A 57671-nucleotide genomic window follows, 5' to 3' on the forward strand; every position below is an offset into this window, starting at 1 on the left:
CCGAGATCACCTTGGCAAGGGGGGGGCCAACTACGTCTACCGGATCGAGGTGACGCCCGTCTCCCCGAAGTTGACGGTCAGCCCCCAGAACGAGAACCCTCAGATCGGCGTCATCACCGCCCCGGTCCCCCGCGGGAACCGCGTCGCGCTGCTGCTCAACGCCTCCCGGGCCGACTTCGGAGGCGACCTCACCTTCGCCGCCGACGGCCTGCCCCCGGGAGTCCAATTCGAAGCGGACACGATGACCGCCAACATCGCCCAGATGCCCGTCCTCTTCACCGCCGAGGCGGACGCCCCGCTTTCCGGAACGCTCGCCTCGCTCGGCGGGACCCCGACCGACCCGAACCTCCAGGGGATCCCCTCGGAGCTCTCCCACACCGTCGAGCTGGTCCAGGGGCGCAACAACATCCCGTTCTGGACCCGCACCGTCGACCGCCTGGCCGTGTCGGTGACCGAGGAGGCCCCCTTCTCGATCGAGGTCGTCGAGCCGAAGGTGCCGGTGGTCCGGAACGGCTCGATGCAGTTGAAGGTGGTCGCCTCGAGGGCGGAGGGATTCACGGCCCCGATCGCGGTGTCTCTGCCCTGGAACCCTCCCGGAATCGGCTCGGCCGGAGGCGTCTCCATCCCCGAAGGGCAGAACGAGGCGCTGATCCCCATCAACGCCAGCGACAACGCCCCGCTCCAGACCTGGAAGATCGTCGTCAACGGTTCCTCCACCGGCCCGACCGGCCCGGTGGTCGTCAGCTCGCAACTCGTGCCGCTGACGGTGGCCGAGAAGTTCCTCACGCTGGAATTCCAGCGGGCCGCGGGAGAGCAGGGGACGGAGGTCCCCCTGCTCGTGAAGGTCAACACCCTGACCGAGTTCGAGGGGGAAGCCACCGTCACCCTGATCGGCCTGCCGAACGGGGCGACCACCGAGGTCAAGACGATCACCAAGGACACGGAGGAGCTGATCTTCCCCATCGCGATCGCCGCTGAAACCCCGGAGGGGACGCACAAGAACCTGTTCTGCCAGGTCGTCGTCACCCAGCAGGGCGAGCCGATCCTGCACAACCTCGGGTCGACCGAGCTTCGGGTCGACAAGCCCCTCCCGAAGGAAGAACCCAAGGCCGAGGCCGAGGCCGCTCCCGCCGCCGCCCCCGAGGCGCCCCAGGAACAACCCAAGAAGCCGCTCAGCCGGCTGGAGCAGCTGCGGCTCGAGCAGGAGCAGCGGAACCAGGCCCGGGCCGGCGAGGCCCCCCAGGAGGGACCGTGATGCGAGCGACCGCCTCTCGGCCAGAGGACGGAGACGCTCCGCCCCCCCGCTCTCGACCAACGGATCAGACACCGAACAACGCTGACGACGGCAGGAGATGCCTCATGCCCGCCTCGTACCCAACCCGAGTGCTCGCCGCCGCCCTCGCCGCGACCGCCCTCGGCGGCTCGGCGAGGGCCGACGAGCCGGCCCTCGCCGACCTGCTCGCCTTCCCCCCCCAGATCAACCTGTCGACCGATCGCGACCGCCAATCGATCGTCGTCCAGGCCATCTTCGCGGACGACACCACCCGAGACGTGACCGCCGAGGCCACCTTCACCCTGGCCGATCCGTCTCTCGTCCGCGTCGAGGGGGCCACCTACTTCCCGGCCGCCGACGGGACGACCGAGCTGACCATCTCCTTCGGCGGCCGATCGGTGACCGTGCCCGTCACCGTCAGCCGGGCCCAGGAGCACCCTGCCCTGAGCTACCGGCTCGACGTGATGCCCGTCTTCATGAAGGCCGGCTGCAACACCGGCAGTTGCCACGGCGCCGCTCGGGGCAAGGACGGGTTCCGCCTCTCCCTCTTCGGCTTCGACCCCGAGGGGGACTACCACCGGCTGCTCCGCGAGCTCCCCGGCCGTCGGATCAACCTCGCGGTGCCCGACGCCTCGACCGTGCTGGAGAAGGGGGCGGGGCTGGTCCCTCACTCCGGCGGCCAGCGGTTCTCCACCGACGGCGAGCTGTATGCGACCGTCCGCGAGTGGATCGCCGCCGGCGCCCCGAACGATGACGTGAGCACGCTGCCCACGATCACCGCCGTCGAGCTCTACCCGAGAAGCGCCGTGCTCGACGGCAAGGGCTCGACCCAGCAGTTGACGGTCCGCGCCGTCTACTCCGACGGTACCGACCGCGACGTGACCTCGCTGGCCGTCTTCCTGACGAACAACGAGACCTCGGCCGCCGTCGACGAGGCCGGCCTCGTCACCGCCGGCGAGCGCGGCGAGGCCTTCGTGATGGCCCGCTTCGAGACGTTCACCGTCGGCTCCCAGTTCCTCGTTCTGCCCAAGGGCCTGGAGTTCTCCTACCCCGAGGAGCCCGAGGCCAACTACATCGACACCCTCGTCGCCAACAAGCTCCGGAAGATTCGGATCGCGCCGTCGGGGCTCTGCTCGGACGAGGTCTTCCTGCGGCGTGCCTCCATCGACCTCGTCGGCCTGCTGCCAACCCCGGAGCAATACCACGCCTTCCTCGCCGACACCGACCCCAACAAGCGCGCGAAGCTCATCGACGAGCTGCTCTCCCGCAAGGAGTTCTCCGAGATCTGGGTCCAAAAGTGGGCCGAGCTGCTCCAGGTCCGGACGGTGCCGAACCGGATCGAATACAAGGGGATGTACCTCTATTACAACTGGCTCGTCGATCAGCTCGCCAACGACGTGCCAATGGACGAGATGACCCGAAGGCTCCTCTCGGCCAGCGGCGGCACCTTCCAGAACCCGGCGACGAACTTCTACCAGGGAACCGACGACAAGCTCCTGCTGGCCGAGAACGTCGCGCAGGTGTTCATGGGCATGCGCATCCAGTGCGCCCAGTGCCACAACCACCCGTTCGACCGCTGGACGCAGGACGACTACTACGGCTTCGTCGCCTTCTTCGCCCAGATCGGCAAGAAGCAGGGAGACGACTACCGCGAGACGATCATCTTCAACTCCGGAGGAGGAGAGACCAAGCACCCGGTTGGCGGCCGCGTCATGCCGCCGAAGTTCCTGGGCGGCGAGGTGCCCGACGTCTCGGGGAAGGACCGCCGCCAGGTGCTGGCCGAGTGGCTCGCCTCTCCCCGGAACCCGTACTTCGCCACCAGCTTCGTCAACCGCGTCTGGGCCCACTTCTTCGGCATCGGCATCGTCGAGCCGGTCGACGACTTCCGGGTCTCCAATCCGGCCTCGAACCCCGAGCTGCTCGACGAGCTGGCCCGGCGCTTCACCGAGTCGGGCTATGACCTCAAGGCGCTGGTCCGGGACATCTGCAACAGCCGGACGTACCAGCGCGACACGGTGGCCAACGAGTCGAACGCCCACGACTCGGTCAACTTCGCCCGGGCGAACCTCCGCCGGATCAAGGCCGAGAACCTGCTGGATATCATCAGCCAGGTGACGGACACCAAAGACAAGTTTCAAGGCCTGCCGCTGGGCGCCCGGGCCGTGCAGATCGCCGACGGCCGCTCCTCGAACTACTTCCTCACCACCTTCGGGCGCGCCACCCGGGAAACCGTCTGCTCCTGCGAGGTGAAGATGGAGCCCACCCTCTCCCAGTCGCTCCACCTGCTCAACGGCTCGACAACCAACGCCAAGATCCGCCAGAGCCCCGTGCTCAAGGCCCTATCGGAGAGCGAATCGCCGCCCGAGGAGCTGATCGCCGACCTCTACATCCGATGCCTCACCCGGCCCCCAACCGAGGAAGAAACCGCCCAGCTCCTCCCCCTCTTCGGCGAGGGCTCGAACCGGCAGCACGCCCTCGAAGACGTTGCCTGGGCCCTGCTCAACAGCCGGGAGTTTATCTTCAATCACTGACAAACTGATAATCTGATTGAAATCGGCCCCCTCGCTCCGCCCTCGGGCGGGGAGAGGGCCGGGGAGAAGGGGAGGCACGCCTCCCCTCCCACCCTCCCGCCGCTCGCCACCGCGTCGAGGCCCCTCTCCAAGCCCCAGCCAGGGGAGGGGGGAATTCCGCCCGATCCCCCGACCTGCTTCCGCACCGAGGTCCCCGCCGATGCGACCGCTTCCCCCGACCGCGGCCCTGGCCCTGCTGATCGGCCCGACGGCCGTGCTGCCGGCGGCCGAGGACGCCAAGCTTACCTTCAACGACAACGCGTCCAAGATCTTTCAGGCCCGCTGCAACTCCTGCCACAACGCCGACAAGACCTCCGGCGGCCTGAACCTGACGACCTACGCCACCATGATGGAGGGCGGCGGCTCCGGCTCCGCCATCGAGCCGGGAGACCCGGACAACTCCTGGCTGTTCCTCCTGGTCTCGCACCAGGAGACGCCGCACATGCCGCCCGACTCCCCCCGGATCCCCGACGAGGAGCTGGAGACGCTGCGGGCCTGGATCGAGGCCGGCGCCCCCGAATCGGCCGGCAGCGTCGTCAATGTGCCGAAGAAGCCGAAGATGGAGTTCACGCTCGATCCCTCGGCCATCGGCAAGCCAAGCGGCGAGCCGGCCATGCCGATCGGCGTCTCCACTGAGCCCGTCCTCATCACCGAGCGTCCCGGGGCCATCCTCGCCCTGGCCGCCAGCCCGTGGGCCCCGCTGGTCGCCATCGGCCAGCACCGGCAGGTGCTGCTCTACGACACCCAGGGCCAGCACCTCGTCGGCGTGTTCCCCTTCCCCGAAGGGGATGTCCACGTCCTGAAGTTCACCCGAGACGGCGATCTGCTGCTGGCCGGAGGAGGGCGCGGGGGCCAGTCGGGCCGCGTGGTCGTCTGGGACGTGAAGACCGGCGAGCGGGTCATCGAGGCCGGGCAGGAGTATGACCTCGTCCTCGCCGCCGACCTCAGCCCCGACCGTTCCCTGATCGCCCTCGGCGGCCCGAGCAAGGTCCTCCGCGTCTACAGCACCGCCGACAACTCCCTCGTGTATGAGCAGAAGAAGCACACCGATTGGGTCACCGCCTGCGCCTTCAGCCCCGACGGCGTGCTCCTGGCCTCCGGCGACCGCAACGGCGGCACCCTCGTCTGGGAGGCCCGCACCGGCCGAGAGTTCTACGTCCTCGGCGGCCACGGCGCCATGGTCACCGGCATGGACTGGCGGCTCGACTCGAACGTCCTCGCCTCATCCTCCGAGGATTCCTCGGTCAAGACCTGGGACATGTTCACCGGCAACCAGATCAAGAGCTGGAACGCGCACGGCGGCGGCACCACCAGCGTCCGGTTCGCCAAGGACGGCCGGCTCGTCACCAGCGGCCGGGACCGCTCGGCCAAGCTCTGGTCCCAGGACGGCAAGGAACTGAAGGCCTTCGGCGGCTTCAATGATCTCGCCCTCCAGGCCGCCATCGGCCACGACGACGCGACGGTGATCGCCGGCACGTTCGACGGCGTCGTCCGCCTGTTCCACGCCGAGGACGCGACTCCGCTGGGAGACCTCCGCGCCAATCCCCTGTCGGTCGCGGCCCGGCTGGAACAGCTCCGCCCCGAATACCAGGCCGCCCAGGCCAGGGCCGAGGCCGCGATCGCCGAACTCGAGCCGCTCCGCCAGGCCGCCGCCTCCGCCGCCGAGCAACTGGCCGCCGCGGAGGCCCGACTCCAGGCCGCCGAGGGAGCCTCGGCGCAGGCGGCCGACGCCGCCAGGCTGGCCGAGGCCGCCGCCGGCGCCGCCGACCAGGAATTCCAGGCCGCCCTCGCCGCCTTCCGACAGACCGCCGAGGCCGATGCCCAGACCCTTGACGCCCTCGCCGCCGCCGCTCAGGCCGCCTCCGAATCGGCCGCCGCCAGCCGATCGCTCGCCGAACAGTCCGCGTCCTCGCCGGCCGACCCCGAGACCCAGCAGGCCGTCGAGCAGGCCCTCGCCGATCGGTCGGCCGCGACTCAGGCCGTCGTCCCCGCCCTGGCCGAGGTCATCGCCTCGGCCAAGGCCCTCCAGGCCGCCCAGGCCCCGCTGGCCCAGGCCTCGACGAAGAAGCGGCAGGCCGACGCCGCCCTCGCCGCCGCCCGGGACGCCGCCAAGGCCGCATCGGACGCGGTCGGCCCGCTCAAGGCCGCCTTCGATCAGGCCGCCGCCGCCAAGGCCGAGGCTGACGCCGCCCTCGCCGCCAAGGCTCCCGCCGCCGAGGCCCTCGCCGCCGCCGCCCAGTCGCTTCGGAACCGGCTCGACGCGCTCACGGCCGAGCTCGACGCCGCCGAACCCCAGCCAACCGCGGCCGCGGCGAACCGGGAAGAATAATCCCCTCGGCCCCGCCCGCCTCGAATCGGGCGGGGCCCCCCTCCCATCCCCCGTCGGCTGGCCGCGATGCCCCCCTCGGGGCGGAGCGGACCGAGAGGAGACGAGAGAGGCCTCAGGGCCCCTCGGCCTCGGAGAGCAGCAAGCCCAGCCGCTGCCGGGCAAGCGTCCCGTCCTCGCTGAGGCTCGACGAGACGTAGGCGCCTCGAAACAAGGAGATTAGGTCGAGCAGCCGGTCGAGGTCCTCGTCCTCCGTCGGGACATCGAGCAGCGTCCCCAGCTCGGCTCGGCGCTCGGTGGCGATGCGAACGACCGCCCCAAGGTCGAGATAGGCGAAGGTCGAGGCGTCCGGGAAGTACCGTTCCCGGGCATCGAGGACGGCCGGGCGAGGCCCCTTCCCGGATCGCTCGGCGCCGCCTCCGGCCAGCACCTCGGCCACGGCGTCGGCGTCGGTGCCAACCACGATCATCCCCCGGCCAACGGCGAAGGCGAACCGGGTCGACCCCGGCCCTTCTCCCGAAACCAGGGCCGTGACCCTCGTGCCGTCTCCCCTCCCAATCGAGAGGCGGAGGGGACCGTCCCGCTCCTCGTCCAGCGAGACGAAGGCCAGCAACGTCCGCAAGGCATTGTCGATCGCCTCGGCCGCCGCCGGATCGCCGATCGAGGCCACGAGAACGGCCGGCGCCGCCTTCAGCGGGAGTTCCCGAGCAGGGGTGTCGACCCACCCGACCAGCCCCGGACCGATCGCGGGTAGGATCGCGCTCCTCGGCTCAAGTCCCAGGAGCAGGCCCCTGGCCAGTTCGTTGATCGTCTCGAGGCGGGGGCGTCCCGACTCGGGGACCGAGGCGACGATCAGATCATGCAGGGCCGGGCAGTCGACATGTCCGCTCGCGGCAAGAAGGGCCGACCCTGGAATCAGGCCCAGCAGCGCCGAGGGGTCCCCTCGCCGAGCGGCCCAGGATCGGATCGGGTCGGGCAGGAGGTCGGGATCGAGGACCTCGACGACGTGGAGGATCGGCCCGTCTCTCCACTCGAGGGCCAGGCCGATCGCCTCGACCGCCCGGATCGACTCGGCGATCGGTCCGGGAAGGTCCTCCAGGGCGGGGGCGTCCGGGTCGGTCGCGGCCATCCGGCCGATGAGCCCGGGGTCGATGAACAGCCGGGCGATCGCCCCGGCCGGCGAGGCCGATCGGATCCGGGCCCGAGCGAGCCGGTCGCCCCAGGCCGAGAGGTCCGGATCGGAGGCGCGATCGATCACCTCCCGGAGCAACCGCTCCGCGTTGGTCCAGACGAACGTCCCGTCATCGAGCAGGACGTAGGCCTCCTCGGGCCGGCCGTCCTGGAAGACTCTCACAGCATACGAGACGCCGCCATGCTCCCGGCGATCGACCCGGATCAGGTTCCCCGAGGCGCGTTCGGCCCCGTTCGCCGCGGCGATGAAGGCCTGGAGCAGCTCGCGGTCGGTCACGGCGGATTGGAGGATCCCCCTCGCGTCGTCGGGGGGAGCCCCGTCCGGGAGATGGAGCGAAAGAACCACCGCCTCGCCGGCTAGGCCGTCAGCGATCTCCAGCAGCGGCGCCCCGAGCGCCGTCTCGATGTCGCGCCGAGCCCGACGCAGCGACTTCCCTTCCTCCGAGTCGAGCCAGTCGCGCACGACGCGAGAGTCGGCCAGACGGGCGCCCATTGGGGAGTCGATCAGGGCCCGCAGCCAATCGCCCAGATCCCGGATCTCCAGGACCAGGGAGGCGTCGGGAGGCACCCGGTCGAGCAGGAGATCGATCGCCTCGCGGTCGGGGGGGCGATTCCCCCCGAGGCCGCAGAGCACGGCGATCACCACGGGAAGGAACCGGGAACAGCGGTGACTCGGACTCATCAGGACGATCTCCGACCCGGTTGCTGTCGGGCGATTCCGAGGAAGGGAGTCAGGCGCCCCGATCGTCGGGGGGCGGCTCGTCGGCCCGGGGAAGGTTGGGGAGGAGGAAGCCGAAGGCGCTTCGGGTCGGCCGGGAGAGCGGCCGGACGCCCGCCTCCAGGCCGTCGCCGATCAGCTTGACCACCCGATCGGCCGCGCTTCCCGGCACGATCGGATTCGGCGGGACGACCGGATCATCGGGCGGGACCTCGGAGGAGGTCGCCGAGCCGAACACGTCCCGGCCGATGCGGGTGGCCGGCTCGGACGTCTTCAGGGCGAGCGCCACGGTCGCCTCCGCCGCCTCGGCGACGGCTTCCGTGAGCGGCCGGGGGGCCTCCGGGAGCGACGGGGCGTCCTGGACGATCGCGGTCTCGCCGCGCTTCCCCTCGGGCCGCAAGGCCCAGAGCCCGGCCAGCACGCCCAGCAGGACGACCGCGGCGACCGCCGCCGATCGGAGGATCGGCAGGCGACCCCGGAGCACCAGCCGCGACGGCTCGGGATCGCGATGAACCTCCGAGAGGATCCGCCCCGGAAGCGAGGCGGCGGGGACCAGGGAGGGCTCGAGCGCGGCGATCGCCTGGGCCAGCGCCGCGTACCCGGCCGACCGCGATCGGCAGCGGGGGCAGCGCGCGAGGTGGGCCTCCAGCTCCGGGGGGAACCCCTCGACCTCGGGGACCGGGCTCCCGGCCCGGACCGAGTCGAGCCGACGATCCCAGGCACGGTCAAGCTCGCGGCACGACATCGATCGACCCTCCGGCCGGGAGACTCGACGCCCCCGGCGCGTCCTGGCCCGCCGTCCTGCGCCGGCAGGGGAGGTCGCCCGGGTCGCGGTCCCTCGGAACGTGCGATGGTTTCTCGAAGCAGAAGGGCCCGAGGTCGCTCCCCAAGTCGGGCCGGACGGAGGGCGGCTTGGGCTCCTTCGAGCTCGTCCGATCGACCGCGACCGACCCCAGGAGAGCCGCCCGGCCGATCCTCCCGAGAGCCTGGCCGCGATCATCCTCGGCGGCCTGGCCGACGGGATGCCTGCTGCTCGATGCTCGCCAGGAGGAGACGTCGGGGTTCACGGGTCGATTCGCCCTCGGGGACGGCGTCGGTTCGGGGAGCGGGGTCAGCAGTGGACCCCTCGCCGGGTGAGGTCCTCGGCCAGGGCGGCCCGGGCGCGATGCAGCCAGGTCTTGACCGTGCCGATGGGCCGGTCGATCACCCGGGCGATCTCCTCGTAGGGCAGCCCTTGTTCATGGTAGAGCGTGAAGACCAGGCGGTAATCCGGCCGGAGCCGATCGAGGGCTCTGGCCAGCTCTCCGGCCAGGTCGTCGGGGTCGGTCAGCCCGGGGCGGGAGTCGGGCCGGTCCTCGGGCGGCTCGATCGGAGTCGGCCGCCTCGCCCGCCGCCCCAGGGCCGTCCGGCACCGATTGGCGGCGATGCCGAGCAGCCAGGGCCGGAGCGGCCGTTCCCGATCGAAGCCCTCGACCGACCGCAGCGCCCGGACGAACGTCTCCTGGACCACGTCCTCGGCATCCTGGCGGTGGCCGAGCATCCGAACGCAGAGGCCGAAGAGGATCCCCTGATAGCGCTCGATCATCGCGGCGGGAGCCGACGGATCACCGGCCCGCAGCGCGTCGACGAGTGCGCGATCGTCGTCCATCGGCGGTCGGCCCTCGATCCGGCGAGACGCCTCCGGCGGGCCGGTCGTCTCACCCGGGCACTACCCGGATGCGGTGGGATCCCGTTTCAGGTTTTTCGAGACTCCCCGGGAATTATTCGATCCTCCTCCCGATCGCAGGCCCGTCGTCCGGATCCCCCTCGTCGGCGGGCTCCCGTCCCTCGTCCTCCGAGATCGGCCCCCCCTGTCTCGGCATCCGGAACACGAAATGGGCGATGATGAGGATCAGGGCGATCAGAACAAGGTGCCCCTTGGCGAGCATCCCTCCCGTCCCCGGGACCGGCCCCCGCAGCGCGATCCAATCGCCCGGCCTCCCTCCTGAGACGAGCAGCCAGGCCAGGATCAGCCCGATGACCGCCAGCGGCGCGAACCGGCGGGAGGCTCGGCGATCGGGGCCGCCGGCGGGATCAGACCCCTCGGGCATCGGGCCCCCAGAGCTGCTTGTGCAACTGAACCTGGAGCCGGAGCGGCAGGCCGCTCTCCAAAATCCAGGCGGCCAGCTCCGCCGCGTCGACCCTCCCGTGGGCGGGGCTCACCAGGACCGGGCAACGCTCCACCAGCCGGTGCTCCCGGATCCGCTCCAGGGCCCAGTCGAAATCCGGGCGGTCGCAGACGACCACCTTGACCTCGTCGGTGGGCTTGAGCTTCGCCAGGTTGTCCCAGAGGTTCGCCTGCTCCTCGCCGGAGCCGGGCGTCTTCAGGTCGAGGATGATCCGGACCCGGGGGTCGACCGGCCCGATGTCGCAGGCGCCGCTGGTCTCCAGCAGGACGACCCGGCCGGCGTCGGCCAGACCCGACATCAGGGGAAGGGCCTCGTCCTGGAGCAGCGGCTCTCCTCCCGTTACCTCGATCAGGTCCCCCGGAGCGGCGATCGCGAGGATCCGCTCGAGCAGCGCGCGCAGCGCGATCGGCTCCCCATGATTGAAGGCGTGGGGCGTGTCGCAGTACGAACAGCGGAGGTGGCAGGCGGTCAGCCGGACGAACACGCAAGGGAGGCCGGCAAAGGTGCCTTCCCCCTGGAGGCTCCGGTAGAGTTCGTGGACCACGAGCACGCCGCTCGGGCGGCCGAGGATCGACTTGAGGCGATGGTCCCGGCGCCCGGGGGCGACCGGCGGGAGGATCGGGGCACTCAACGGACGCTCCGGACAGGGGATGGGATCGGCTCGCTGTCGGACATTCTACCGGATCCGGGCCAGGGCCGGGGGGCTGGAACCGGATCCGAGGCGGCCCCCGCTCCGGTTCGCTCCCCCGGCGTCCCGGGAGAGGCCCCTTGCCCACTACCTCCGCCGCGGTTCCACCCGTATCATCGAGCCCGATGCCATCGACCTCCGCCGCCGCCCCGGAGTCTCGCGACATGCTCCATCTCCTCCCGGTCGCCGCTCTCCTCCTCCTTCCGGTGGCGACTCCCCAGGACCAGCCCCTGCCGGAAGGGCACTCCAACCACGGGGAGGCCTTCAACGAGGGCCCCCGCCAGGCCGGCTCCCTGATGGCCGGCCAGGGGACGGTGGACTTCCCCGTGACCACCGACTCCGACGAGGTCCAGGCGCTGATGAACCAGGGCGTGGCCCAGCTCCACGTCTTCTTCTACTTCGAGGCCGAGCGCTCCTTCCGTCAGGCGGCGACCATCGAGCCGGAGAACCCCATGCTCTACTGGGGCATGGCGATGGCTAACGTCAACAACGCCGACCGCGCCAGGAAGTTCCTCGCCGTCGCCCGGGAGAAGGCCGAATCGGCCGAGCTCTCCCGCCGGGAAACCCTCTACCTCGACGCCCTCTCCGCCCTCTACAAGGAAGGCGACGGGATCGACGACCAGGACCGCCGCCAGGGCTGGTTGAAGGGCCTGGAAACCATCGTCCAGGAGTTCCGGGACGACCTCGACGCCCGGGCCTGGCTGGCCATGGTCGCCTGGCAAAACAGCCGGCAAGACGGCATCGGCAGCCGGGAGGCGGTCAGCCTGCTGATCGACTCGGTCCTCGATCGAAACCCGATGCACCCGGGCGCCCACCACTACAAGATCCACCTCTGGGACCGACAGGACGACACCCAGGCCCTCGCCTCCGCCGCCCTCTTCGCCAAGGCCTCCCCCGGCATCGCCCACGCCTGGCACATGCCCGGCCACACTTATACCAATCTCAAGCGATACGCGGACGCCTCCTACCAGCAGGAGGGCTCCGCCCGGGTCGATCACGAGTACATGATCCGGGATCGGGTCATGCCCTTCATGATCCACAACTATGCGCACAACAATCAGTGGCTGGCGGAGAGCCTCACCAAGACCGGCCGCCTGGCCGACGCGATCGCCGTCGCCCGCAACCTCGTCGAGCAGCCCCGAGACCCGAAGAAGAACAACGCCCGGGACAGCGGCTCTCCCCAGCGCGAGGGCCGTCGCCGCTGGGCGGAGGCCCTGATCGCGTTCGAGCGGTGGGACGAGCTGCTCGAGGCCGAGGCCTCCGGCGCCCTGGACTGGTCCTCCGAGCCGGCCGAGCAGCTGCGGAGAGCCTACGCCGCCGGGCTCGCCCACGCCGCTAGGGGAGAGCCCGACGCCCTCGACGAGCGGATCGCCGCCTTGAAGGAACTCCTGCCGAAGCCCGAGCAGAACGAGGAGCAAGAGGCCCCCGAGGGAGATTCGGGCGAGGGACCGCGGCCGCCTCGCCCGCTCCCCGGCCTCGAGGCCGCCCTCGCGGAGCTCGAAGGGCATCGCCTCGTCCTGGAAGGGGACCTCGACGCCGCCTTCGAGCGCTTCGGGTCGGCCGATTCGATGCGCCCCGAGTCCCTCGCCCGCCTGCTCCTGAAGGCCGGTCGCACCGAGGAGGCGGTCGCCAGGGCCAACGAGGCGGTCGAGAAGGCCGAGAACGAGGTCGCGCCGCTGGCCGCCCGGGTCGAGATCCTCCACGCCGCCGGCAAGCTCGACGAGGCGAGGGCCGCCTACCTCTCCCTCCGAGAGATCGCCCGAGAGGCGGATCCCGATCTCCCCGTCCTCCGCCGGATTGAGGCCATCCTCGCCGACTGGAAGGCCCGAGACGGCTGGCAAGCCCCCCCTCAGGCCCCCCGCTCCGACCTCGCCGCCCGGAATCGCGTCGACCTCGACCGCGTCGGCCCCCTCTGCTGGTCCCCCTTCCCGGCCGAGCCGATCGAGGGGATCGACACCGAGGGCAAGACCCACCGCCTCGAGCACTACCGCGGCCGGAACCTCGTCGTCCTCTTCTACCTCGGCGGCGACTGCGCTCACTGCATGGAACAGCTCATCGCCTTCAGCAACAACGCCGACCGCATCCGGGCCACCGGCGCCGAGATCATCGCCATCAGCACCGACGGCCTCGAGACGACCCGAGCCCTGAAGGACAACGGCGAGGTCCACTTCGCCATGCCCTTGATCGCCGATCCCGACCTCGACCACTTCCAGCGCTACCGGGCCATGGACGACTTCGAGGCCATGCCCCTGCACGGCACGTTCCTGATCGACGCCGAGGGGAAGGTCCGTTACCAGGACATCTCCTGGCAGCCGTTCCTCGACGTCGAGTTCGTCATCTCCGAACTCTCCCGGATCAACCGGCTGCTCGGCCGAGACTCCGCCCCCGTGGCCGGCCCCCGGCTCCGGTCCCATGACGCCCTGCAACGCACGAGCGGCCGCCCCGGCTCCCGGAAGGGACGGCCGGGCCTGAACCTGGACGACGCGAGAGTCGGCCAGGGTCGGTGATCCCTCGCCGAGCCATCGGCCCCAAGAGGCCCGACGCCCCGCTGACCCGATCGATCGATGGCGTCCGCCGTCGGAGGGACCGCCTCCTCCCGGTATCCTGGCCCTCCGGGGAACAGGGACGCCTCGGACGATCGATCCCCCGCATCGAGTTCGAGGACCGGATCACAGGAAGGGCGATCGATCGGGAGATCGGAGTCGATCCCGACCTCGAGGCGACGACCTCTCCTGCGACCGGGATGCGGGAGTCGTTGGCTTGATGATGACGTTCGTCTTCGGGTATCGTGATCCGGCCTGCTTCCTCCAGGCCCTGGCCCCCGGCCGGGTGATGCGGTTGTCGAATCTCCTGGGGGATCTCCGCGAGGCGCTGGCCAAGGCCGCACCGACCGACCTGCCGCGGAACGAACTGGACCGCCTCGGTCTCCCCGAGGCCCACCTGGCCGAAGGCGTCGTCGCCGACGACTTCCTCAGGCGGATGCGGTTCTCCAGATCGACCGGGCGCGACAGACCTCCGACGAGTCGGAGTGAGGCCTCCCGCTCCGGATCGGTTCGACGAACCGGCCGACCGTCCGGGTGAGGGGCCGGCTCCTCCGCGGGTTGCTCGACGAGATCGACCCCCTCGAGAACGACGAGTTCCGCCCCCGGGCCCGTGTCTCGACCCCCGGGACGCTCCGACCGCCGGCCTCCCGCCGGTTCGAGACGCTCCGGGAAGGGCTCCCATGCTCCTGGACCTCAGCGAAGAGAGTCGACCAATCGTGTCCGCCTCGCCGATGCCCCTCGCCCTCGACCCCGATCGCTTCTTCAACCTGAAAACGCCCGGCTCCCAGGAGTGGTGGTACTTCGACGCCCTCAGCGACGACGGCCAGCAGGCCCTCGCCGCCACCTTCTACGTCGGCCTGCCGTTCGACCCGGAATACGGCAAGGCGGCCAAGCGGCACCTCCGCCGCCCCGACCGGCACTCCGCCCCGTTCCCCCTGGATCACTGCGGCCTGAGCTTCCGCTGGTACCGGACCGACGGCGCCTCGGTGCCCAGACGAGGACGCGGCAACCCCGGCCGTCGTTCCCAGGCCTATTCGCTGAATTCCCACCGCCGAGACGCGTTCGACCACTCCGCTTCGCCGTTCCGGATCTCGATCGCCGAGAGCCGGCTGGAACGCGACCAGCAGGGGTATCGCCTGGTGATCAACGCCCCAGACTGGGATCCCCGGCGCCGGATCTCCGCCGAGCTGCGCTTCCGACCGGCGATCGGCACCGAGCCGTTTGAGATCGATCTCGGGGGGGACGGTTCGGCGCACCACTGGATCCTCGCCGCCTCCGATTGCCAGGTCGAAGGGACAATCGCCATCGATGGCCCCTGGGGAGGAGCCGCAGAGTTCCGCGGCCGGGGTTATCACGACCACAACGCGGGCGCCGAGGCACTCTCCTCGGTGATGACCCGATGGGAATGGGGCCGCGTCCACCACGACGACCGCACCGAGATCTACTCCATCGCCGAGCCGACCCGCGGCCCAACCCAGACGCTCTGGCTCTCCTGCCAAAACGGCAAGCCGGTGCGGATCTGCCACCAGCCCGCCCGCTCGATGGCCCAACCCTGGAAGAACTGGTTCTTTATGCCGTATCACGGCGCGCTGACCCTCACCGACGACGTCGACGGCCAACGCCTCCAGCGCTGGAACGACCACCATCTCGACTCCGGCCCGTTCTACCAGCGCTGGCTCGCCGAATTCCGGGGGCCCGGCTTCAGATCGAACCGGCTCGGGATCAGCGAGTTGCTCGACACCCGTCGACTGACTCACCCGCTCTTTAACTGGATGATCCCGTATCGCCTCCGTCGCCCCGGGGCGACCCGCCCCCCGGGCTAACCCGAGGCTGTCGCCCCGCCGGGCCCAATCCCGATCAGATCCCTGAACGCCACGCATCCGAGCGCAGCAACGCGGACCGGCCCCAATCCCGGGCGCGATGCGAACCGAACCATCGGGCCCGGGGAGCGGAACCGATGCTCGTCCTAAGCCGCACGTCGTCGCAGGACATCATGGTGGGCGACTCCATCCGAATCACCGTGGTCGCCATCGCCGGGGGCCGGGTCCGCCTGGGGATCGACGCCCCCCAGGACGTCGCCGTCATCCGAGGGGAACTCGCCAGGACGGAGGACTCCTCCGGTCCTCCCGGAGGCGATCCCCCAACGGCCCCGAACCCGGACGCGGCGGGGCGTTCCGGCCCGGATGGGCCGGCCGATCCGGAGAACTCGGGCCGTCCTGGGAACCAAGAACCGGCACCTTGATCGGATCGCCTCCCCGGCTGCCTCTCCCCGATCGGGGGAAGAGGCCATCGGGGCGCCCCTCCAGAGGCCGGATCAGAAGGCGATGGCCCCGGCCCCCGCCTCCCCCTCGCCGGCCGAGTCGGGCCGGCCGCTGAATCGGGCCTGGGCACGCTGGCCGACGGCCAGGGTGCCGAGCGTCAGGTCGACCGGATTGGTCCCGGTGGTCGGGGGCTCTCCGGAGGGGAATTCCCAGATCAGGGCGACGTCGTAGGTCGCATTCCCGGACTGGGCGCTGTAGAAATAAATGTGGATCAACTGCTGATTGAGGTCGGTGAGGGTCAGCCGCTCATACGGGATGGTCGGGGGCGGCGCGTCTCCCGAGGGGGTGATCCGGGGCCAGATGGTCTTGTTCACCGGCTCGACCGCGGCGTTGTTGACCCCCGGGCCGTAGACCGCGGCCAGAACCGCCATCACATCGGAGCGGAAGTCGTTCCGGGGAACGTGCGGCTGGTCGGGCTGCTCCTGCGCCTCGCTCGGTTCCTGGGAGGTGCGGCGGGCGAGGACGTGGAGACTCAGCGGGCCTCCGGCCAGCTCCCCCTGCGACCCTTGCGGGATGTAACTGGCCTCGACCTCGAAGAATCCGGGGGTGAGGGTGACTGGCGCGAACTCGGTCTCGGCCAGCCCCTTGGGAACCCGGAGGTAGATATTGTTCTCCCGGAAGGCCCCGCCGCTCGGGCCGTAGAGGGTCCGGTCGAGGATCATCTCATCCCGCATCCGGCCCTGGGTGGCCTCGAGCCGATGCTCGTAACTCGCGAAGCCGCAGCCGAGCGGGGCGATCGAGAGCGCAAGGAGGAAGAATCGGGCAAGCGACCGACGCATCACAGGACCTCATGCCGGGACGAGACGGAGCGGCCGAGGGCCCACCCCGCGACGATCGAGCGTTCTGCTGGGAAATGGTCCGTCCGCCCGGCCGGGCTGTCAAGAGACCGTCGGCTTTGCCGGGGCCTCACCGTGGGGGGAGTAGATCCAGAGGACTCGGCGGAGCTGCCCGGAATCGGCCGAGGCCGACTCGCCCTCCTCCTCCTCATCGATCGGCATCACCTCCGGTTCGGCCGCCGGATCCTCCGCCCGGAGCAGGGCGACTCGCCCGGCGAGCTGGAGCCAGCGGACGACCAGCCGCCCCCCGATCCGGGCGGCGACGAGGGAACCGTTGAGGGCCTCGGCGGCTTCGGGGCGCTCGGCGACCCCCACCACCGCGCCGTCCTCGATCAGGGGGGCCATGGCCTCGTCCCGGATCCGATAGGCCCGGAACCTCCGGTGGGAGGCGATCCAGTACCGCTTCATCGGGAGTGAGAGCACGGTTTCCGCGGCATCCGGCCCGCCGCCCGCGTCCTCGACCCGGACGACGACCTCATCGGCGAGCAGCCCATCACCCTCAGGCCGAGGGGGAAGGATCTGAGGGAAGACCTCGTCGTCACCATCCTGGTTCGTCTCGAGCATCGCCAGCGCCCGACGAAGCAGATCCCCGACCGAGCCGGGGAGGTACTCCCCCACCTCGACCGCCGGAGACGGCCGGCGACGCCGATAACGCGGCCCCTGGCCGTGCAGCAGCCAGCCGGGCTCGACGTCGGTCAGCTCGATGAATCGGAGGAGCACCTCCGAGGGGACCGTCACGCCCGTCTCGTAGTTGTACCACGTCCGGATCGGCAGGTTGAGCCTGCGGGCCAGTTCCGGCCCGCCTCGCTCGCCATACTGCTCGGTTCGAATCTCCCGGAGGCGATTGGCCAACTCGCACTTGGCGCGGACGACCTCAGGAGAGCTCTTGCAGCGAGCCATCGATGCAGGTTCCTCCTCTGCAAGGGAGTCGACGTCGAGGTCGGTGAGCACCCCCCTCTCGACCGGTTCGAGGCCGGCCACAGAAGAATCCTAGTATAGCAATGCCCGTTGGTAAAGGAAAGCGACCGCCAGGACGAAGAACGAATGTTGCGACACCGCATCACTGGGCGGATGGAAGCGTGCCAGCAGGTGCCGGGAACGCGGTCCTCCCGGGAGGCTCCGGCGGGAGGACCGAGCCCTTGGGGAAGGGACGAGATCCTCCTGCGCAGGACGACCGAACCGGCTCCCTTCGGATCGGCGGGACCGGCGCCGAGCCCGATGCGCCTCAGTGCGGATCGGCTCCCTCGCGAGCTTACCGACGGTCGTCCTCGTCGACCTCGATCCCCATGAGGAACTCGGCGATCGCCTCATCGGCCTCGGCGGACTCGGCCGACGGTGCCTCCTTGGGGGCGGGTTCAGGGGCCTTCGGCTTGGCGGCGGCCGTCGCGGTGTCTCGCTTGGAGGAGGGGGCCTTCGGTTCAGGCTTGGACGCCTTGGCGGGAGGGGGCGATTCGGGCTCGTCGGCCATGCCCGTGACGAATTCGAGGACGTCGTCCTCGTCGAGCGGGATCGGAGCATCGACCGGCTCGGGGACGGCCGTGTCGGAGGGCTTGACCTCGGCCACCGCGCCGGGGGCGTCCGGGGCGGCGGCGGTGGCCTTCTCCACCCGGAACTTGATCGGGCCGACCATCAGCTCGTCACCGGGCTCCAGCACGCGTTGCTCCTCGATCCGGTCGCCGTTGACGAACGTCCCGTTGGCGCTACCAAGATCCTTGACAAGGAGCAGCCCCTTCTTCTCGAAGAGCTGACAGTGCCGGCGGCTGACCTGGGAGGATCGCACCACCAACTCGCACCCGTCCTGGCGGCCGAGGGTGGTGACGCCATCAGCCAAGCGGATGGTCTTCACGGCGCTACGGCCTTGCAGGACAACGAGTTGGTAATCCATGGGCAAACCTCGGCGTCGAGGGCCACGGGAGGCCTCACCCCGGGCCCGGGGCGATGATCGTTCTGGTGGAGGGCCTACGGGTTAGACTCCCAAACGATACCATTCGGACGGCCGATGGGGCAATCCCGGGGGAAGGCCCACCGGCAATCAAGGCCCCCCTGAGGCCGTCTCGGGGAAGTCGCTCAGGCCGCCGGATCGGCCCCCCGCGTCCGGAAACCGGGACCGTCATCCGGGCGCCGGAAAGAATCGGCAGTGGCCCCTTGCCTTCCCCACGCCGGAGGAGATATAGTGTGGACGTCTCGCTCACGCGAGGCTCACAATTCGTCGATTGAGTCGTCGCCCAGGCGACCTCAAGACGCGGGAGTAGCTCAGGGGTAGAGCACCACGTTGCCAACGTGGTTGTCGTGGGTTCAAATCCCATCTCCCGCTCTTTTTTTTCGTTCCTGCACCAAGCACCGACCCCCGGGCTGGCGGCCGACGCTCGAGCACATCGGGTTGGACGGGGTATCCCGAGCTGCCCCAGCCCGATTGCTGTCTCTGCGGAAGGGATCGCCCTCGATGAGCACCGGGGAGAATGAGCGCGACGAGCCCCAGACCGACGACTCGGCGGCCACGGTCGCCGGCGACGAGGGCCCGTCCAGCGACGAAAAGCGGCGTCTGAATCTGGAGGTCCAGATCACCGACGCCGGCCCGTGCAAGAAGCACGTCAAGATCGTCGTTCCGCGCTCCGACATCGACCAGCAGTTCGAGGAATCGCTCGGCAACCTCCACAAGGAGGCGCTGATCCCGGGCTTTCGCCCCGGGCGTGCCCCCCGCGAGCTGATCCAGCGCCGCTACCGCAAGGAGCTGGCCGGGCAGGTGAAGTCGGCCCTCGTCATGGCCTGCATGGAGCAGCTCGACGAGGAGCACAAGCTCAACCCGATCAGCCAGCCAGACTTCGACTTCGAGGCCCTCGAGCTGCCCGAGGACGGCCCGCTTGAGATCCAGTTGGATGTCGAGGTCCAGCCCGACTTTGAAGTCCCCGAATACAAGAACCTGGTCGTCAAGCGCCCGGTCCGCAAGATCACCGACGCGGACGTCGACCAGCAATACCGCAGCTTCCTCGAGCGCTACGCCCAGCTCGTCCCCAAGCTGGAAGGCGGGGCCGAGGTGGGCGATTACGTGGTCGCCGATCTGACCTTCTCGCTCGACGGCAAGCCGCTGAATCTGGTCAACGAGGTTCAGTTCCGGCTCCAGAAGCAGCTTCGCTTCCAGGACGGGCTGGTCCCCGACATGGCCTCCGCCCTGACCGGGGCCCGGCCGGGGGAATCCCGGACGACCAAGGCACAGATCGGCTCCTCCTCCCCGGATCCCTCGCTCCGGGGTCGGGAGATCGACCTGACCATCCAGGTCCACGACCTGAAGACCCTCCGCCTTCCCGAAACCGACGCGGCGTTCTTCGAGGGGATCGGCTTCGACGACGAGCAGGACCTGAAGAACGCCCTGCGCTCGGTCCTCGAACGCCGGGTCGAGTTCCAGGCCCGGCAGGCGGTGCGCCGCCAGATCGTCGACCAGTTGATCGAGCGTGCCCCCTTCGAGCTGCCGGCCGACCTGGTCAAGCGGCAGGAACTCAGCACCCTCCGCCGGCTGGTCAACGAGATGCGGGAGGCCGGCTACACCGACTCGGAACTCCGGGCCCGGGAGGCCGAGATCCGGGCCAACGCCCACGAGGTCACCCTCCGGAACCTCAAGGAGTTCTTCCTGCTCTCGAAGATCGCCGAGCGCGAGCAGATCAAGGTCGAGGAGGACGACCTCGCCGAGGAGATCGAGCTGATCGCCATCCGGACCGACGAGACGCCGCGTCGGGTTCGATCGCGGCTGCAGAAGGAGGGCCAGATGGAGAACCTGGCCACCCAGATTCTCGAGCGCAAGGCGATCGACCGGATCCTGGACTACATCACCGTCGAGCTCGAGGAGGTCGCCACGCCGGAGGAGGAACCGGCGGCTGACACGCTCGACCAGACGGCCTCGGGCACCTCGGCCGGTGAGGAGGACGGCAGGGAGCCCCCGTCGACGTCATCCGAGCAGGAGTGATCCCGGGGGAGAGCCGTCGGCCGGTGCCCTCCCGCGGGGCGGAGGCCGACGGAGCCCCAGCGATGGCCGCCATCACGTCCGGGGATCGTGTCCCGACCGGTCCCCAACCGACCCGAGTCGGGCCGAGGACCCCTCGGCGCGGGGCCCTCGGCCCCTCGCCGATCTGGTTCGCGATCCGCCCGATGCGTCCCGAGGACCCGCTCCCATGATCTCCCCCCGCGCGCCCTTCGACGCCGATCCGCTCTCGCCGATTCTGCAGCGGAACCGCGACTACAACCGCCAGCGGCAGATGACCCTCAGCGATCTGCTGCTGGAGAATCGGATCATCTTCCTTGAAGGTCCGATCAACGACGGCATCGCCAATGTGACGGTGATGAAGTTCCTGTACCTGCAGTACGAGAACCGCTCGCAGGGCATCAGCTTCTACATCAACAGCCCCGGCGGCAGCGTCACGGCGACGATGGCGATTTACGACACCATGCAGTTCATCGACTGCCCGGTGGCGACCTATTGCATCGGCCTTGCCGCCTCGGGCGCCGCGGTCCTCCTGGCCGGGGGGACCAAGGGCAAGCGCTACGCCCTGCCGCACTCGAAGGTCATGATCCACCAGCCCTACGGGCAGGTCGGCGGCCAGATCTCCGACATCGAGATCCAGGCCCGGGAGATCCTCGATACCAAGCGCGAGATCAACGAGATCCTCGCCAAGCACACCGGCCAGCCCTTCGATCGCGTCGCTCGGGACACCGAACGCGACCGCTACCTCAAGGCCCTCGAGGCCAAGGACTACGGCATCGTCGACCACGTCGTCGGCCACATCCCGACCGACGAATCGAAGAAGGGCGAGCCGTCGAAGTAAGTCGGAGGGGACGCCCCCTCGTCTGCCTCCCCTTCCGACGCTCGCGACCAAGGAGCCCGAACGATGCCCCTGATCCCGATCGTGATCGAGCGTTCCGGCCGCGAAGAGCGGGCGATGGACATCTACTCCCGCCTGCTCCAAGACCGGATCATCATCCTGGGTACGGCCATCGACGACACGGTGGCCAACCTCATCGTCGCCCAGATGCTGGTCCTCGCGCACCAGGACGACAAGGCGGATATCCACCTCTACATCAACAGCCCCGGCGGCAGCGTTACCGCCGGCATGGCCATCTACGACACCATGCAGTACGTCCCCTGCGACGTGGCCACCTACTGCATGGGGCAGGCCGCCAGCATGGGGTCTCTGCTGCTCGCCGCCGGGGCCGCCGGCAAGCGGAACGCCCTGCCTCACGGCCGGATCATGATCCACCAGCCCCTGGCCGGCATGGAAGGCACGGCGACGGACATCGAGATCCACGCCCAGGAATTCTTCCGCATGAAGCGGCAGCTTAACGAGATCTACCAGAAGCACACGGGGCAGACCCTCGAACGCCTCGAGGCCGACACCGACCGCGACCGCTTCATGTCCGCCGCCGAGGCCAAGGAATACGGCCTCGTCGACAACGTCCTCGACCGGGAGCTCCCCATCCCCCGGAACCCCGAGGCCATCTGATCCGACCCCTCCTCGCCGGTTCCCCGTCGCTTCGCGACGCCCCGAGCCGGTCTTGTTCCGACGTCCCGGATCGCCCCGGCGCTCGGGGCCTCCGGGACGCTCCGTTCCATCGCTGCCGGGTCGATCCTCGCCGGCGGCCCCCCCCGACGGGTCATCCGGGCCGGCTCGGATCGGCCTGCGATCCCTGAATGACCGTCGTGGGCGGCTGCGCTGGCGATCGCTCGGCGGATCGCCAGCCGAGGGGGACGCCGACCGTCGCCGTCGCCAGCACGAACCACAACGCCGCCACCGGCCACCGGGGAGGCGATCGATCCTGCTCCAGGCGATCGCGGAGCGGGCCGGCCAGGGCCTCGATCAGCTCGTCCGCCCGGCGCCCGAACGCCTCGAGCTCGCAGGTGCGGAACATCGGGGAGCTCTTGAGTCGGAGCCCCCTCCCGACGGCGCGATCCTCGAACCCGAGGAGCGTCGGCGAGAACGCGCCGGGCAACTGGGCGAGGGCGTCCCGGACGGCGGCCTGCGCCCGGACGGGGTCGAGATTGTAGAGAATCAGCCGGCGTCGGGACGACCCGGCGAAGACGAGGGCGATCGTGGTTAGGAACGCGATCCAGGCCAGGTGGGGGGTGGACTCGGAGGATCGCGACAGCGCGCCGAGGAGGACCGAGCCCACAGGGCCATACCCCAGCAGGGCACCGAGGCCGAAGGCCAGGAACAGGTGATCGAGCGCCCCGGCCACGAGTCTCGGACGGCGGGAACAGGCCAGCAGCCCCTGCGCGGTGAGATAGGCCGCGAGGGGACCCAGGCTCAGGATCGGCGGGGCCATCGTCGACACGAAGGGGCACCCGAACTGGAGGACGAGGGGGACGAGTCGGCTCGGGGCTAACCGGCCTCCTCGTCGGAGGAGGAGGCGAGTTCGGCCAGGATCGGGGCGTTGGCCTCGGGGAAGCTCAGGTTGGGCAGGTCGGCGACGGGAGCCCAGATGAACCCCGAGCCGGCCTCGGGCTCGGCCCCAGGGTCGGCCGGCCTGGCGTCGAAGTAGTGGAGCTCGACCAGGCCGTGCGGATACCGATGGGTCACGACCCGCCGTCGCCGGCCAATCTCGACGAGAAGCCCGGTTTCCTCCCGGCATTCCCGGGCGGCGGCGGCCTCAGGGGATTCTCCCGGCTCACACTTGCCGCCGGGGAATTCCCAGAGGCCCGGCATGGGCGAGCCGGGCCGGGGAGGACGGCGCCGGATCAGGACGCGACCCCCTCGGGCGATCAGGCCGATCCCCACCCGGGTCGCTCCAGTCGCTCCGGCCATCGCCCTCGACGCCCTTCCGGGACCCTCGCCGCTCGGCTCACCCCTTGGCCTGGAGCGCCGCCTCCAGGGCCTGCCCGGGGGAGCCCATCACATTATAGCCGCAGTCGACGTGGAGGATCTCCCCGGTCACCCCGCTGGCCAGATCGGAAAGGAGGAACATGCCGGTCGAGCCGACCTCCTCCCGGGTGATGTTCCGCTTCATCGGGGAGATCGCCTCATACAGCCCGGCGAGCTTGTCGGAATCGCCGATCGCCGAGGCCGCCAGCGTCTTGACCGGCCCGGCGGAGAGGGCGTTGACCCGGATCTTCCGCGGGCCGAGGTCGAAGGCGAGGTACTTGACCGAGGCGTCGAGGGCCGCCTTGCAGACCCCCATCATGTTGTAGCCGGGCACGACCTTCTCGCCGCCATAGTAGGTCAGCGTGAGGATCGCCCCCCCCTCGGGCATCAGCTCCGAGGCAGACCGGGAGACGGCGACCAGCGAGTACACGCTGACATCCATCGCCAGCTTGAACCCGTCTCGGCTGGCCTTGACGAACGGGCACTTCAGGTCGTCCAGCGGGGCGAAGGCGATCGAGTGCAGCACGAAGTCGAGCGTGCCGAACGACTCCCTGGCGGCCGAGAAGGCGGCGGCGATGTCCTCGTCCTTCTGGACGTCGCAGGGAACCAGCAGCTTCGGGTTGATCGGGTCGACGACCCGCCGGACCCGGCGTTCCATTTTCTCACCCGGCAGGTGGGTGAACCCCAGCTCGGCTCCCTCGTCAACCAGCCTCCGGGCGATCGCCCAGGCGATGCTGTAGTCGTTGGCGACGCCCAGGATCAATCCCTTCTTTCCCGAGAACAGCCCCATCACCGGGTCCCTCCAAGGGTTCGGATCCGGCCCGGGGCCGGCGATCCTCGCGGTCGGCCTCGGCCCGAGGCGTCCCGCCGCTCGATCTGATCGGCCTCGTCCGGCCGGTCCGTCCACGCCGCGGCGCCGATCGCCCCGGACCTCGTCATGTCCGCAAGCATAACCCCTGGGCCCGGTTCGCTCAACGTGCCCCCGGGCCGTTCCGCCCATTCCCAATCCGGTCGAGGCGCAGGGCGGCCTCCTGGAGGTCCGCATCCAGGGCCGATCGGGCCCGATCCAGGGCGATCCGGGTCGCGGCGCCGACCGAGAGGCTCAGGCGTCTGGCCCTCGGATCGGTCCGACCGATCCCAATCGCCTCGAGCATCCGGAAGGCGGTTTGAACCTGAGGATCCCTGGCGAGGTCGCCGCCGGCGCCGGGGGGAAGCTCGGCGACCCGGGATTCCCCCCGACGCCAGGCAACCCGCTCCCAGCGCCCGGGACCGGTGCGGACCAGCAGGCTCGCCTCGACCGCGACCCGGTCGAATCCGGGGCTCAGCTCCAGTTGCGTGACGACGGCCCCGACACGCCCCGACCCCTCGATCCGAGCCAGCGCCAGCCGCATCGGATCGGTCGTCCCCGGTTCGCCGAGCAGGTTGCCGACCAGGCCGCCGACCGCCTGGGCCAAGCCCGCCGGATCGACCTCGATCGCCGGGCCGGAGTCGGGCAAGACCAGGCCGCCGAAGCGGACAAACCGCAGATCCGGGTCGATCAGGACCTCGGTTGAGGCCCGTCGGGCCAGCCAACGGCGATCGGACTCGACCGGGATCGGCAGCAGGTCGTCGATCGGGGCCGGGTCGATGGCGCTGAGGGCGAACCCCAGGGCCTGCAAGCCCTCCTGGAGCCGATCGACGGGCATCGTCTCGACCCCATCGAATCCGGCCCGCCAGCCCTGCCGGAGCATCCGGCGCCGATCCTCGGGCCGCTCCTCGACCCGAGCCACCTCCCGGCGGTCGATCGAGACGAGCATCAGCGGCGTCGGATCGGCCGGGAGGCCCGGGTCGAGGCGATCGAGCTCCGCATCGATCCAGGAGACGACCGGGTCGGCCGCTCCTCGAACCGGGACCCGATCGGCCCGCCAGCGCCGGAGCCGATCGAGCCGGTCTTCCCGAGCCCGGCGGAGGATTCGCTCCTCGAGGGCTTGCCACGAGGAGGCGAGCTCGGGGAGGTGCTCCTCCGCCCAATCGCGGCGGACGACCACCTCGATCCGGGTCGGCCGAGCGGGGAGCACCTGGCCGAGGAGAACCGAGCCGTCGCGCAAGACGACCCGATCGGCGGCCGATCCGGCCGTCTCCTCGACGTTCGCCCCCCCCTGGACGAGGAGGAGGGGGCTCGAGAGCAGGATCAGGATTGAGCCCAAAAGAGCCATTCCCATGAGGTCTCCCCCCGCCCGGACACCGGCCTCGGGTAGAATCTCCCTGCGACTCGACCGCATTGTACCGGGACGGAGGTGCGTGATGGCTCGGATTCGCTGGATCTCCGAGAACGAGGCGAGGGGGGAGCTGGCCGAGGCGTATGCCTCCTGGAAGGCGAGGAACCCGGGCCGGTCGGAGATCCCCGGGATCCTCAAGTGCTTCAGCCTTCGGCCGGACTTCTTCCGGGACGTGGTCGGGTTCTCCGATCGGCTCCACTTCTCCGAGGGGCACCTGACCCGCCGCCAGAAGGAGATGATCGCCACCTTTGTCTCCGCGTTGAACCAGTGCCCCTACTGAACGGGGTCGCACGCCTTCTTCCTGCAGTTGCAGGAACCCGACCCGAGCCTGCACGAGCACCTCTCCCGAGCCGACCTCGACGGCGCCCCGCTGTCCGAGGCCGAGCGGGAACTGCTCCGCCTGGTGGAGACGATCACCAGGCACGCCTACCGGATCACCGACGAGCAGGTCGACGCCCTGCGCTGCCTTGGCTGGACCGACGAGCAGCTCGCCGAGTGCGTCTACATCGCCGCCCTGTTCGCGTTCTTCAACCGGGTGGCCGATGCGTTCGGCCTGGACGACCCGAACTACTTCGCCGCTCCCCCTCCCCGGGGAGGGGAGCCGACCGAACCGGAGGGATCGGGTGAGTCGGCCTGATCGGGGGAGAACGGCCCCAGGCTTCGCCCCGCTGGGAGACCGCGCCCTGATGGCTCGGTTCGATCGGGAGGACGAAGCGGCGGCCTGGGCCGAAGCGATCCGGAGCCGTCGGTTGCCCGGCGTGCTCGACGCGGTCGCCTGCTTCGAGACGGTCGCCGTCTTCGCCGACCCCGACGCGGTCGATCCGGGGGCCCTGCCCGAGAGGCTGCTCGCGATTGCTTCCCCGATCGGCCAGGGGCCGATCGGCCCGAGGACGCACCGGGTGCCGGTCTTGTACGATGGGAAGGACCTGGACGAGGCCTCCCGAGCGCTTGGGATCGAGCCAGGGGACCTGGTGCGCCTTCACTGCGAGGCGGTGTTCGTCGTCCGGGCGATCGGGTTCCTGCCGGGCTTCCCGTACCTCGGCGGGCTCCCCGAGGCGCTGACCGGCCTCCCGAGGAGGCAGCCTCCCCGGACCCGGGTTCCCGCCGGATCGGTGGCGATCGCGGGGAGCCAGTCGTGCATCTACCCGGCCGAATCGCCCGGGGGCTGGCACCTCCTCGGCCGGACCCCCCTGGTCATCGCCGACCTCTCGAGCGGGTTCTTCCCAATGGTTGCCGGCGATCTCGTCCGCTTCGAGCCGATCGGCCCCGATCGGTTCGATGCCCTCCGGGGCCTTCGGCTCGGGGAGCCGGACCGCGGGGGGGATCTCATCCCGCTCCGGTGATCGGATGCCGCGACTCGGCCCGGTCGGGGCCAAGGCCAAAATCGAGGTGCGGAGGAGGCCGGTGCGATGATCCGGGAAATCGACCTGAACGCGGACCTCGGCGAAGGGTTTCCGGACGACGACGCGCTGCTCGACCGGGTCAGTTCGGCCTCCATTTGCTGCGGAGCCCACGCGGGGGGACCGGATGTGAGCCGCAGAGCGATCGAGGCGGCGCTTCGCAAGGGAGTGGCCGTGGGAGCCCACCCCGGCTTCCCCGACCGCGAGGGATTCGGCCGGAGGGAACGCCAGGCGAGCCCGGCCCAGGTGGAGGCGATCGTCCGGGAGCAGCTCGATCGCTTCGGGCAATGGGCCGCCGGACTCGGGGCGGAGGTCCAGTTCGTCAAGCCGCACGGGGCGCTGTACAACCAGGCGCAGCGGGATCGAGGGATCGCCTCGGGTCTGGTGGCGGCCGTCTCCGGCTTCGCTCCCCGGCGGCCGATCCTGGGACTGGCCGGGAGCGTGCTCGGCGAGGAGGCCAGGCGAGCCGGCCTCCGCTTCGTGGTCGAGGGCTTCGCCGATCGTCGGTATCGCCCGGACGGCTCGCTCGTCCCGAGATCGGAGCCCGGCGCCGTGATCGACGACCCGGAGGAGGCGGTGCGGCAGGTCCTGTCGCTGATCGGCCGGGGGCCGGAGACGATCTGCCTGCACGGCGACGACCCCGGAGCGCTTCGCCTGGCCGATCGGCTGCGGACGGCCCTGGCCGACGCCGGGGTGCTCGTCCGGAGCTTCGTCCGGGGGACGGGAGCGTGACCGAGCGGGACGAGCTGGCGACATCCGGCCTGACGGTCCTGCACCCCGGCGCCTGGACGACGGTCCAGGACCTCGGCCGATTGGGCCTTCGGTCCCGGGGGGTTCCCCCGGGAGGAGCGTTCGACTCGCAATCGCACGAGCTGGCCAACGCCCTCGCGGGGAACCCTCCGGGAGCGGCGACCCTGGAGCTTGTGCTCCTCGGCGGCAAGTTCCGGGCCGATGGCCCCCTGGCCGTCGCCCTGGCCGGGGCCCCGATGCCCGCCCGGGTCCTCTCCGGCTCGGGAAGCCGAACCGTCCTCCCCCCGATCGGGTTCGGGCTCCTCCCCGGCGACGTGCTCGAACTGGGCGGCCTCCCCTCCGGAGCAAGGACGTACCTGGCCGTCCGGGGAGGCTGGAGAACGCCGATCGTCTCGGGAAGCCGATCGTCGGAGCGGCCGCTCCGGGAAGGGGAGCGGATCCCCGCCCTGCCGAGTTCCTCCCCGATCCGGCGGCCACGCCCCTGCCTCCTCGCGATCCCCGGGCAGGAGGGCCTCCCGATCCGGATCATCGAGGGCCCCGATGCCGAGCTGCTGGTCGACCGGGACTGGCACCAAAACCCGTTCGTCGTCTCCTCCGAGAGCGACCGGATGGGCCTCCGGCTGGACGGGCCTCCGATCCAGGTCCGCACTCCTCCCGACCGGCCGTCGATCCCGGTCCTCCCGGGAGGAATCCAGGTTTCCGGAGGCCGCCCGATCCTCCTGGGAGTGGCCGCCGGCACCATGGGAGGCTACCCGCTCGTCGCGGTGGTCGCCTCGGCCGACCTCCCCCGCCTGGCCCAGGCGAGGCCAAGGGACGTGCTCCGGTTCGCTCCGATCTCCCTGGCGGAGGCCAGGCGCCTCGATCGGGAATCGAGACGCGCTCGGCGGGGGATCCTCCTCCGCCTTGAGGCCGCGGTCGGCGGGGCCGGCACCCTGGCCGATCCGGAGCGACGGCCCCCGGGGTCCGGTCCCTCGGCGGAAGGCGAGCCGTCCGACCGAAATCGACCTTGCCGGGGCAGGGAGGACGGGTAACCTATCGCCCGGCCCGTTCCGAGCGACCGGCCTCGGGTGGCCCCCACCCGACCGGCCTCGGCTCTCGGGCGAATCGTCCCGATCACCGGCAAGGATGCCACGATGTTCACGGTGGCCCCGATCTGGCGAGCCGCGGCGCTGATGCTGCCGATGGCGGCGTCGGCCGGCTGCGACTGGCTCCCGGTCCGTCGTCGCGTCGACCCGTCCCTCTACCCGGTGCCGAGCCGTCCCGACTCGGCCTACCTCCGGGGAGATCCGCCCGGCTTAACGACCGAGAGGGGACCGGAATCCGGGACGACGCTCGCCCAGCACGACGGCCATCGATCCCCCCCGCCCGGGACGCCTCCCCCGCTGATTCCCGTCGCTCCCGAGGAGGCGATCGGAACGCCCCCCCCAACCCCGCTACTCGACGCCGCGCTCGTCCGGGCCGAGGCCGTCCGATCGGCCGCGCTCGACGAAGCGCCGGAGTCCGGCCCCGACTCGGAGCCCGAGCCCCCCCCCGACCCGATCTCCCCCGGGTCGCTCCCCCTCGCCCAAGCCGTCGAGACGGGAGACACCGATGCGGTCCCGGACGAGAAGCCGGTCGAGCCGGATCCCCCGGTCCTGCCGCTGTCAACCCCTCCTCCGCCGCCGGAGCCGGCGCCCTCCCTTCCCCTCGACCTTCCCCCGGTCGAGCCGGAACCCGACACCGACCCGGACGTCGAGGAGGCCGGGCCGAGGCCGGATCCCCGGCCCATCGAACTGCCGCCGCTCGAGCCCACCCCTCCGCTGGACGCCGGGCCGGATGGCTCCGATCCACCCCCTCCCGAGCCGGAGCGGCTCGGGGCGGAGCCGTCGCCGTCGCCGCTTCGGCCGTCGGAGCACTGGCGGGCCGGCCTGCAAACCCTGCTGGCGCTGACCGAGGAGCAATCCCGGCGCGAGGGAGGCTCGGCCGAGCTCTGGGCCTCACGCAACCGGGTCCTCCACTGGCTCTCGGACGCCGAGAATGAGCCCAACCCCGCCAGCCTTTGGCAGACCGTCATGGAGCTGCTCTCGGAGCCCGGACCAGGAGCCGATCCCGCGGCGATCCTCCCGGCTCCGACCGAAGCGGCCGCCCCCGAAGAGGGCGCGACGCTCGACCTCCGGGTCTCGAAAGTCGCCTTCTGCCGGGAAGTCCTCGGCTTCGGCCAAATCGACCCGATCGACGCCAGCGATTGCCGAGCCGGCCAGGACGTGATCCTCTACTGCGAGCTGGAAGGGGTCCGGTATCGAAGCGACGGCGAAGGGCACCGCTCCCAGCTCTTCACCACACTTGAGATCATTCCCAGGGCGGAGGCCTCGGCGACCTGGCGAGAGGCCCGCACCGTGGACGACCATTGCGACCGCCCCCGTCGGGATTACTTCGTGGGCTATTGGCTCTCGCTCCCCGATTCGCTCCCCGTCGGGCGCTACGTCCTCCGCGTCTCGCAGCGCGACCTGACCTCGGGGGACGAGACGGTTTCGGAGTTGCCGTTCACCATCGTCGAGCGCGGCGGGTGATCCGATCCCCCGTCCCGGAGGGCGGCCCGAGTCATCGGACTGGTCCTCCCCTCCGGCCGCCATCAATTGTTCAACGGCTGGGTGCTGCGGAGATAGGCGAACAGATCGCGGACCTGCTGCGCGCTCAACGGTTCGAGTAAGCCGGCGGGCATGACCGACTGCGGAACCCTGGTCAGCTCCTCGATCTCGGCCCGGGGGAGGACCTCGTTGCGGCCGTCGGCCCCCCGGAGGACGACCACGCGGTCGTCGCGGTCGACGAGGAACCCCGTGACCACCCGACCATCGAGCAGGAGGGCGAGGTACGTCTCGTAGCCTTCCCGGACCTCGGCCGCCGGGTCGACCACGGCGGTGAGCATCGACCGGAGGTCGTCCCGCTGGTAGCTGGTGAGGTTCGGCCCGACGTCGCCGCCGTCGTCGAAGAGGGTGTGGCACTTGCCGCACGATTGGAGGAAGAGCTCCTTGCCGGTGTACGGGTTCCCGGTCCCGGAGCGGATCATCGCCTCGAACCGCTCGACCTCCCGGCGAAGTTGCTCGGCCGACGCTCCCCCCAGCTCTCCCCAGAGTTCCCGGGCCTTCGCGGCGAGGTCCTCGTCTCCCAGCAACACGACCTTCCGGCCCATCGTCTCGGGAACGAGGCGGCGGTCCACCCGACCGGAGGAGATCGCCTCGAGGAAGGCGTCGGCATACGAACGCCGGCCGACGAGGAGCTCCTGAGCGGCGTCCCGGGCCTCGTCCGGGAGGTCGTCGTGCAGGGAGATGGCGAGCTGGGCGATCTCGGGCTCGTCGAACGGCCGGAGGGAGGCCAGGGCCGCGGCCCGGAGGGCGTCGGGCCCCTCGGTCGAGGCCACCGCCTTCAGCGCCGGCAGCGCCCGGGGTTCGCGAACCTCGCCGAGGGTCCGGATCAGTTCCAGCCGGGAGGAGGGGTCGGCCGCCGGGTCGGTGACGATCGCAATCGCCTCGGCCACCGCCGGGGCGTCTCCCTGGCGGACTCGGAGCGGCAGGGAGCCGCCTCCCGAAGCGGCGATCGCCGTCACGAGCCGCTCGGGGAGAGCCGACAGCGCCCTCCCCTCGAAGGCCTCCTCGAAACCGGCCAGGAGCAGATCGACCACATCCCGGGAAGGGGCCCGTTCCAGCAGAAGGGCGCAGCGGATGAGGTCGGCCCGGGAGCCCGCTCGGGCGAACCGTTGCATCAGGCGGCCCAGGATCGCCTGTCGGACGATCGGCTCGGCCCAGATCCCCTCCTCCTCGAACAGGGCGAGCACCCGGTCGGGCTCCTCCCCGACCTTGGACTCGATCGCCCACCAGAGGAGCAGGGGAAGGTGGGGATCGGCCGCATCCTCATCTCGGCGGAGCAGCGCCCGGACGATCGGCAGGGCCTGAGGAGCCGGCAGGCGGCGGGCGGAGCTGGCCAGCTGGCTCCGGACGGAGACATACGGCTCCCGGGAGGCCAGGTCGGCCAGGGCGGCGGCGAATGCGTCGCTCACCTCGAAGTCGTCGCACATCAGGCGGACGGACCAGGATCGGACGTGGCGGTCGGGGTGGTCCAGCAGGGCGACCGCCGTCGGCTCGTCCAGCCCGCCGCAGAGGTTCAGGGCCCAGAGGGATTCGAGCGCCCGCTCGTCGGCCCGAAGGGCGAGCAGGTCCTCCCGGAGCCCGGGGATCAGCGACGGATCCTTCCGGTCTCCCAGCAGGCGAAGGGCCTCGCGGCGGAACCATCGGTTCGGGTGCTCGAGCAGGCCGAGCAAACGCTCCGACGACCAGGAGGACAGGTCGAACGGCGCCTTCGGACCGATCGCTCCGGGGAACGCTCCCGGCGCCGAGTCGGAGGCCCGGAGCCGATAGACTCGGCCGTTCGTCTTGTCCACCCGGCCGGCGTAGTGGCTGCTATGGTCGATCCGCTGCTCGTAGAAATCCGAGATGTACAGGGCCCCGTCGGGGCCGAGGGCGATGGCGACGGGGCGGAACCAGGGGTCCTCGGTCCTCATCGGGCGCTCCAGGTCCGCCGTCTTGAAGGTCGAGCCCTCGGGCATGACCTCGCTCAGGACCACCTGCCCCTGCAAGGGCTCGACGCCGAAGAGCTTCCCCGGGTAGGGCTCTGGAAACGCGCCCCCCTCGTAGAGCAGGAAGCTATGCGAGAACCGAGGGACGCTGTGATGGGCCATCGGTGGGAAATAGCCGAAGGCGTAGGGGTTCGACAGCGAGCCGTGCTTGGTGAAGCCCTTCTGGTAGTAACCGCCCTGGACGTAGTGGAATCCTCGGGTGTCGCCGCCGTTGTGTCCGGAGTAGACACGACCGACGGCGTCGATCTCCACGCCGAAGGTGTTGCCTCCTCCCTCGGCGAAGACCTCGTAGCGGCGAGTCTCGGGGTGGTATCGCCAGATGAGCTGCCCCATCGAGTGGACGATCGCCTCCTCCGGGTCTCCCGGACGCCGGATCCGACCGGTCACCGTGCTCCCCTGGGCGGCGTAGAGCCAGCCGTCGGGCCCCCAGGTGAGGCTGTTGGCGATGGAGTGGCTGTCCTCCAGGCCGAAGCCTTCGAGCAGAACCTCGGGATCGCCGTCGGGGACGTCGTCCTGGTCTCGGTCGGGGTAGAACAGCAGGTACGGCGGGTTGAGCACGAAGACGCCCCCCCGGCCCCTGGCGATCGAGGTGGCGAGGTTCAGGTCGTCGAGGAACACCGAGTGCGTCTCGAAGGTCCCATCGCCGTCTCGGTCCTCGTGGATCGAGACGCGGTCAATCCCGGGGGGGCCGTGGGGAGGAGGCTCCGGCGTCGTGTCATAGACCGTGCGGAGGAACTTGTCCCGGCTGACCGGGGTCAGGCCGGCGGGATCGGGGTACTGGCGATACTCGACGACCCACATCCGCCCCCGCTCGTCGAACGAAACCTGGAGCGGCTGGGCGATGACCGGATCGGCCAGGGCCAGGTCCACCGCCAGCCCCACCGACACCTGGAAGCGATCGAGGGCGACCTCCGGGGCCAGGGGGGGGGTGTCCCCCTGCCGGAGCCGAAGGTAGGCGTCCAGGTCGTCGAAGCGATCCAGGCGAGCGTAGGTCGCCCCCACGCTCGAAACCGGCCCGGCCGCCCACGACGGGTCGTCGCCGGCCCGGTATTCCCAGGGGCCTTCCATCTTGATCGCCTCGGCCCGGCCCTCGGCGTAGAGGGCGGGGGCGGCGACGGCGAAGTTGCTCCGGCCATCGTTGTAGTAGACCCGGACGGCGACCACGTTCGGCTCGCCGGGGCGGATGACCCCGTCGGGAATGGGGAAACGCCCCTGCTCGCCCAGCCCGCTGCGGAACCTCGGGGGGAAGGAGCCCGCGGCGCCGACCTGGACGCCATTGACGAAGGCGGCCCGAGCGTCGTCAACCGGCTCGACGAACAGGGCCAGCGGCTCGCCGGCCCAATCGGCCGGGACCTCCACGGCGCAGCGATACCAGGCGAAGCCGTCCCGGCCGGAACTCGACCCCTCGGCCGGCCGGATCCGGGGCGGTTCCTTCCAGGTCTCCGGAATCGGCACCTCGCGCCAGGCCTCGTCCTCCGGGTTCGCAAGGCGAGGAGCCGCCCAGGACAGGCCGAGGCCGAGGCCGATCGAACCGGCCAGGAACGCCATCCCCCCGATCATTCCGAGTCGCCTGCTCATCGCTGTCCCAACCCCAGGGCTCGCCTTGCGATCTCGACCCAGCTCGGGGAGGGCCGATCGGCCCTCCCGGAACCTTTCGGTCGAGGGTAGGGGATGGGGGCGGCCGAGGGAAGGGGCCGGTCGTCCCGGCCCGGAGCGGCACTCCTCTCAGGAGCCGGGCCGTCGGCGACAGGCCAAGCCCAGCGCCGCTCCCAGGCCGACCGCTCCCCAGAGGACCAGCGATCCGGGCTCCGGAATCGGCACCTGGGGACTGGTCGGCGGGTTCGGCACGGGCTGCGGCCCTCCCCCGACGTCGATCGGCGGGAGGATCGGCTCGCCGGGCACCTGGACCGGCGGCAGCGGGATCGGCGTCTGGTTGCGGACGATCCGGTCCCGCTCCAGGATCGGGCCGATCAGCGGGTGGAACCGGTCGAACCGAGCGGGGTTGAGGCTCCGCCGCCACCGGAGGTAGTCGGCCGTGACGGAGTCGGGGATCCGCCCGCTCTCGTCGGCGGCAAGCAGGATGTCCAGGAACTGGGGGCGAGGCACCCGGATGTTCCCCTGGCCCAGGGCCCGAGCGAGCATCGCCTCCTGGCGGCGGAAGGCCTCGGAGTCGAGGATCGCCTCGCGGTTCAACTGGGTCGCCCGCAGCCCAGCGGCGGCCGCCTCGGCCCGGAGGGTCCCGGCATCCGGCTGCAAGAGATTCCGCAGTGTGACGTTACGCTCGACCGTCGCCTGGAGGCGGTCCCGCATCGGGCCGGCCCCGGCGGGGCAGGGAGCCAGCCAGGCCGCGAGCAGCAAGGCCGCGGCCGGCACCAGCCGGACTCGAAGGGAGAGGGGCCTTCGCCTCCCTCCCGGGATACCAATCGCTTCCATGGGAGACCCACCCGTTCCGCTCCGGCCATCCGACGATCGGCGGGGAATGATGCCAGATTCCCGCTCCGGCACAACCGGAATATCGGAGGGCGCCCCGACCGGCTTGAAACGATGGGGCGGATTGTCGCGATTTCCTGACCCCTCCGCTCACCACTGTCAAGGTCGGTTTTCTCTTCCCACGGACCGTTGGCTCGGACGCTCTCCGGATCGGCCCCGAGCCCTCTCCGGGGCCTGCTCCCTCCTGCCGATTGATTGCAATGGCCCGAGCCGGGCGGGTATGGTGGGGCCGGGTTCCGGGCCGGGCTTCGATCCGAGATCGGCCCCCCCCGATCGATCGGCCGCCGGGGCGACCGCCCCCCGGCTCGATCGCGACGGGACGACCCGATGCCACCCCGCTGACGCCCCTCCGAGGTGACACGATGACGACGGCCGCCGCCCCCGCCTTGACCGTCCCCACACACACTCAGATGTACATCGACGGCCGTTGGTGCGACGCCGCCGATGGCGGCCGGCTGGCGGTCATCAACCCGGCCGACGAATCCACACTGGCCGAGGTCGCCTTCGGCGGCCGGGCCGACGCCGAACGCGCCATCGACGCCGCCGCCCGGGCCCTCCCCTCCTGGCGGGCCAAGACCGCCTACGAGCGCGCCGAGGTCCTGAAGACCACCGCCGAGCTGCTCCGCCAGCGCGCCGACGGCATCGCCCGCGCCCTCACGCTGGAGCAGGGCAAGCCCCTGCCCGAGGCCCGCGCCGAGGTCCTGCACACCGCCGCCACCTTCGAGTGGTTCGCCGAGGAAGGGAAGCGCGCCTACGGCCGGGTCATCCCGCCCTCGGCCCCGAACAAACGGCACCTTGCCATCACCCACCCGGTCGGCGTCGTCGGCACCATCACCCCCTGGAACTTCCCCTCCGCCCTCCCGAGCCGGAAGATCGCCCCGGCCCTGGCGGTCGGATGCACCGTGGTCAGCCGACCGGCCGACCAGACGCCGCTGACCCTCATCGCCATCTTCGAGTGCCTGGAAGACGCCGGATGCCCCCCCGGCGTGGCGAACCTGGTGATGGGAGACGCCCCTGGCATCGCCGACGCCTACTTCTCCCGCCCCGAGATCGGCAAGGTGAGCTTCACCGGCTCGACCCGAGTCGGCAAGGAGTTGATCCGGAAGTCGGCCGACGGCGTGAAGCGGCTCAGCCTGGAGCTGGGCGGGCACGCCCCGCTGATCGTCTTCGAGGACGCCGACGTCGAGCAGGTCGCCAAGGCCGCCGTGATCGGCAAATTCCGCAACAACGGCCAGGTCTGCGTCTCCCCCTCCCGCTTCTTCGTCCACGAGAAGCTCGCCGCGCGGTTCACCGAGGCGGCCGTCGAGGAAACCAAGCGGCTGAAGCTCGGCCCGGGGTGGGAGGAGGGGGTCGCCATCGGCCCCATGTTCGCCCAGCAGGGCCTGGACAAGACCATGGCGCTGATCGAGGACGCGAAGTCCCGAGGCGCCTCGATCCTGGCCGGCGGAGGGCGGCCGACCCGCTTCGAGAAGGGCTACTTCTTCGAGCCGACCGTCCTGCGCAACGTCGACGGCTCGATGCGGCTGATGACCGAGGAGCCCTTCTCCCCCATCATGCCGTTGATCGACTTCTCCCAGGTGGATGAGGTGATCCAGGCCGCCAACAACACCCCCTACGGCCTCGCCGCCTACATCTTCACCAACGACCTGACCATCGCCACTCGGATGGCCGAAGGGCTGGAGGCCGGCATCATCGGCGTCAACGACCCGGTCCCCGCCACTCCCCAGTGCCCCTTCGGCGGGATGAAGCAGTCGGGGCTGGGTCGGGAGCTGGGTACCGAGGGGCTCGAGGCGTACCTGGAGACGAAGTTCGTCTCGATCGGCCTCCGAGGCTGATCCGACCGTCGTCGGCCGGGAGCGGCCGGACTCTCCCGCCGCCGCTCCCGGCCCGATCCCGACATCCGGGAGCCGTCCCCTTGAGCGCCTCGACCGCCCCCAACTCGGCCCCCCCCGCACACCGACCGCCGACGAGCTGATCGCAATCGCCAAGCCGGTGTGGTCGTCTGGATCAGCGACCCCGACTTCCGGACGATCCAGCTCCACCAGCCCGGCCAGGATCCGCTGAGGCACGCTCTTCGGCAGGAGCTCTCAGGCGATCCCGACCGGCCGGGATTCCTGGAACCGACCGCCCGCTTCTTCGAAGTCGTCGGAGCGCGGGGCGAGTGTTCCTCAGCGCTCGGGACGAGAGAGGCGATGGAGGAGAATCCCGGCCGCGACCGAGACGTTCAGCGACTCGGCCCCCGGCCGCATCGGGATCGTGACGCGATCGTCGCAGCGGAGGACCCAGCAGGGGTCGAGGCCGTGGGCCTCGGACCCCATGACGATCGCCAGGCGAGCGGGCCGCTCGAAGCGATCGACCGGCTCGGCGTCCGGGTCGGTGACGGTCGCGACGAGCCGGAACCCGAAGTCGCGCCGGAGCCGATCGAGCCGATCGCCGAGATCGGCGCAGGGGATCACCGGCAGGTCGAGCGCCGTCCCCATCGAGACCCGCAGCACGCGACGGGAAAACGGATCGGGGCACGACGGGCCGACCAGCACCGCGGCGACCCCGAAGACATCGGCCGTCCGGACGATCGTGCCGAGGTTCTCCGGGTTGTGCACGACGGGGCAGACCACCAGGGTCAGCTCGCCCCGCTCCCGAGCCACGATCTGCTCCAGGTCGGCCGGGGGGAGCCGATGCCCGGCGGCCAGAGCCCCCTGATGGAAGTTGTAGCCGACCAGGCCCGAGATCCGGGCGTGCTCGACGACGAAGCAGGGGATCCCCTCGGGGATCTTCGGGGCGATGCGCTCGGCGTGGCGGTCGGAGAGCAGGACCGATTGCGTCGGGTACCGGCTGGCGAGCAGGCGATCGACCAGCTTCTCCCCCTCGACCACGAAGATCGGGAGGGATCTCGTCTCATTCGTCGCCTTCAGATGGCGATAGACGGCAAGCCGGGGGTCGTCCAGGTCGTCGATGCGAATCAACGGCATGGGGGAATCCGAAGGCTCGACGCTGGTCCCGAGGCGACCCCGGCCCGGACGACGACCGGCAGCGGGAGCAGGGTGAGGGGCCATCGCATCCGCACGGGGAAGGCTTCCATCGGATCGTACCGCCAGGCAGTCGCGGAGTCAGTGGCTCGCGTCCTTCTTCCACCAGTCAGGCCCGTCGCCAAGGACCGAGGCGTTCAGCCGGATGAGCCGCTCGGTCATCTCCCGGAAGCGTTCGGGATGCGACTCGGAGAGGTCGGTCGTCTCCCCGGGGTCCTCAGCGAGGTTGAACAGCAGGAACCGGGTCAGGTCGACGTTGCCGACGACCTTCCAGTCCCCTTCCCGCATGGCGACCCGGCTGTCCGGGCTGGAAATGTGCGTGCGCCAGAACATCGGCACCGACCGCTCGATCGGCTCCCCGGAGAAGGCGGGGACCATGCTGGCGCCATCGATGACGCGGTCGTCGGGCAGGGGGATGCCGACAACGTCGCAGATGGTTGCGAAGATGTCGGAACCGATCACCGGCACGTCGCTCACCGTTCCCGGCGCGATCGTTCCCGGCCAGCGGACGATCATCGGGACGCGGATGCCCCCCTCGAAGTCGTCCCGCTTGCGCCCCCGGAGCCCGCCGGTCGAGCCCCGGGTCCGGTCCCGCTGGGAGCCGGGATGCTCGGGATCCCCCGCGCCCGTCCCCTCGGGGCCGTTGTCGGAGGTGAAAAGAACGATTGTCGAGTCGGCGAGTCCCTGCCGGTCGAGCTCGGCCATGAGCCGGCCGAAGGCGTGATCCAACTGCGAGACGTTCCCGTGGTGCTGGAGCACGCCCGGCTCGTCGGTCTGGTCCTCGTAGAGGGCCTGGAATTCGGGGGCCGTCTCGATCGGCAGGTGCGGCTCGTGGGTCCAGACCTGGAGGTAGAAGGGGGCGTCCTTGCTCCGGAGGTCGCGCAGCCACCGGATCGCCTCGCCGACGACCAGGGACGACGAGTACCCCTCGAGCGGCCCGACCGGCTCTCCGTTCCGGACGAAGTTGGTCGGGTCCTTGTGGCTCGGGGCCGCGTTGTTCTGGGTGGCGAACCAGTGGTCGAAGCCGTGGTCGTCGGGCTGGGGTTGGTCGGGCGCATTGAACCGGCCGTTGAGGTGCCACTTGCCCACGTGGCAGGTCTCGAAGCCAAGCGCCTTCAGCAGCTCCGGCGTGGTGATCTCGCTGGTGCGGAGGTGGACCTCGTGCCCCTCGGGGATCCATCGATAGACGCCGTTGCGATACGGCGTCCTCCCGGTCAGGATCGCCGACCGAGAGGGAGAGCAGACGCCATTGGCCGCATACGCCTGGATGAACCGGACCCCCTGCGAGGCGAAGCGGTCAAGGTGAGGCGTCTGGATCACCGGGTGGCCATAGCACCCGAGGTCTCCCCAGCCGAGGTCATCGGCGAGGAAGACGACGACGTTGGGGGGCCGACCCTCATCGCCGGCGCGAACCGCCGACAGCATCGCGAGCAGGATGACAACCGGGGCGGCGGTCGCGGAGCCAATGCTCATGAGGGTTCCTCCTCAGTCACTCACCAGACGGACGGACACGAAGTACGCCCCCCGAGTCCCCTCGGGCCCTTCGAGCCAGGTCTGCAACCGGGCCGGGCCGGCCGGAAGCGGAGTCCGGAACAAGACGGCCAGGTCCTCGGGTCCGACCGGCCGCGACAGGTCGACCCCCGCGATCGAGACGCGGGCCGTCTCGGCCTTCGGTCCGGGGCCGTCGTTGATCGGCCGGGGCTCCTCGGCCGGCCAGCGGCGCAGCTCGATCTCGTACAGGCCGTCCCGGGCGACCTCGACGGTCCAGAAGCCGTTGGCCACCTTCCCCTGCCGGATCATCGACTGGTTCCAGGGCGGATCGGCCTCGTGCCAGTCGTGGCAGGTCAGCCGGCTCGGATTCTCCCGATCCGAGCCGAGCACGATCCGGGCGACCTGGCCGTGCTCCCGGGAAACGTCGGCCCACCAGCGCTCGTACTGGTCCCGCAGCACCGAGACGACCTCGGGATGCTCGTCCGCCACGTCCCGGGACTGGCCCGGGTCGTGCTCGATGTCGTACAACTCGGCCCCGTTGACCAGCCTCCAGCGCTCGGTCATCACGGCGCACTGCCGGTACTTGATGGGGTTCTCAACCCGCTGCGACTCCACAACCAGGACCCGCTCGGGCCAGTCCGCCTCCTCCGCTCGGAGCAGGGGGGCGAGGCTCTTCCCGTCGAACGCGACCCCCTCCGGCGGGGAGAGGCCGCAGAGGTCGATCAGCGTGGGGAGCAGGTCGAGGTGGGCCGAGAGCCGATCGACGTCCCTCCCGCCGGAGAGGCCTCCTCCCGGCCACCGGAGGAAGCAGGGGACCCGGTGGCCGCCGTCGTAGGGGCTGCCCTTCTGGCCCCTCATCCCGGCGTTGAAGCCAACACCGCCGCGCACTCCGGCCGCGGTTCCGTTGTCGGTCATGAAGATAACGAGCGTCTCCCGGGACAGGCCGCGCTCGTCGAGAACGGAGAGCAAGCGGCCGACATTCTCGTCAATGTTCGTGATCATTCCGTAGAAGGCGGCGTTCGGCACCTCGGGGTTGTTGGCGTACATCGCCTCGTACCGCTCGGGAACGCGGTAGGGGGCATGGGGGGCGTTCGTCGCGATCTCGCAGAAGAACGGCCGGCCGGCGTCGGCCTGGTCGCCGATGAACTGCAAGGCGGCGTCGAACCAGACGTCGGTGCAGTAGCCCACCGTCGGCCGGGGCCGACCGTCGTCCAGGTAGGTGTCGTCGAAGTAATCGTTCCCCCAGACGTCGGGGGTCTGGCCGACCCCTCCCCCGCCGTGGACCAGGGTGCGCGAGAAGCCTCGATCTTGGGGCCTCGAAGGAGCGTTGTCCCCCAGGTGCCACTTGCCGAAGAGCGCCGTCGCGTAGCCCGACCGCGAGAAGACCTCGGGCATCGTCGTCTCCCCCTCCCGGAGGATCGATCGCCCCATGATCGTGTGCCAGACGCCGACCCGGCCGGAATAACGGCCGGTCATCAGGGCGGCCCGGGTCGGGGAGCACGTCGGGTCGACGTGGAAGTCCGTCAGGCGGACGGAGTCGGCGTGCAGGGCGTCCAGGTTCGGCGTCTGGATCACCGGGTTGCCGAGGCAGGCGAGGTCGCCATACCCCTGGTCATCGGTCAGGATCAAAATCACATTGGGCCGCTCGGGGGGACGAGCAGACGGCTCCCCGGCCCCCTCGGCGGATACCCAGGCGCCGAAGGCCAGCGCCAGCCCGGCGGCGGTCGCGGCCAGCGGTCTTCGAGCTCGAACATGGCACCCCATCGGCCGCCTCCCTCCGAAAGGCCCCTTGCGCGCCCCGCACGACCACGTGGAGTCGCCGACGGGGGGGAGTATAATAAGCGGCCACGAGGGCCGTCCACCGGCCATTCACCCGGCCCGTCGCATCGATCGAACCCCAGATCATCCCCGAGGGGCCGCCGTCCGCGAGGCGATCGAACATCGACCGTCCCCTCCCCGCTTCTCGCTCCCCGAAAGGCCATCATGATGAGAGCGACCGTCGCGTTCTGGTCCGCACTCGCCCTGGCGACGCTGGCGACTCCCGTCGCGAGCGATTCCCGGGCCGAGGGCCCCGCTCCCGAGCGGCTCCCGCTCGACAAGGGGGACCGCATCATCCTCATCGGCAACACCCTGGCCGAACGGATGCAGTACTTCGGCCACTGGGAAACTCTGCTGCACAGCCGATTCCCGGAGCTGGAGCTGGTGGTCCGCGACCTCGGCTGGTCGGCCGACGAGCTGACCCTGCGGCCGCGTTCCAAGGACTTCGACGACCACGGCCATACCCTCGAAGACGAGAAGCCGGACGTCGTGATCGCCGCCTTCGGCTTCAACGAGTCGTTCGCCGGGCCCGAGGGCCTGGAGACGTTCCGGCGGGACCTCGCCGCGTTCATCGACGAGACGACCACGACCCCCTACAACGGCGAGGAGCCGCCCACCCTCGTCCTGCTCTCGCCGATCGCCCACGAGGACCTCGGCCGCCGCACCCTCCCCGACGGCTCGAAGAACAACGCCAACCTCGCGCTCTACACCGACGCGATGGCCGAGATCGCCCGCTCCAAGGGGGTCCTCTTCGTCGACCTGTTCCACCCCACCAAGCAAGGGTACGCCGAGGACCCCGAGCCCTGGACCTTCAACGGCGTCCACCTGACCGACGCGGGATACCGCAAGCTCGCTCCCATCCTCGACGAGGCCCTCTTCGGCCCTCGCCCCGGTCCCGGCTCCATCGCCGCCGACCTCGACGCCCTGCGCGCGGCGGTCCTGGAGAAGAACAAGCAGTTCTTTTATGACTACCGCGCCATCAACGGCTACTACATCTACGGCGGCCGCAAGGAGCCCTTCGGGGTCGTCAACTTCCCGGCCGAGTTCGCCAAGCTCCGCAAAATGATCGAGGTCCGAGACCGCCGCATCTGGGAGATCGCCCGGGGGAACAAGGTCCCCGATCAGATCGACGACTCCGGCACCGGCGCGTTCGTCCCCATCGAGAGCAACGTCAAGGGACCCATCACGATCACCTCCCCCGAGGAGACCCTCGCCACCTTCGAGCTCCCCGAGGGCTACGAGATCAACCTCTTCGCCTCCGAGCGCGAGTTCCCCGACCTGAAGAACCCCTGCCAGATGGCCTTCGACCCCAAGGGCCGGCTCTGGGTCACGACCATGGCCTCGTACCCGATGTACCTGCCCGGCACCCCCGTCGACGACAAGATCCTCATCCTGGAAGACACCGACGGCGACGGCACGGCCGACAAGCAGATCACCTTCGCCCGAGGGCTCCACGTCCCCACCGGCCTGGAGATCGGCGACGGCGGCGCCTACATCGCCCAGCAGCCCAACCTCCTGTTCGCCCGCGACACCGACGGCGACGACGTGGCCGACGAGTACTCCTACCGCCTCCACGGCTTCGACTCCGCCGACTCCCACCACTCCCTCAGCGCCTTCACCTGGGGCCCCGGCGGCGCCCTCTACTTCCAAGAGGGAACCTTCCACCACACCCAGATCGAAACGCCCTACGGGCCAACCCGCGTCAAGGACGCCGCCGTCTTCCGCTACGAACCGCTCACCGAGAAGGTGGATATCTTCGTCTCCTACCCCTTCGCCAACCCCTGGGGCCACACCTTCGACCGCTGGGGCCAGAACTTCGTGGCCGACGCCTCCGGCGGCGCCAACTACTACGGAACCGCCTTCTCCGGCGACGTCGACTACCCGCGCAAGCACCCGCCGATGCAACAGTTCCTCGTCAAGCAGTGGCGCCCCACCTCCGGCTGCGAACTCGTCTCCAGCCGCAACTTCCCCGAGGAGGCCCAGGGGAACTACCTGCTCAACAACGTCATCGGCTTCCACGGCGTGCTCCAGTACACGATGCGGGAGGAGGGCTCCGGCTTCGCCGCCGACCCGGTCGAGCCGCTGCTCCGCTCCAGCGACACGAACTTCCGCCCCGTCGACCTCGAATTCGGGCCCGACGGCGCCCTCTACCTCGTCGACTGGTTCAACCCGCTGATCGGCCACATGCAGCACTCGATCCGGGACCCGAACCGAGACGTCAACCACGGCCGCATCTGGCGGATCCGATACACCGGCAAGCCCCTGGTCGATCCCGCCAAGATCGCCGGCGCCTCGATCCCCGAGCTGCTCGACCTGCTGAAAACCTACGAGGACCGCACCCGATACCGCACCCGCATCGAGCTTCGCTCCCGAGACGCCGACCAGGTGATGGCCGCCCTCGATCCCTGGATCGCCGAGCTCAACCGCGACGACCCGGACTACTGGCGGCAGATGCTCGAGGCCCTCTGGGTCCACCAGCAGTTCGACGTCGTCGACCAAGACCTGCTCGAAACCGTGCTCCGCTGCCCCGAGCCGAAGGCGAGAGCCGCCGCCACCCGCGTCCTCGGCTACTGGCGAGACCGGGTCGACGACCCGCTCGGCCTGCTCCAGACGCAGGTCAACGACGATCACCCCCGCGTCCGCCTCGAAGCCGTCCGCGCCCTGAGCTTCTTCAAAGGTGAGGACGCCGCCCGGGCCCAGGAAATCGCGCTCGAATCGCTCCTCCACCCCCAGGACTACTACCTGGAGTACACCCTGAACGAGACGAACGCCACGCTCAGCGACCGAATCCTCAAGCTCGGCCTCGAATGATCGCGGCCCGGCGGGGGAGGCGCCCGGCCATCTTCCGGCGCCTCCTCCGGCCCTCTCGGCCGATTCGATCATCGCGAACCGACTCCCGCCATCGTCTTCCCTCCCCTCCTCCCGCCAGCCGTCCTCCCCGAGCCAATCGATCCGCCCCCAAGCCCGATCGAGGTCCTTCCCCCGATGATGCCGACCCTCCTCCCGAGCCCGAGGGCCTCCCTCGCCCGCCTGGCCTGGCCGGCGACTCTGCTCCTGCTGCTCTGCCCGACGGCGACGATCGCTGCCGTCCAGGACAGCCCCATGGTCCGGATGCTCAAAAGCGGTCGGGTTCCCGCCGACCGCCAAGGCACCCTGATCACGCTCATCGGCCGCCAGGGATCCCCCGCCGACCTCGGCTTCCTGCTCGAGCTGGCCACCGGGGCCGAGGCCCTCTCCCCCGAGAACCGGACCCTGGCGCTCGACGCGCTGGCCGAGGCCGCCCGCACCCGGGGCGTCTCCCCCGAAGGGGATCGCTCCCGGATCACCGCCCTGATCCGAGGAGACGACGCGCCGGAGAGCCAGGACGCTCGCCTCTCGGCGATCCGACTCGCCGGAGCCTGGGAGGTCGAGGGGGCGGCCGACGCCCTCACGGCCGTGGCCACCGACCTGGAGGAGCCCCGCCCGCTGCGCGAAGCGGCGCTGGCCGCCCTGGCCGACATCGGCGGTCCCGCCAGCCGGCAGGCGATCCTCGACCTCGCCGGCCCCAATCGGCCGCTCGACGTCCGGCTGCCCGCCATCGCCTCCCTCGCCCGCCTCGACGTCGACGCCGCCGCCGAGCGCGCCGTCTCGGCGCTCGCCTCCGGAGCCGTGGCCGACCTCGACGCGGTCGCCCCGTTGATCCAGGCCTTCCTCGACCGTCAGGACGGCCCCGATCGCCTCGCCTCCCGAATCCGGGCCGAAGGGCTCCCGGCCGACCCCGCCAAGCTCGCCCTGCGCTCGATGTACTCGGTCGGTCGGACCGATCCCAGCCTGGTCGCCGCCCTCAGCGAGGCCGCCGGCATCAACGCCGAGCCCGCCCCGCTCACCGAGGCCGAGATGCAGGCGCTCATCGCCGACGTCCAGACCCAGGGCGACCCCGCCCGGGGGGAACTGGTCTTCCGCCGCGACGATGTCAACTGCATGAAGTGCCACGCCGTCAGCGGCGCCGGCGGCGACATCGGCCCCGACCTCAGCGCCATCGGGGCCAGCTCCCCCCCCGATTACCTGATCCGATCCCTGCTCGACCCCGAGGAGGCCGTCAAGGAGGAATACCAGGTCCGCACCGTTCTGACCCGCGACGGCCAGATCGTCCAGGGCATCGTCAAGGAGTCGTCCCCCAACCGCATCGTCCTCCGAGAGGCGACCGGCATCGACCGGATCGTGCCGACAAGCGACATCGAGGACGAGACGTCGGGCGGCTCGCTCATGCCCAAGGGGCTCCCGAACTTCCTGACCCGGGACGAGTTCGTCGACCTGATCGCGTTCCTCTCCGTGCTGGGCAAGCCCGGGGAGTATGCCATCCGCTCCACTCCCACCATCCAGCGCTGGAGCGTCCTCCCACTCCCCCAAGCCGCCGATTCCGTCGACCCCGACGACGCCGGAGGAGGCGACCTCCCCGCGGCGATCTCCTCGGCCGACGAGCTTTCCTGGCAGACCGCCTACGGCAAGACCGCCGGCTCCCTGCCGCTCGACGAGGTCGCCGCCAAGGCCGGCTCCCCCGTGTTCGCCCTGCGCGGAGAGATTGACGTGACCAAGGCCGGGCCCCTCGCCTTCTCCCTCGACGCCACCGACGGGCTCTCGCTCTGGCTCGACGGCGAGCCGATCGCTCCCGCTGCACGATTCACCGCCGACCTCGGCCCCGGCCGGCATCGGCTGATCCTCCGGGTCGACACCGATGCCCGGGAATCGGACGGCCTCCGCGTCGAGGTCACCCGGGCGGACGGCTCCGAGGCGGACTTCACGGTCGTCGGAGGGTCGTGACCCGGCTCGGCCCGGGGAGCCTCGGCCCGGCGATCGCGGCGCCTCGGGATCGCGACGACTCGGAGCGGAGCGCCGGGGAGGAGCCGGGGAGGGGACCCTTCCCCAGCCCTCCCCCAAGGCCCTCCCCCAACGCTCGGGAATCTCCCCCCCCCCCGATGCTCCCCGGGAGATCGAGCTTGCCCCCCTCCCTCCCTCCGCTACAATCCGAGCCCTCGGCGGCCGGAAGGCCCCGAGCCGGAGGGAGTCGGACCATGCGTGGGAGAACCCGGAGGAGGATCGCCCTGCTCGCCCTGGCGCTGCTCGCGACGGCGGGCGTCTCCTTCCGGCACGACCTGTTCGAGAAGCGGGTCGTCGTCCTCGCCCCCGGTCAGCTGGTCCGAGGGGCCTGGCAGCGGCCGAGGCCGCTCCGGAGGCTGATCGCTCGCGAGCGGATCCGGACGATCGTCACCCTGACGGCGATCAACACCCACGACCCGAAATACGTCGACCAGCAGCGCGTCGTCCGGCAAACCGGCGTCGACTGGATCATCGTGCCCATGCGCGGGTCGACGGCCACCATCGAGCAACTGGCCGAGGCGGCCGACCTGCTGGCCGACCCGGCCCGGCAGCCGGTCTTCTTCCACTGCGTCGGCGGCCACCACCGGACGAACCTGGCGCTGGCGGCGTACCGGATCCGGCACCAGGGATGGTCGGCCGATCGCGCCTGGGAGGAGTTGGAGCGCTTCCCCTGGACCGAACCCGAGGACCAGTTCGATGATCGCCGGCTGATCGAGGCCTTCGCCGCCTCCCCCTTCGCCCGGCCCGAGGAGTCGCAGAATGGTTCGCGTCCGGATCGTGCGTCGGGCCCTCGGCGCGTCGGCTTGGGGGATGATCGCGGCCTTGGCCCTGGTGGGCTGGCGCTGGACGACCGGCAACGTGGGCGTCATTGAGCCCGGATCGATCTACCGGTCGGCACAGCTCGACGCGGAGACCCTCGCCGCGCTGATCCGGCGCCGGGGAATCCGATCGGTGCTCAATCTCCGAGGGCCGAATCCGGCCGCCGACTGGTATCCGGCCGAGCGCGAGGCGACCCTCTCGGCCGGCGCGACCCTCATCGACGTCCCCCTCGCCTCGGACTACTGGCTCACCCCGGAGCAGGCCGAGCAGCTGGTCGAGGTGCTCGACTCCGCCTCCCGGCCGCTGCTGGTCCATTGCCAGTTCGGGGCCGAGCGCACCGGGCTCGTGGCGTCGATGGCCGTCCTGCTCCGCCCGGGAGGGTCGATCGCCGAGGCCGAGGCCCAGTTCTCCCCCTACTTCCTGTTCCTCCCGATCAAGGACGGACTCGTCATGCGCGGGTTGCTCCGGCAATATCAGCGGTGGCTGGCCGACTCCCAGGCCGAGCACTCCCCAGCGACCTTCCGGCGGTGGATCGCCGAGCAGTACCGACCGGGAACCCCCAACCGATCCCAGTGGCCCTACAATCCCTATCCCCTCCGGGTCGTCACCCGGCCCGCCGACGACACCGGCGCCCCCGTCCATCGCTGACCCCCGACCGGCCCAGGGAGCCTCGCACGATGTCGGAGCACCACGAGATCCCCATCCGAGTCCGCTACGCCGAAACCGACCGCATGGGGCTGCTCCACCACGCCAACTACTTTGTCTACTTCGAGATGGGCCGAACCGAGCTGCTCCGGTCCCGCGGCGTCTCCTATCGCGACCTCGAGGATTCCGGCTACCTGCTCGTCATCATCGACCTCGGCTGCAAGTATCGCCGACCGGCCCGGTACGACGACCTGCTGACCCTCCGGACCTCGGTCGATCGCGTGACTCACGTCAAGATCGTCCACCGGTACGAGCTGTTCCGAGACGGAGAGCTGATCGCGCAGGGGCACAGCACCCTCGCCTGCATCGACCGGGAGGGTCGTCCCCAGCCGCTGCCTGCCCTGCTCCGGGGGAGGGCCGTCGCGGGCGATCCCAGGCCAGCGACCGGCTCCTCCTGACGATTCCGCTGGGCCCCGTCGGCTCGGCTCGATCGGAGCAATCCCCCCTCACGTGCCCTCGACCTGCTCGCCAAAGAACGACTCGGCTTCGCGGACGACCGAGGAAGAGATCGCCCTCGCCTCGTCCTCGTCCAGGCCGATCAGCGTGCGTGCCCGGTCGAGCTTCTGGCGCTCCCGATCGGTGAAGACTCGGTCGGCGACCGCCCTCCGAACCATCATCGCGAACTCGTCGCGCATCAGGCCCCGCATCCAGTCCTCGTCGAACCGCTTGGCCCGGCCTTCCTGGATCAGGTGCTCCCAGCGGGATTCCGAGTCGGGCAGCCCGTCCAGGATGTGCCGAAGCTTCCGGCCCCACTGGGAGCGGTCGTAGTCGAGCGGGTTCTTCTCGCCAGCGTCCTCCGGCGTCCGCTCCTCCAGATCCGACTCATCGAGGCCCCAGGCCCGCAGCAGGTTCGCCCGGGAGCGTTCGTCCAGGGTCGAGGCCCGGCCCCGGGCCCCGTGCAAGAGGTCGAGGAATCCCATCGTGTCGCCCCCTCGGTCGGTACTCGCCGGGCCCTCGGGAACACCTCCCCGAGTCGAACCGGCCTGGATCCCCACGTCGCTTCAAGTCTCTTCGCGAATCGCCCCGAGTCCTCATGCCGCATCCCCGGAAGCGGCCGATCGCCGGGCGAGACGGCCAAGGGGCCCGCCGGGAGCGTCGGACGCCAGGACGAGGACATCCCGGGAGACGTCCCTCCAGCATCCCACTCCCTGCTCACTCGTGCAAACCCCAGGCCGATGGCCAGGCCTCCCTCCCCGGCCCGATCGGAGAAAAACCGGACGCATCCCGTTGAATAAGGGTTGAATTTCCCCGATAATCACCCTGAGAATGGTCCCCGCCAGCCGCCCTCCCGCCCGCTTGCCCCCCCTCGGCCTCGCTCCTGCCTCCCGCCCGTATCGAGGTCCGGACGCCATGATCGATCGGTTCTGGTCCCTTCCCCTCCTCACCGCGATCCCGCTGACCCTACTGCTGTCCGCTCCCCGGCGCTGCTCGGCGGCCGACGACCTCGAGTCCTCGTTCCGGAACCGGATCGTCCCGCTCCTCCAGACCTACTGCGTCTCTTGCCACGGAAACCAGAAGCAGCGGGCCGACCTGAACCTGGAGGCCTTCAGCGACCTCTCGACGGTCCTCCAGGAGCGCGACCGCTGGGAGACGATCGGGATCCTCGTCGCCGACGGCGACATGCCCCCGGCGGGCACCGAGCCGAGGCCGACGGAGCAAGAGGTTGCCGAGCTCTCGGGATGGGTCGAGGAGGCCCTGTCCCAGGTCAACTGCGACCTCAGGGAACCGGGGCGGGTCACGATCCGTCGGCTCAACCGAGCCGAGTACAACTTCACGGTGCAGGACCTCATCGGAGTCGACTTCCGGCCCGCCGACGACTTCCCGGCCGATGACGTCGGCTACGGCTTCGACACCATCGGAGACGTCCTCACTCTCGACCCGATGTTGCTGGAGAAGTACCTCGCGGCGGCCGAGGAGATCACCCGAACCGCCATCGACGCCAACGGCCCGGGCCCCGGCCGAACCGTCCGGTACGATCGCCAGGCCCTCCAGGACAAGGGCGGCCAGCCCTTCGGCGACGGCTCCCAGATCCTCGCGACCAACGGCGAGCTCGGGCTGGACCACGACTTCCCCAGCGACGGCCGCTACCTGCTCCGCGCCCGGGTCTCCGGCCAGCAGGCCGGCCCGGAGCCGGTGAAGCTGGCGATCCGGCTCGACGGCCGCCCGCTCGGCGAGTTCGAGCTCAAGGCGGCCGACGCGACGGAGGTCGTCGAGGTCCCCGTCGTCACCCGGGCCGGCTCGAAACGGTTCGCCGTCGCCTTCCTGAACGACTATTACCGAAAGGACGCCCCCGACCCGAAGGACCAGGGGGATCGCAACCTGATCGTCCACCGGCTGGAGGTCCAGGGGCCGACCGACCCGATCGTCTCGAAGGAGATCGAATCCCTCGACGACTCGGCCGGCGGCCGTCTCTTCGGCAAGATCGGCCGGATCCTCGCGAGCAACGGCGAGGTCGCCTTCGACCATCGGTTCGAGGAGGACGGGGAATACCGCATCCGAGTCCGGGCCTTCGGGCAGCAGGCCGGCCCGGACCCGGCCCGCCTGGCGTTCAAGATCGACGGGCAGACCGTCGACGTGGTCGACGTCCCAGCCACCGAGCAGGAGCCGGGCTCCTTCGAGGCCCGCGTCCGGATCTCCCGAGGATCGCGCCGCGTTTCCCTCGCCTTCTTGAACGACTATTTCAACCAGGACCACCCGGACGAGCGGCTCCGGGGCGACCGGAACCTGATCCTCGATCGGGTCGAGCTCGTCGGCCCGGTGGTTTCCTACTACCTGGCCCTCCCCGAGTCGCACCGCAGGATCATCCCCGAGCCGGCGCTGAGCGGATCGTACGAGGAGGTGGCCCGCCGGAGCCTCCACCGCCTGGCCAACCGGGCCTACCGGAGGCCGACCACCCCGGACGAGGTCGAGCGGCTGATGACCCTCTTCCGCCTCGTCCGCCGCGACGGCGGCTCGTTCGAGGACGCCATGCGGGTCGCCGTCCAGGCGATCCTCGTCTCTCCTCACTTCCTCTATCGCGTCGAGGTCGGGGGGCCTCCCCGCCCGGACGGCCTCCGCCCCCTGACCGACTGGGAGCTCGCCTCCCGGCTCTCCTACTTCCTCTGGAGCAGCATGCCCGACGAGCAGCTGTTCCGCGCCGCCTTCGAGGGCACGCTCCGCGACCCGGCCGAGCTGGGACGCCAGGCCCTCCGGATGCTCCGAGACCCGAAATCGAGCCGGTTCATCACCCGGTTCGCCGGCCAGTGGCTCCAGATCCAGAACCTCGACGCCTTCCAGCCCGACCCGGATCGCTTCCCGGAGTTCGACCCCGAGCTTCGGGACGCCATGCGGACCGAAACCGAGCTGTTCTTCACCGCGATCGTCCGCGAGAACCGCAGCCTCATCGACCTCCTCGACGCCGAGGACACCTTCCTCAACGAACGGCTGGCCCGGCACTACGGGATCGAAGGGGTCTCCGGGGCCGAGTTCCGAAGGGTCTCGCTCCCCCCCGACTCCCCCCGGGGAGGCCTCTTGACCCAGGCGAGCATCCTCACGATCACCTCGAACCCCACCCGGACCTCCCCCGTGAAGCGGGGCAAGTACATCCTCGACCAGATCCTCGGCGCCCCGATCCCGCCGCCGCCGCCGGACGTCCCCGAGCTGGAGGAGGGGCCCGAGCTGACCGGATCGCTCCGGCAACGGATGGAGCAGCACAGCACCAACCCGGGGTGCGCCTCCTGCCACAAGCGGATGGACCCGCTCGGCTTCGGCTTCGAGAACTTCGACGCGATCGGCCGCTGGCGCGACCAGGACGGCGACAGCCCGGTCGACGCCTCCGGCCGGCTCCCCAGCGGCGAATCGTTCGCCGGCCCCGCCGACCTGAAGGCGCTGCTCCGCGCCCGGAAGGACGACTTCGCCCGGACCCTCGCCGAGAACCTGATGACCTTCGCCCTCGGACGAGGGCTCGAGTCTTTCGACCGCTGCGCGGTCGACGGAATCCTGGCCGACCTCCAACGCCACGATTACCGCTTCCACCGCCTGGTCGTCGACATCGTCACGAGCGACGCCTTCCGCTTCAGGAAGGTCGAACCGGAGGAGGTGAACGAACCATGATCTCCCTCTCGCGACGGACCGTCCTGAAGGGCCTCGGCACCGCGATGGCACTGCCCTGGCTCGAGGCCATGGCGCCCGCCGCCGGGATCGCCCAGCGGCCGGGAGGCAAGGTCGCCCCCACCCGGATGGCCTTCCTCTACGTCCCCAACGGCGCCCACATGCCCGAGTGGACCCCCTCGGCCCTGGGGAATGACTTCCAGCTCCCCCGCGTCCTCGAGCCGCTGACCCCCTTGAAGCAGCACCTGCTGGTGCTCAGCGGGCTGGCCCAGGACCTGGCCCGGGCCCACGGCGACGGCGGCGGCGACCACGCCCGATCAATGGCCTGTTTTCTCACCGGCGTCCACCCGGTCAAGACCGACGGCGCCGACATCCGGGCCGGCATCTCGGTCGACCAGGTCGCCGCGGCGCGGATGGGCCACCACACCCGGCTCCCCTCGCTGGAGCTGGGGATCGACCCCAGCGCCCAGTCCGGCAACTGCGACTCCGGCTATAGCTGCGCCTACTCCTCGAACCTCTCCTGGCGCAGCCCCACCCAGCCGGTCCCCAAGGAGATCAACCCCCGGCTGGTCTTCGAGCGCCTCTTCGGCGACGACACCGCCGACGACGTCGACTCCCGACGCCGACGCTACCGCAAGAGCATCCTCGACCTCGTCGCCGACGACGCCCGGGCGCTCCACCATCGCCTCGGCGCCGACGACCGCCGGAAGGTCGACGAGTACCTCTCCGCCGTCCGGGAAATCGAGCGCCGGCTGGTCGTCGCCGAGCGGAAGCGAACCGAGGAGGTCGAGCGCCCCGACGACGTCGTCAAGCCCGAGGGGATCCCCAAGGACAACCAGGATCACCTCCGCCTGATGCTCGACATGCTCGTGCTCGCCTTCCAGACCGACCAGACCCGCATCGCCACGATGGTCTTCGCCAACGAGGGGAGCAACAAGAGCTACAACTGGATCGGCATCCCCGACGGCCACCACAGCCTCTCTCACCACCAGGGAGACGCCGAGAAACAGGACAAGATCGCCCGGATCAACCGCTACCACGTCGAGCAGCTTGCCTACTTCCTCGGCCGACTCGCGGAGATCCGCGAGGGGGACGGCACGCTGCTGGACCACTCCATGATCCTCTACGGCAGCGGCATCGGCGACGGCAACCGCCACAATCACAACGACCTGCCGATCATCCTCGCCGGGGGCGGCTGCGGCACCCTCCGGACCGGACGCCACCTCCAGTACCCGACCGACACGCCGCTGAACAACCTGTATCTCTCCATGCTCGACCGGATGGACACGCCCGTCGACGAGCTGGGCGACAGCACCGGCCGGCTCGACCAGCTCGACGGGTGATCCCTCCCCCCGGCCCGGCGGGACCGATCCTCGGCCTCCCGCCGCGTGCCCCCCGCCGTTCCCTCCCCCCGCCAATCCCCCCCGACCGCGGTGGCGGGGGGCCTCCGCTCGGATAGAATGGAGCCGGAGTCGACTTCGAGCCGCTCCCGATGCTCGGGAGCGGTCGAAGCTTGCGATGCGCCTCGGGCAGGGTGTCGGGGAGGCGGCCTTGGAACTGTTCGGACGGGCCAAGCAGTGGGTCAGGGGCCGGGGGCCGATCACACCGGAGGAGCTCCAGCCGTTCCGGGTCGCCTGCCCCGAGGGGCACGTCATCCGGGGGCGACGGACCGAGGGGTATCAGGCGATCCGATGCCCCGAGTGCGGCGCGGGGGTCTTCGTGCTCCCGATGAGCCCCCTGCCCGCACCCCCGATCCCGTCGAGCCGGGCCGAGGCGGCCCCGCCCGCGGCCGTCGGGCCGGTCGACGACGCCCCGATCCCCCTGTCCGACCACATCCCCGAGGCGACGGTCGAGGAGGAGGACATCCCCTGGCTCGAGCCCGTCGAGCCGGGGCAGCGGCACCCCGAGCCTCCCTTGCCCGCCCTCGACCCGGTCGAGGCGGCCGTCTCCGAGCTGCCGGACGACGTCCCCGAGCCCCCCCCGGCCCCCCGAGGACGCCCCTCCTCCTCCCCCCGCCCCGTCGGCGATCGCCCGTCGAGGAGACGCCCCCGGCCCTCCCCGGCCGCCCCCGGCCGGATCCCGCTCCCTCATCGCCCCTCCCTCGGCGATCGCCTCCGGAGCAACCGACCGGCCCTGGTGGGGCTGGCCGTGCTCGTCGTCCTCCTCGGGACCGTCTCCTGGACCCTCCACCGGAACCAGCGGCGCGACTATCCCGCCCTGGTCCAGCGCGGTCGGGAGGAGGGGATCCCCGCCCTCGACCGCGGCGAGTTCGACCGCGCCCACCGCCTGCTCGCTCGGGCGGCCGAGGCCGTCGACGCCCTCCGAGGCCAAATCGGCGGGGCCGAGGAGGTCCGCCAAGCCGCCCGGGAGGCCGCCATCTACGTCGACCTGATCCCAGACCGGCTCGAGGAGATCCTCGACCGGAGGGCCCGCACCTCCGACGAGTCGGAGTGGCGAGCCCTCTTCGACCGCTCATACAAGGGCCGATCGATCCTCATCTCCGGGGAGGTGACCTCCTCCCCCGCCTCGGGAGCCGGGACCGTCGAGGTGAACTACCGAATCCTCGCCGTCGGGCCGCTCCAACCCCGGGTCGCCCGGCTCGACTTCGAGGGGTTCCGCCTCTTCGAGGCCAGCCCCCCCGAGGTCGGCTCCCAGGTCCAGTTCGGAGCCCGGCTCTCGGCGATCGAGGCCGAGCCCGACGGCTGGCGCTTCCGCCTCGATCCCGACAGCGGCGTCTTCATCACCCACTTCGAGGCCCTCGAAGCCCTGGGCTGGACCCCTCTGGAAACGGCCGATCGGACCCGACCGCCCAACCATCGGCCAGCCTCCCTCCCCAACCCCCTGATCCTGCTCTCCTCCCTGACCCCCTGGACCGCCCAGGGCCTCGAAGGCCAGACCCGGGACCAGGTCCTCGGCCAGCTCGGCGCCCCCCAATCCTTCGCCCGGTCGGCCGCCCAGGGAGAATTCCTCGAGCAATGGATCTACCTCGGCCCCTCCGGAAGCCGGCAGTACATCAACTTCGTCCAGTCGACCTCCCAAAGCGGGCCAGCGGTCGTCGACCGCCAGTTCTCCTTGCGATGAGCCGACATGAGACTCCCCAAAAAACGGGAAGTACCCCCTTCCAATTCCGAGCGGATTTCGATAACTTATATCGCCTGATCCGAGAACCGAACGACACGACTCCCCCGACTCATCCCCGGATCGTCCTCCCTTCCTCCCCCCGCCTCCGTCCCCCCCGCGACCACCGGCATCACGGTCGAATGAACCGGCCCGCTCGGAAGGAACCACGCACCCCACACCGAGACGACGCCCGGCGATCGAGGCCTCGCTCCGAAGGTTCGAGTTTTTTCGGGGATTCCGCCAAACCTTCGCCTCGCTCGGGCGTATTATTCACGACAGGAGTCCCAGCCGGGCGGCCCCCTTGCCCGAGGCGCATAATGTGCTAGGCTTCGCCGCCCAATTGACGATCTCAGACGAGTCTTGAGGGTCGCTCACGTCCCCCCGTCGTCCCTGGCGAGGCCTCTGCTCGCCGATCGGAGCGACGGGCGGCGCCCACCGGAACGAGCCCGAGCGCGAGACGACCTCGACCGATTCGCCTGTCCTTCGATTCGAAATGACCCGGCCTTGGCGAGGATGTTGCGGATCGTTCCGCCCGCTCGCGACGAACATCTGGAGGTGTGTCATGGCCCGTAAAGACGCGTTGCTTCGCCTACACTCGCGACTAGTCGCCCGGCGCGACGCCCTCCGCAAGGCCCTCGCCGGTGATCTCGAGTCCTTGAACGCCTTGCGGGCGATGAACGACGTCGGCGACTCGGTCGACGCCGCCGTCGACTCGGCCAATGAAGAAATCAGCTCCCAGATCGCCGAGATCGAGAGCCGAGAGCTGAGCCAGATCGAGCACGCCCTGCATCGCATGAGCGAAGGCACCTACGGCCAGTGCGAATTCTGCAACGGCAAGATCGCCGTCGCTCGGCTCAACGCCCTCCCCTATACCAATTCCTGCATCGACTGCCAGCGCGAGCAGGAACGCATGGGGAAGACCGGTATGAATCGCTCCATCGATTACCGCTGGGCCGAGATCTCCGACCGACACTTCGACGAGGGAGATCGGCACATTAACCTCAGCGACTACGAGATGGACATGAGCGAGTCGGGCCGCTAAGCCCGACCCGCTCCCGGTCCCGCTCCCGGTCCCGCCGCCCACCGGCCGGACCGGACCCAATCCTCCGACGGGCGGAGCGCCGAAGCCGGCGCCCCGCCCGTCTCCATTCCGGGGGGATCGATCGCCGGAAGTCCGGTCGGGGGCGTCGCTTTGACTCCCGTCCCGGGCGCGGCATATACTAGGACATCCGGGCGCTCGGGGCCGCCATGCCGACCATCGGCCCCTCCCCGACCGAGCCCCTCCCCCTCCGATCGACCCCGTCGGGCGAGGAGTCCCAGGCATCATGGCGCGATCCGTCACCGCAGCCGCCCTCCCGCTCACGCTCCTGCTCGGGTTCCTGCTGGGCCTGGCCACCCAGCGCGGCGCCCCCCTCGCCGCCCGCCCAACCCCCCCAATCGCCCAGGAGCCGGATCAAACGCTCCCTGAGCCCGGCCTGGAATCCTCCGAAGAGGCGATCTACCAGAGCCTCTCCCGGCAGTACGAGCAGTTCTATCAGGTCAACCGCACCTTCGAGCTGGTCTCCAAGGTCGTCTCCCGGGCGGTCGTGCACATCGTCGCCCTGAAGCGGGACCGGACCGAGGAGGGACGCACCCGGCGCACGTATGAGGAGAGCGGCTCGGGAGTGATCGTCCGATCCGACCGCCGCCCCGGGCAGTTCGTCCTGACCAACAACCACGTCATCAGCGGCTCCGAGCTGTCGGACATCCAGATCAACCTCCACGACGGCCGAATGCTCCGCCCCTCGGCCATCTTCCGAGACGAAGACTCGGACGTCGCCGTCCTCGAGCTGCCGGTCGACAACTTGCCCTCCGCCCGCCTGGGAAACAGCGACGAGGCCGTCCCCGGAACCTGGGTCCTGGCCGTCGGAAGCCCGTTCGGGCTCACGCATTCGGTCAGCCAGGGGATCATCAGCGCCCGGGGCCGCCAGGAACGCGACCTGTACGATAACGGCGTCCAGAATCAGGACTTCCTCCAGACCGACGCCGCCATCAACCCCGGCAACTCCGGAGGCCCGCTGGTCAACCTCCGGGGAGAGGTCATCGGCATCAACACCGCCATCGCCTCCCACGGCGGGGGCAACGAGGGCGTCGGCTACAGCATCCCGATCAACCTCGCCCGGTGGGCGATGGAACAACTGCTCGCCTCCGGCAAGGTCCGCCGGGGGGCGATCGGCATCTCCCTCCAGGATATCTTCCCCGAGGACTTCGAGCGCCTCGGCCTCGATCGACCCCGGGGAACCTTGATCTCGGCCGTCGCCCAGGACTCCCCCGCTCAGAAGGGAGGCATCCGCAAGGGAGACGTGATCATCCGGTTCAACGGCATCCCGGTGAACAACACCTGGCACCTGATCAACATGGTTTCCACCACTCCGATCGGCCAGGAAGTCGAGCTGGTCGTCCGCAGGGCCGGCCAGGATGTCCCCATCCGGGTGACCGTCGCCGACTTCGATGAGCTGACCAGTTCGCTCCCCCAGCCGGGAACGCCGGCGACCAGTCCCGACGGCTATCTGGTCCGCCCCTGACCGGTCCTCCCCCAATCCCTCCGGACCCGACGGCCAGTCGCTCCCTCGGGGCGATCGGCTCGGCTCCCCGTGATCTCGAATCCCCCAGCCCAGCCGAGGCGAGCGTGCCTGCCGATCCCGACGACCTGTGCTCGGCCCTGGAGACGATCGGAGACGGCCGACACCTGACCCGGGAGGCCTGCCGGGCCGCGGTGGC

Annotated in this window: 45 protein-coding genes, 1 tRNA gene and 1 pseudogene (1 of these 47 running past the window's edge); 29 read left to right on the forward strand and 18 right to left on the reverse strand. The window is 70.4% G+C overall.

The features are described 5' to 3' along the window. From TsocGM_RS26110 to TsocGM_RS16855, 3 genes and pseudogenes are all read left to right on the forward strand, one after another. A pseudogene (locus tag TsocGM_RS26110) lies at positions 1-1255 on the forward strand (PPC domain-containing protein); the annotation flags it as partial. 104 nt (positions 1256-1359) lie between these two features. Continuing rightward, positions 1360-3804, forward strand: a complete 2445-nt coding sequence (locus tag TsocGM_RS16850) for a DUF1549 domain-containing protein (RefSeq protein WP_126726633.1) — start codon at positions 1360-1362, stop codon at positions 3802-3804. 199 nt (positions 3805-4003) lie between these two features. Then, on the forward strand, positions 4004-6172 hold the full coding sequence (locus tag TsocGM_RS16855) for a c-type cytochrome domain-containing protein (RefSeq protein WP_126726634.1): 2169 nt from the start codon (positions 4004-4006) through the stop codon (positions 6170-6172). 112 nt (positions 6173-6284) lie between these two features. On the opposite strand, the gene TsocGM_RS16860 is transcribed toward TsocGM_RS16855, so the two are convergent. From TsocGM_RS16860 to TsocGM_RS16880, 5 genes are all read right to left on the reverse strand, one after another. Further along, complete coding sequence (locus TsocGM_RS16860; RefSeq protein WP_126726635.1) at positions 6285-8042, reverse strand: hypothetical protein; 1758 nt, start codon at positions 8040-8042, stop codon at positions 6285-6287. Positions 8043-8091: 49 nt separating this feature from the next. Then, entirely contained in the window at positions 8092-8823 is a 732-nt protein-coding gene (locus tag TsocGM_RS16865; RefSeq protein WP_126726636.1) for a hypothetical protein, read from the reverse strand. Positions 8824-9189: 366 nt separating this feature from the next. Continuing rightward, a complete protein-coding gene (locus TsocGM_RS16870; RefSeq protein ID WP_126726637.1) occupies positions 9190-9726 on the reverse strand; it encodes an RNA polymerase sigma factor in 537 nt (178 codons plus the stop codon). A gap of 112 nt (positions 9727-9838) precedes the next feature. Next, the gene (locus tag TsocGM_RS16875; RefSeq protein WP_126726638.1) at positions 9839-10168 is read right to left on the reverse strand and encodes a hypothetical protein; all 330 of its coding nucleotides are present in this window, start codon (positions 10166-10168) and stop codon (positions 9839-9841) included. Further along, a complete protein-coding gene (locus tag TsocGM_RS16880; protein ID WP_233578978.1) occupies positions 10152-10877 on the reverse strand; it encodes a radical SAM protein in 726 nt (241 codons plus the stop codon). The genes TsocGM_RS16875 and TsocGM_RS16880 overlap by 17 nt, the downstream gene beginning before the upstream one ends. Before the next feature lie 221 nt (positions 10878-11098). On the opposite strand from TsocGM_RS16880, the gene TsocGM_RS16885 reads away from it, so the two are divergent. The 4 genes from TsocGM_RS16885 (at position 11099) to TsocGM_RS16900 (ending at position 15719) form a co-directional block, all read left to right on the forward strand. Continuing rightward, on the forward strand, positions 11099-13441 hold the full coding sequence (locus tag TsocGM_RS16885; RefSeq protein WP_126726640.1) for a redoxin domain-containing protein: 2343 nt from the start codon (positions 11099-11101) through the stop codon (positions 13439-13441). Between the two features lie 130 nt (positions 13442-13571). After that, positions 13572-14015: a squalene/phytoene synthase family protein gene (locus TsocGM_RS16890; RefSeq protein ID WP_391732684.1), complete on the forward strand. Its 444-nt coding sequence runs from the start codon at positions 13572-13574 to the stop codon at positions 14013-14015. 142 nt (positions 14016-14157) lie between these two features. Continuing rightward, entirely contained in the window at positions 14158-15300 is a 1143-nt protein-coding gene (locus TsocGM_RS16895; protein ID WP_148114881.1) for a hypothetical protein, read from the forward strand. Between the two features lie 134 nt (positions 15301-15434). Further along, a complete protein-coding gene (locus TsocGM_RS16900; protein ID WP_126726643.1) occupies positions 15435-15719 on the forward strand; it encodes a carbon storage regulator in 285 nt (94 codons plus the stop codon). A gap of 72 nt (positions 15720-15791) precedes the next feature. Here the strand turns inward: TsocGM_RS16900 and TsocGM_RS16905 are convergent, their stop codons facing one another. The 3 genes from TsocGM_RS16905 to TsocGM_RS16915 all read right to left on the reverse strand — a co-directional run bounded on the left by TsocGM_RS16905 (position 15792) and on the right by TsocGM_RS16915 (position 18519). Next, a complete protein-coding gene (locus TsocGM_RS16905; protein ID WP_126726644.1) occupies positions 15792-16577 on the reverse strand; it encodes a hypothetical protein in 786 nt (261 codons plus the stop codon). A gap of 99 nt (positions 16578-16676) precedes the next feature. Continuing rightward, entirely contained in the window at positions 16677-17534 is an 858-nt protein-coding gene (locus TsocGM_RS16910) for an XRE family transcriptional regulator (protein ID WP_126726645.1), read from the reverse strand. A gap of 352 nt (positions 17535-17886) precedes the next feature. Then, the gene (locus TsocGM_RS16915) at positions 17887-18519 is read right to left on the reverse strand and encodes an FHA domain-containing protein (RefSeq protein ID WP_126726646.1); all 633 of its coding nucleotides are present in this window, start codon (positions 18517-18519) and stop codon (positions 17887-17889) included. 357 nt (positions 18520-18876) lie between these two features. Between TsocGM_RS16915 and TsocGM_RS16920 the strand changes: the two genes are divergently transcribed. From TsocGM_RS16920 to TsocGM_RS16935, 4 genes are all read left to right on the forward strand, one after another. Then, positions 18877-18948 (forward strand) — tRNA-Gly (locus TsocGM_RS16920). Between the two features lie 129 nt (positions 18949-19077). Beyond that, positions 19078-20592 (forward strand): trigger factor, encoded by a 1515-nt coding sequence (gene tig, locus TsocGM_RS16925; protein ID WP_126726647.1) that lies wholly within the window; start codon positions 19078-19080, stop codon positions 20590-20592. Positions 20593-20797: 205 nt separating this feature from the next. Next, a complete protein-coding gene (locus tag TsocGM_RS16930; RefSeq protein ID WP_126726648.1) occupies positions 20798-21448 on the forward strand; it encodes a ClpP family protease in 651 nt (216 codons plus the stop codon). Between the two features lie 63 nt (positions 21449-21511). Continuing rightward, complete coding sequence (locus tag TsocGM_RS16935) at positions 21512-22123, forward strand: ATP-dependent Clp protease proteolytic subunit (protein WP_126726649.1); 612 nt, start codon at positions 21512-21514, stop codon at positions 22121-22123. 151 nt (positions 22124-22274) lie between these two features. Here TsocGM_RS16935 and TsocGM_RS16940 read toward each other — a convergent pair whose 3' ends face one another. The 4 genes from TsocGM_RS16940 to TsocGM_RS26115 form a co-directional block, all read right to left on the reverse strand. Then, positions 22275-22952 carry a hypothetical protein gene (locus tag TsocGM_RS16940; RefSeq protein WP_126726650.1) on the reverse strand — a complete coding sequence of 226 codons (678 nt, stop codon included), beginning with the start codon at positions 22950-22952 and terminating at the stop codon, positions 22275-22277. A gap of 47 nt (positions 22953-22999) precedes the next feature. Then, complete coding sequence (locus TsocGM_RS16945; RefSeq protein WP_126726651.1) at positions 23000-23422, reverse strand: (deoxy)nucleoside triphosphate pyrophosphohydrolase; 423 nt, start codon at positions 23420-23422, stop codon at positions 23000-23002. Between the two features lie 37 nt (positions 23423-23459). Further along, positions 23460-24269, reverse strand: coding sequence for an enoyl-ACP reductase FabI (locus TsocGM_RS16950; RefSeq protein WP_126726652.1), 810 nt, complete (start codon positions 24267-24269; stop codon positions 23460-23462). A 181-nt stretch (positions 24270-24450) separates the two neighbouring features. Continuing rightward, positions 24451-25674: a hypothetical protein gene (locus tag TsocGM_RS26115; RefSeq protein ID WP_158633598.1), complete on the reverse strand. Its 1224-nt coding sequence runs from the start codon at positions 25672-25674 to the stop codon at positions 24451-24453. Positions 25675-25762: 88 nt separating this feature from the next. On the opposite strand from TsocGM_RS26115, the gene TsocGM_RS26120 reads away from it, so the two are divergent. The 6 genes from TsocGM_RS26120 to TsocGM_RS16985 all read left to right on the forward strand — a co-directional run bounded on the left by TsocGM_RS26120 (position 25763) and on the right by TsocGM_RS16985 (position 30436). After that, a complete protein-coding gene (locus TsocGM_RS26120; RefSeq protein WP_158633599.1) occupies positions 25763-26017 on the forward strand; it encodes a carboxymuconolactone decarboxylase family protein in 255 nt (84 codons plus the stop codon). A 27-nt stretch (positions 26018-26044) separates the two neighbouring features. Further along, positions 26045-26374 carry a carboxymuconolactone decarboxylase family protein gene (locus TsocGM_RS16965; protein ID WP_126726655.1) on the forward strand — a complete coding sequence of 110 codons (330 nt, stop codon included), beginning with the start codon at positions 26045-26047 and terminating at the stop codon, positions 26372-26374. Continuing rightward, positions 26361-27080, forward strand: coding sequence for a 5-oxoprolinase subunit B family protein (locus TsocGM_RS16970; RefSeq protein ID WP_233578979.1), 720 nt, complete (start codon positions 26361-26363; stop codon positions 27078-27080). Before TsocGM_RS16965 ends, TsocGM_RS16970 begins: the two co-directional genes overlap by 14 nt. A gap of 66 nt (positions 27081-27146) precedes the next feature. Then, a complete protein-coding gene (locus TsocGM_RS16975) occupies positions 27147-27869 on the forward strand; it encodes a 5-oxoprolinase subunit PxpA (protein ID WP_126726657.1) in 723 nt (240 codons plus the stop codon). After that, positions 27866-28918, forward strand: coding sequence for a 5-oxoprolinase subunit C family protein (locus tag TsocGM_RS16980; protein WP_158633600.1), 1053 nt, complete (start codon positions 27866-27868; stop codon positions 28916-28918). The genes TsocGM_RS16975 and TsocGM_RS16980 overlap by 4 nt, the downstream gene beginning before the upstream one ends. A gap of 102 nt (positions 28919-29020) precedes the next feature. Beyond that, complete coding sequence (locus TsocGM_RS16985) at positions 29021-30436, forward strand: hypothetical protein (RefSeq protein ID WP_126726658.1); 1416 nt, start codon at positions 29021-29023, stop codon at positions 30434-30436. Between the two features lie 62 nt (positions 30437-30498). On the opposite strand, the gene TsocGM_RS16990 is transcribed toward TsocGM_RS16985, so the two are convergent. After that, positions 30499-34074: a PVC-type heme-binding CxxCH protein gene (locus TsocGM_RS16990; protein ID WP_126726659.1), complete on the reverse strand. Its 3576-nt coding sequence runs from the start codon at positions 34072-34074 to the stop codon at positions 30499-30501. A 147-nt stretch (positions 34075-34221) separates the two neighbouring features. Beyond that, positions 34222-34869 (reverse strand): hypothetical protein, encoded by a 648-nt coding sequence (locus tag TsocGM_RS16995; RefSeq protein ID WP_126726660.1) that lies wholly within the window; start codon positions 34867-34869, stop codon positions 34222-34224. A 479-nt stretch (positions 34870-35348) separates the two neighbouring features. On the opposite strand from TsocGM_RS16995, the gene TsocGM_RS17000 reads away from it, so the two are divergent. Next, positions 35349-36821, forward strand: coding sequence for an NAD-dependent succinate-semialdehyde dehydrogenase (locus tag TsocGM_RS17000; protein WP_233578980.1), 1473 nt, complete (start codon positions 35349-35351; stop codon positions 36819-36821). A 333-nt stretch (positions 36822-37154) separates the two neighbouring features. Here TsocGM_RS17000 and TsocGM_RS17005 read toward each other — a convergent pair whose 3' ends face one another. The 3 genes from TsocGM_RS17005 to TsocGM_RS17015 all read right to left on the reverse strand — a co-directional run bounded on the left by TsocGM_RS17005 (position 37155) and on the right by TsocGM_RS17015 (position 41267). Beyond that, the gene (locus TsocGM_RS17005; RefSeq protein WP_126726661.1) at positions 37155-37955 is read right to left on the reverse strand and encodes a TrmH family RNA methyltransferase; all 801 of its coding nucleotides are present in this window, start codon (positions 37953-37955) and stop codon (positions 37155-37157) included. 138 nt (positions 37956-38093) lie between these two features. Next, entirely contained in the window at positions 38094-39485 is a 1392-nt protein-coding gene (locus TsocGM_RS17010) for a sulfatase (RefSeq protein ID WP_126726662.1), read from the reverse strand. A 12-nt stretch (positions 39486-39497) separates the two neighbouring features. Next, positions 39498-41267 (reverse strand): arylsulfatase, encoded by a 1770-nt coding sequence (locus TsocGM_RS17015; protein WP_126726663.1) that lies wholly within the window; start codon positions 41265-41267, stop codon positions 39498-39500. 219 nt (positions 41268-41486) lie between these two features. On the opposite strand from TsocGM_RS17015, the gene TsocGM_RS17020 reads away from it, so the two are divergent. The 5 genes from TsocGM_RS17020 to TsocGM_RS17040 all read left to right on the forward strand — a co-directional run bounded on the left by TsocGM_RS17020 (position 41487) and on the right by TsocGM_RS17040 (position 48100). After that, a complete protein-coding gene (locus TsocGM_RS17020) occupies positions 41487-44132 on the forward strand; it encodes a PVC-type heme-binding CxxCH protein (RefSeq protein WP_199756809.1) in 2646 nt (881 codons plus the stop codon). Positions 44133-44306: 174 nt separating this feature from the next. Then, positions 44307-46121, forward strand: coding sequence for a c-type cytochrome (locus tag TsocGM_RS17025; RefSeq protein ID WP_126726664.1), 1815 nt, complete (start codon positions 44307-44309; stop codon positions 46119-46121). 251 nt (positions 46122-46372) lie between these two features. Then, on the forward strand, positions 46373-47050 hold the full coding sequence (locus TsocGM_RS17030) for a phosphatase domain-containing putative toxin (RefSeq protein WP_158633601.1): 678 nt from the start codon (positions 46373-46375) through the stop codon (positions 47048-47050). After that, positions 46938-47645, forward strand: a complete 708-nt coding sequence (locus TsocGM_RS17035; RefSeq protein WP_233578981.1) for a fused DSP-PTPase phosphatase/NAD kinase-like protein — start codon at positions 46938-46940, stop codon at positions 47643-47645. Before TsocGM_RS17030 ends, TsocGM_RS17035 begins: the two co-directional genes overlap by 113 nt. A 29-nt stretch (positions 47646-47674) precedes the next feature. Continuing rightward, positions 47675-48100 (forward strand): acyl-CoA thioesterase, encoded by a 426-nt coding sequence (locus TsocGM_RS17040; RefSeq protein ID WP_126726667.1) that lies wholly within the window; start codon positions 47675-47677, stop codon positions 48098-48100. A 48-nt stretch (positions 48101-48148) separates the two neighbouring features. Here TsocGM_RS17040 and TsocGM_RS17045 read toward each other — a convergent pair whose 3' ends face one another. Then, positions 48149-48622: a hypothetical protein gene (locus TsocGM_RS17045; RefSeq protein ID WP_126726668.1), complete on the reverse strand. Its 474-nt coding sequence runs from the start codon at positions 48620-48622 to the stop codon at positions 48149-48151. Positions 48623-49052: 430 nt separating this feature from the next. On the opposite strand from TsocGM_RS17045, the gene TsocGM_RS17050 reads away from it, so the two are divergent. From TsocGM_RS17050 to trpD, 6 genes are all read left to right on the forward strand, one after another. Beyond that, positions 49053-51794: a DUF1592 domain-containing protein gene (locus TsocGM_RS17050; protein ID WP_158633602.1), complete on the forward strand. Its 2742-nt coding sequence runs from the start codon at positions 49053-49055 to the stop codon at positions 51792-51794. Next, positions 51791-53134 (forward strand): DUF1552 domain-containing protein, encoded by a 1344-nt coding sequence (locus TsocGM_RS17055; RefSeq protein ID WP_126726670.1) that lies wholly within the window; start codon positions 51791-51793, stop codon positions 53132-53134. Before TsocGM_RS17050 ends, TsocGM_RS17055 begins: the two co-directional genes overlap by 4 nt. Before the next feature lie 208 nt (positions 53135-53342). Next, positions 53343-54872 carry a hypothetical protein gene (locus tag TsocGM_RS26125; RefSeq protein WP_158633603.1) on the forward strand — a complete coding sequence of 510 codons (1530 nt, stop codon included), beginning with the start codon at positions 53343-53345 and terminating at the stop codon, positions 54870-54872. 601 nt (positions 54873-55473) lie between these two features. Continuing rightward, positions 55474-55953 carry a TraR/DksA family transcriptional regulator gene (locus TsocGM_RS17065; protein WP_126726671.1) on the forward strand — a complete coding sequence of 160 codons (480 nt, stop codon included), beginning with the start codon at positions 55474-55476 and terminating at the stop codon, positions 55951-55953. Positions 55954-56236: 283 nt separating this feature from the next. Further along, positions 56237-57475: a S1C family serine protease gene (locus TsocGM_RS17070; RefSeq protein WP_126726672.1), complete on the forward strand. Its 1239-nt coding sequence runs from the start codon at positions 56237-56239 to the stop codon at positions 57473-57475. 104 nt (positions 57476-57579) lie between these two features. Beyond that, a protein-coding gene (gene trpD, locus TsocGM_RS17075; RefSeq protein WP_233578982.1) for an anthranilate phosphoribosyltransferase crosses the window boundary here: on the forward strand, positions 57580-57671 show its beginning. 982 nt of this gene lie beyond the right edge of the window; the window shows 92 of its 1074 coding nt (coding positions 1-92); the start codon lies at positions 57580-57582; the stop codon falls past the right edge of the window.

Origin of the sequence: Tautonia sociabilis, from assembly GCF_003977685.1 — a bacterium.
Classification (GTDB): domain Bacteria; phylum Planctomycetota; class Planctomycetia; order Isosphaerales; family Isosphaeraceae; genus Tautonia; species Tautonia sociabilis.

Excerpts from the sequence above, each read along its gene's own strand:
- TsocGM_RS17025 (WP_126726664.1), top strand. The coding sequence starts at position 44,307 with ATGATGCCGACCCTCCTCCCGAGCCCGAGGGCCTCCCTCGCCCGCCTG.
- TsocGM_RS16975 (WP_126726657.1), top strand. The coding sequence starts at position 27,147 with ATGATCCGGGAAATCGACCTGAACGCGGACCTCGGCGAAGGGTTTCCG.
- TsocGM_RS16930 (WP_126726648.1), top strand. The coding sequence starts at position 20,798 with ATGATCTCCCCCCGCGCGCCCTTCGACGCCGATCCGCTCTCGCCGATT.
- tig (WP_126726647.1), top strand. The coding sequence starts at position 19,078 with ATGAGCACCGGGGAGAATGAGCGCGACGAGCCCCAGACCGACGACTCG.
- TsocGM_RS16865 (WP_126726636.1), bottom strand. The coding sequence starts at position 8,823 with ATGTCGTGCCGCGAGCTTGACCGTGCCTGGGATCGTCGGCTCGACTCG.
- TsocGM_RS17035 (WP_233578981.1), top strand. The coding sequence starts at position 46,938 with ATGGTTCGCGTCCGGATCGTGCGTCGGGCCCTCGGCGCGTCGGCTTGG.
- TsocGM_RS16900 (WP_126726643.1), top strand. The coding sequence starts at position 15,435 with ATGCTCGTCCTAAGCCGCACGTCGTCGCAGGACATCATGGTGGGCGAC.
- TsocGM_RS17055 (WP_126726670.1), top strand. The coding sequence starts at position 51,791 with ATGATCTCCCTCTCGCGACGGACCGTCCTGAAGGGCCTCGGCACCGCG.
- TsocGM_RS26120 (WP_158633599.1), top strand. The coding sequence starts at position 25,763 with ATGGCTCGGATTCGCTGGATCTCCGAGAACGAGGCGAGGGGGGAGCTG.
- TsocGM_RS16915 (WP_126726646.1), bottom strand. The coding sequence starts at position 18,519 with ATGGATTACCAACTCGTTGTCCTGCAAGGCCGTAGCGCCGTGAAGACC.
- TsocGM_RS17065 (WP_126726671.1), top strand. The coding sequence starts at position 55,474 with ATGGCCCGTAAAGACGCGTTGCTTCGCCTACACTCGCGACTAGTCGCC.
- TsocGM_RS16905 (WP_126726644.1), bottom strand. The coding sequence starts at position 16,577 with ATGCGTCGGTCGCTTGCCCGATTCTTCCTCCTTGCGCTCTCGATCGCC.
- TsocGM_RS17050 (WP_158633602.1), top strand. The coding sequence starts at position 49,053 with ATGATCGATCGGTTCTGGTCCCTTCCCCTCCTCACCGCGATCCCGCTG.
- TsocGM_RS16850 (WP_126726633.1), top strand. The coding sequence starts at position 1,360 with ATGCCCGCCTCGTACCCAACCCGAGTGCTCGCCGCCGCCCTCGCCGCG.
- TsocGM_RS16950 (WP_126726652.1), bottom strand. The coding sequence starts at position 24,269 with ATGGGGCTGTTCTCGGGAAAGAAGGGATTGATCCTGGGCGTCGCCAAC.
- TsocGM_RS16910 (WP_126726645.1), bottom strand. The coding sequence starts at position 17,534 with ATGGCTCGCTGCAAGAGCTCTCCTGAGGTCGTCCGCGCCAAGTGCGAG.
- TsocGM_RS17030 (WP_158633601.1), top strand. The coding sequence starts at position 46,373 with ATGCGTGGGAGAACCCGGAGGAGGATCGCCCTGCTCGCCCTGGCGCTG.
- TsocGM_RS16895 (WP_148114881.1), top strand. The coding sequence starts at position 14,158 with ATGCTCCTGGACCTCAGCGAAGAGAGTCGACCAATCGTGTCCGCCTCG.
- TsocGM_RS16935 (WP_126726649.1), top strand. The coding sequence starts at position 21,512 with ATGCCCCTGATCCCGATCGTGATCGAGCGTTCCGGCCGCGAAGAGCGG.
- TsocGM_RS17005 (WP_126726661.1), bottom strand. The coding sequence starts at position 37,955 with ATGCCGTTGATTCGCATCGACGACCTGGACGACCCCCGGCTTGCCGTC.
- TsocGM_RS16855 (WP_126726634.1), top strand. The coding sequence starts at position 4,004 with ATGCGACCGCTTCCCCCGACCGCGGCCCTGGCCCTGCTGATCGGCCCG.
- TsocGM_RS16860 (WP_126726635.1), bottom strand. The coding sequence starts at position 8,042 with ATGAGTCCGAGTCACCGCTGTTCCCGGTTCCTTCCCGTGGTGATCGCC.
- TsocGM_RS16945 (WP_126726651.1), bottom strand. The coding sequence starts at position 23,422 with ATGGCCGGAGCGACTGGAGCGACCCGGGTGGGGATCGGCCTGATCGCC.
- TsocGM_RS16990 (WP_126726659.1), bottom strand. The coding sequence starts at position 34,074 with ATGAGCAGGCGACTCGGAATGATCGGGGGGATGGCGTTCCTGGCCGGT.
- TsocGM_RS16870 (WP_126726637.1), bottom strand. The coding sequence starts at position 9,726 with ATGGACGACGATCGCGCACTCGTCGACGCGCTGCGGGCCGGTGATCCG.
- TsocGM_RS17040 (WP_126726667.1), top strand. The coding sequence starts at position 47,675 with ATGTCGGAGCACCACGAGATCCCCATCCGAGTCCGCTACGCCGAAACC.
- TsocGM_RS17020 (WP_199756809.1), top strand. The coding sequence starts at position 41,487 with ATGATGAGAGCGACCGTCGCGTTCTGGTCCGCACTCGCCCTGGCGACG.
- TsocGM_RS26115 (WP_158633598.1), bottom strand. The coding sequence starts at position 25,674 with ATGGCTCTTTTGGGCTCAATCCTGATCCTGCTCTCGAGCCCCCTCCTC.
- TsocGM_RS17010 (WP_126726662.1), bottom strand. The coding sequence starts at position 39,485 with ATGAGCATTGGCTCCGCGACCGCCGCCCCGGTTGTCATCCTGCTCGCG.
- TsocGM_RS17070 (WP_126726672.1), top strand. The coding sequence starts at position 56,237 with ATGGCGCGATCCGTCACCGCAGCCGCCCTCCCGCTCACGCTCCTGCTC.
- TsocGM_RS16875 (WP_126726638.1), bottom strand. The coding sequence starts at position 10,168 with ATGCCCGAGGGGTCTGATCCCGCCGGCGGCCCCGATCGCCGAGCCTCC.
- TsocGM_RS17000 (WP_233578980.1), top strand. The coding sequence starts at position 35,349 with ATGACGACGGCCGCCGCCCCCGCCTTGACCGTCCCCACACACACTCAG.
- TsocGM_RS17015 (WP_126726663.1), bottom strand. The coding sequence starts at position 41,267 with ATGGGGTGCCATGTTCGAGCTCGAAGACCGCTGGCCGCGACCGCCGCC.
- TsocGM_RS16985 (WP_126726658.1), top strand. The coding sequence starts at position 29,021 with ATGTTCACGGTGGCCCCGATCTGGCGAGCCGCGGCGCTGATGCTGCCG.
- TsocGM_RS17045 (WP_126726668.1), bottom strand. The coding sequence starts at position 48,622 with ATGGGATTCCTCGACCTCTTGCACGGGGCCCGGGGCCGGGCCTCGACC.
- TsocGM_RS16885 (WP_126726640.1), top strand. The coding sequence starts at position 11,099 with ATGCTCCATCTCCTCCCGGTCGCCGCTCTCCTCCTCCTTCCGGTGGCG.